The 57671-nt window shown below is 47.1% G+C and carries 32 protein-coding genes and 1 pseudogene (2 of these 33 running past the window's edge); 5 read left to right on the top strand and 28 right to left on the bottom strand.

Annotated elements, in window-relative coordinates:
- On the bottom strand, window positions 1-1141 hold the 5' portion of the coding sequence (locus HP399_RS14415) for an NAD(P)-dependent oxidoreductase (protein ID WP_173619531.1). It extends 206 nt beyond the left edge of the window; the window shows 1141 of its 1347 coding nt (coding positions 1-1141); it begins with the start codon at window positions 1139-1141; its stop codon lies beyond the left edge, outside the window.
- Between the two features lie 186 nt (window positions 1142-1327).
- On the opposite strand from HP399_RS14415, the gene HP399_RS14410 reads away from it, so the two are divergent.
- On the top strand, window positions 1328-1840 hold the full coding sequence (locus tag HP399_RS14410; protein WP_173619532.1) for a hypothetical protein: 513 nt from the start codon (window positions 1328-1330) through the stop codon (window positions 1838-1840).
- Between the two features lie 9 nt (window positions 1841-1849).
- Window positions 1850-2278 (top strand): hypothetical protein, encoded by a 429-nt coding sequence (locus tag HP399_RS14405; protein WP_173619533.1) that lies wholly within the window; start codon window positions 1850-1852, stop codon window positions 2276-2278.
- A gap of 10 nt (window positions 2279-2288) precedes the next feature.
- Here the strand turns inward: HP399_RS14405 and HP399_RS14400 are convergent, their stop codons facing one another.
- From HP399_RS14400 to HP399_RS14390, 3 genes are all read right to left on the bottom strand, one after another.
- Window positions 2289-3548, bottom strand: coding sequence for a hypothetical protein (locus tag HP399_RS14400; protein ID WP_173619534.1), 1260 nt, complete (start codon window positions 3546-3548; stop codon window positions 2289-2291).
- 188 nt (window positions 3549-3736) lie between these two features.
- A complete protein-coding gene (locus HP399_RS14395) occupies window positions 3737-5038 on the bottom strand; it encodes a hypothetical protein (RefSeq protein ID WP_173619535.1) in 1302 nt (433 codons plus the stop codon).
- 167 nt (window positions 5039-5205) lie between these two features.
- Window positions 5206-5787 (bottom strand): LOG family protein, encoded by a 582-nt coding sequence (locus tag HP399_RS14390; protein ID WP_173619536.1) that lies wholly within the window; start codon window positions 5785-5787, stop codon window positions 5206-5208.
- A 96-nt stretch (window positions 5788-5883) separates the two neighbouring features.
- Here HP399_RS14390 and HP399_RS14385 point away from each other — a divergent pair.
- Window positions 5884-6207, top strand: a pseudogene (locus tag HP399_RS14385) (MazG nucleotide pyrophosphohydrolase domain-containing protein).
- 52 nt (window positions 6208-6259) lie between these two features.
- Here HP399_RS14385 and HP399_RS14380 read toward each other — a convergent pair.
- Both HP399_RS14380 and HP399_RS14375 read right to left on the bottom strand, forming a co-directional pair.
- On the bottom strand, window positions 6260-7654 hold the full coding sequence (locus tag HP399_RS14380; protein ID WP_173619537.1) for an aspartate aminotransferase family protein: 1395 nt from the start codon (window positions 7652-7654) through the stop codon (window positions 6260-6262).
- A 31-nt stretch (window positions 7655-7685) separates the two neighbouring features.
- On the bottom strand, window positions 7686-9194 hold the full coding sequence (locus HP399_RS14375) for a CoA-acylating methylmalonate-semialdehyde dehydrogenase (protein WP_173619538.1): 1509 nt from the start codon (window positions 9192-9194) through the stop codon (window positions 7686-7688).
- A 132-nt stretch (window positions 9195-9326) separates the two neighbouring features.
- Between HP399_RS14375 and HP399_RS14370 the strand changes: the two genes are divergently transcribed.
- On the top strand, window positions 9327-10961 hold the full coding sequence (locus tag HP399_RS14370; RefSeq protein WP_173619539.1) for a PucR family transcriptional regulator: 1635 nt from the start codon (window positions 9327-9329) through the stop codon (window positions 10959-10961).
- Between the two features lie 50 nt (window positions 10962-11011).
- On the opposite strand, the gene HP399_RS14365 is transcribed toward HP399_RS14370, so the two are convergent.
- The 16 genes from HP399_RS14365 to HP399_RS14290 form a co-directional block, all read right to left on the bottom strand.
- A complete protein-coding gene (locus HP399_RS14365) occupies window positions 11012-13282 on the bottom strand; it encodes a S8 family serine peptidase (protein WP_173619540.1) in 2271 nt (756 codons plus the stop codon).
- A gap of 94 nt (window positions 13283-13376) precedes the next feature.
- The gene (locus HP399_RS14360; RefSeq protein WP_173619541.1) at window positions 13377-15779 is read right to left on the bottom strand and encodes an AAA family ATPase; all 2403 of its coding nucleotides are present in this window, start codon (window positions 15777-15779) and stop codon (window positions 13377-13379) included.
- Window positions 15780-15858: 79 nt separating this feature from the next.
- Window positions 15859-17043: an MFS transporter gene (locus HP399_RS14355; protein ID WP_173619542.1), complete on the bottom strand. Its 1185-nt coding sequence runs from the start codon at window positions 17041-17043 to the stop codon at window positions 15859-15861.
- 88 nt (window positions 17044-17131) lie between these two features.
- Window positions 17132-17599: a MarR family transcriptional regulator gene (locus HP399_RS14350; protein ID WP_173619543.1), complete on the bottom strand. Its 468-nt coding sequence runs from the start codon at window positions 17597-17599 to the stop codon at window positions 17132-17134.
- Window positions 17600-17729: 130 nt separating this feature from the next.
- On the bottom strand, window positions 17730-17933 hold the full coding sequence (locus tag HP399_RS14345) for a hypothetical protein (RefSeq protein ID WP_228088523.1): 204 nt from the start codon (window positions 17931-17933) through the stop codon (window positions 17730-17732).
- Between the two features lie 109 nt (window positions 17934-18042).
- A complete protein-coding gene (locus HP399_RS14340; RefSeq protein WP_173619545.1) occupies window positions 18043-18336 on the bottom strand; it encodes a Gfo/Idh/MocA family oxidoreductase in 294 nt (97 codons plus the stop codon).
- A gap of 24 nt (window positions 18337-18360) precedes the next feature.
- Window positions 18361-21402, bottom strand: a complete 3042-nt coding sequence (locus HP399_RS14335; RefSeq protein ID WP_173619546.1) for an efflux RND transporter permease subunit — start codon at window positions 21400-21402, stop codon at window positions 18361-18363.
- A gap of 3 nt (window positions 21403-21405) precedes the next feature.
- Window positions 21406-22611 carry an efflux RND transporter periplasmic adaptor subunit gene (locus HP399_RS14330; protein WP_217367738.1) on the bottom strand — a complete coding sequence of 402 codons (1206 nt, stop codon included), beginning with the start codon at window positions 22609-22611 and terminating at the stop codon, window positions 21406-21408.
- A 91-nt stretch (window positions 22612-22702) separates the two neighbouring features.
- Window positions 22703-23986 (bottom strand): MFS transporter, encoded by a 1284-nt coding sequence (locus HP399_RS14325; RefSeq protein WP_173619548.1) that lies wholly within the window; start codon window positions 23984-23986, stop codon window positions 22703-22705.
- Window positions 23987-24124: 138 nt separating this feature from the next.
- Window positions 24125-28849, bottom strand: a complete 4725-nt coding sequence (locus HP399_RS14320; protein ID WP_173619549.1) for a non-ribosomal peptide synthetase — start codon at window positions 28847-28849, stop codon at window positions 24125-24127.
- Window positions 28850-28865: 16 nt separating this feature from the next.
- A complete protein-coding gene (locus tag HP399_RS14315; protein ID WP_173619550.1) occupies window positions 28866-44426 on the bottom strand; it encodes a non-ribosomal peptide synthetase in 15561 nt (5186 codons plus the stop codon).
- Window positions 44427-45179: 753 nt separating this feature from the next.
- Entirely contained in the window at window positions 45180-45860 is a 681-nt protein-coding gene (locus HP399_RS14310) for a metallophosphoesterase family protein (protein WP_173619551.1), read from the bottom strand.
- A 173-nt stretch (window positions 45861-46033) separates the two neighbouring features.
- Complete coding sequence (locus HP399_RS14305; protein ID WP_173619552.1) at window positions 46034-46681, bottom strand: nitroreductase family protein; 648 nt, start codon at window positions 46679-46681, stop codon at window positions 46034-46036.
- 184 nt (window positions 46682-46865) lie between these two features.
- Complete coding sequence (locus HP399_RS14300) at window positions 46866-47186, bottom strand: hypothetical protein (RefSeq protein ID WP_173619553.1); 321 nt, start codon at window positions 47184-47186, stop codon at window positions 46866-46868.
- Window positions 47187-47202: 16 nt separating this feature from the next.
- Entirely contained in the window at window positions 47203-49746 is a 2544-nt protein-coding gene (gene parC / locus HP399_RS14295) for a DNA topoisomerase IV subunit A (protein ID WP_173619554.1), read from the bottom strand.
- Window positions 49747-49748: 2 nt separating this feature from the next.
- Window positions 49749-51719: a DNA gyrase/topoisomerase IV subunit B gene (locus HP399_RS14290; protein ID WP_173619555.1), complete on the bottom strand. Its 1971-nt coding sequence runs from the start codon at window positions 51717-51719 to the stop codon at window positions 49749-49751.
- Window positions 51720-52250: 531 nt separating this feature from the next.
- Between HP399_RS14290 and HP399_RS14285 the strand changes: the two genes are divergently transcribed.
- Window positions 52251-52628: a YflT domain-containing protein gene (locus HP399_RS14285; protein ID WP_047067585.1), complete on the top strand. Its 378-nt coding sequence runs from the start codon at window positions 52251-52253 to the stop codon at window positions 52626-52628.
- A gap of 68 nt (window positions 52629-52696) precedes the next feature.
- On the opposite strand, the gene HP399_RS14280 is transcribed toward HP399_RS14285, so the two are convergent.
- The 6 genes from HP399_RS14280 to HP399_RS14255 form a co-directional block, all read right to left on the bottom strand.
- Window positions 52697-52996: a DUF1292 domain-containing protein gene (locus HP399_RS14280; protein ID WP_007718819.1), complete on the bottom strand. Its 300-nt coding sequence runs from the start codon at window positions 52994-52996 to the stop codon at window positions 52697-52699.
- A 139-nt stretch (window positions 52997-53135) separates the two neighbouring features.
- The gene (locus HP399_RS14275; protein ID WP_017249136.1) at window positions 53136-53348 is read right to left on the bottom strand and encodes a hypothetical protein; all 213 of its coding nucleotides are present in this window, start codon (window positions 53346-53348) and stop codon (window positions 53136-53138) included.
- Window positions 53338-54204 (bottom strand): ABC transporter permease, encoded by an 867-nt coding sequence (locus HP399_RS14270; RefSeq protein ID WP_173619556.1) that lies wholly within the window; start codon window positions 54202-54204, stop codon window positions 53338-53340. Before HP399_RS14270 ends, HP399_RS14275 begins: the two co-directional genes overlap by 11 nt.
- Window positions 54201-55133, bottom strand: a complete 933-nt coding sequence (locus tag HP399_RS14265; RefSeq protein WP_173619557.1) for an ABC transporter ATP-binding protein — start codon at window positions 55131-55133, stop codon at window positions 54201-54203. The genes HP399_RS14270 and HP399_RS14265 overlap by 4 nt, the downstream gene beginning before the upstream one ends.
- Window positions 55127-57355, bottom strand: a complete 2229-nt coding sequence (locus HP399_RS14260) for a hypothetical protein (protein ID WP_173619558.1) — start codon at window positions 57353-57355, stop codon at window positions 55127-55129. The genes HP399_RS14265 and HP399_RS14260 overlap by 7 nt, the downstream gene beginning before the upstream one ends.
- Window positions 57356-57369: 14 nt before the next feature.
- Window positions 57370-57671 carry the 3' portion of a TolB family protein gene (locus HP399_RS14255; RefSeq protein WP_173619559.1) on the bottom strand. Its footprint extends 775 nt past the window's final position, so the window shows 302 of its 1077 coding nt (coding positions 776-1077); its start codon lies off the right edge, out of view — the gene reads right to left on this strand; it ends in the stop codon at window positions 57370-57372.

Here is a 57671-nt window from a genome sequence, read left to right as displayed (position 1 = left end):
CAACCAAAGAGAGATGTCTGTTTTGTCCGATCGCTTTGACGACATAATCTACTTCGATGACAAAATGACTGCCTGGAATTTCTACTGGCCGCCTTCTACCTTTCTCATCCGGCTCACCTAGCTCCATACGCACCAGTTCCAAGCCCTTCACGCGGCCGTTTTCCTCCAATACACGCGTTGGGGCAACGAGCCAGCGGAATTCTACGCCATCCTGCTTGGCGAATTCGTACTCAAACTGATAACAGGACATCTCTTGAACCGTCCGCCGATACAGAATCTGGACATTGTCTGCACCCAGCCGTTTCGAACAGGTGGCAGCGTCAATCGCCGTATTCCCCGCACCGATGATTACGACTTTTTTGCCGAGCATTTCGTCTGATAGTGGCTTGGTCTTGGTCTCCTCCACGAGTGCAATCGCATCGAGGACACCTTCTAGTTCTTCTCCCGGGATATGCAGCTGAGGGACAATGCCCATACCGGCTGCCAACAGGATGGAATCATACTGGTCCAATAGCTCTTCTGGCGCTACATCCACGCCGATTCGCGTATTGGTACGTATCTCTACCCCCAGTGCCTCTACTTGCTCTACTTCCCATAGCGAAATTTCCTGTGGTAGACGGAACGACACGATGCCGTACGTGTTCAATCCTCCTGCCTTTTCTTTCGCTTCAAATACCGTAACCGCGTAACCGAGACGCGCAAGCTCACGCGCTGCTGATAATCCTGCCGGGCCCGCTCCGACGACGGCTACCCGTTTTCCATTTGCTTCGCCTTTTGAAAAAAGCGTTGCTTGATTTTGGATTGCCCAGTCTGTCGCGTGACGCTGGAGAAGGCCGATCATGATGGGCTTGGAAGCTGAATGGAGTACACAAGCACCCTCACACAGCTCCTCGGTTGGACATACGCGCGCACAGCTCGCCCCGACTGGATTCGATTCCATGATAGTCCGGGCTGATCCGAACAAATTCCCGGTCGCAATTTTTTTGATAAAGGAAGGGATATCAATCGACGTGGGACAAGCCTTAATACAAGGTGCGTCGTAGCAATACAAGCAGCGATTCGCCTCATTGATGGCTTCCATCGGTTTTAGGGCAGGCACGACTTCCGCGAAGTTTTTCGCGAGTTCATTCGGTATGCTCATCTGTCCACAACCTCCTCACCAGATCTAAACATGCTTGCTATTAATCAATGTGCGAAATCGCTTTTTTATGATTGTTACATTTCGTATTTGCCTAGCAACGAAACGAAATCAATCTGCTTGGATTGACATGAATGATTTCATGATCGAATAGGATAAAAACAAACAAGGAAGAAAGGGCCGTCCCGTATGAAGGATTACGATCTGGAAATCAAGGTAGTGAAACAAAAAATCGCGGATGCACATGCGCTTCTCACCCAATTGGAAACCGAGCGAAAAAACTACCTGACACAACTCGAAAGACGAAAAGCTTTTCTCTCTTCACGCGAAATACTCGACATCATGGAGACAAAAGTTGGCCGTGTCGGCAGTATGGCTACCGTCAAACGCTGGGCAGATCAAGGCTATTTAGGGGATTGTATAGACGAACGGGAGACCTTCCCCCTTTTGGTCAATAAACAAGGAAACAAACGATTTCTTTTCCCTCGAGAATCCGTGCTCACTTATCTATATAAAAAAGGGTATCTTCGCCCGAGCTACGAGGTTTTGGACCGTGTCCAGCTCACAAGAGAGAACATATGCTGTTGGGGAATTATCACCTCCGTCGAGCGAAGCGATCAGCACTTCACCTACCAAGTCCAATTGGAAAAAACGGGAGAAGTATTGTTGTCGATATCAGAAGAAGAACTGCTTATCCCGTAAGGAGGCGCTATGGAACTGGCCGTAATCACGCTGGAAAATACAGTTGCCAATCAAGAAAGATCGCGACAAATCCGCGACTTGCATAAAAAAAAGGGCCAGACCCTCGCCATCCGATTTAGCGAGGAGCTGACCCATATTATTTTAGAAGCACCATGCTTGTATATCCCCGACCAGGAATGGTTGGGCGAAGCTGTTGTCATCGAAGGAATCGTAAAAAAATCAGCGGAGTACTACGAGCTGCACCCGCGAACCAAAGGGAAGACTGTCAATCTTCACCTTGATTCAGAATTGGTTGCTGAGCTGGAGCTCATTCGCTCTCTTGTCAGCAGCAAAACACAGCAGGAAGTCCTTCGTGAGTTGTTCGTTCGAGGCATGCGCTCGTACTTGGCCGAGAAGGAAGCAGTCAGGTCGCCCATCAGCGCCAAAAAAGAACGATAATCCCTGCTCTCTACCAGGTAAACGTGATTTTGTCGCCCGTGATTTTATAGCGAACCGTGTAAGTCTGATTCTTCTCTTTCATGCCGACTTCAAACACAATTGCTTTTTTCGTTAGATCAGGCTTGACTGTATTGACATCCAACATATCAAACGGCTCGTTTGCCTTTTTCTCTATCCCTGCAATTTCTATCTTTTCATGGGTAGTAACGTGATAAACTCCCACACCCATCATTGTCTGATACAAAATCCAGTTGTTGTCCAGCCATGTTACTTCATCGATAAAATAACCTGGAAACAGCTGGGCTTGCGGTGTGTAGTCTGGCTGATAGAAGCGAACATTCGCGGTATTGTACAAATTGTCTGAATCAATCACCGCGATTTTTTTCTTGTCTGGTGATGGGATTCCAGCTTTTTTCGCCAATTCGATTTTTTCTTTTTCGGTTTCGATTCTCAGTTTTTCGATCAAGAACAGGGAATCTTCTTTGGAAAAGACAATGTTTTTTACGTTTTTCAAATCAGCGAGCTTGTCTTTGCTCGCAAAATTACTGTAGATGGTTAGCGTTGCATCATCTGGCATACCATCGTAGGCGATGCCTCTGGATGGATACTCCCACGCATATGTACCGATTCCTCTGAGATGGTACGAAAAATCCGGCTTACCCCATGCTCCAAAGATAGAAAAATCAGCATATTCTGCGGGTGCCCCTAATTTTTCACCATAGTCTTGCAAATTTTTAGCCATATCAACAAGTGCTTTTGTATCGGCGATCTGATCACGACGATAAATGGAAATGGCTTTTACTTTATCCTGAGCAAACGTGAAAAACAAGTGATAGCCCTGTTCCGCATAGCCAATCAAATCAAGCTTTTCATCGGAAAAATGTGGTTTACCCAAGACTCGGACGATCTCGTCTTTTCTTTTGGAGGTCGTAATACCTTTTACAACTTCGCCTTTATAGGAAGGTTCAACGAGAACGGCAAACGCTTGCTTGTTTTCGTCCCACTTCATGCTGATTCCTTGTGGGTAATACACATAATCATCAAACTCTTTTCCGGATTTCCCCAGTAGATTCGTAAGCGAATCTTGTTTCCACTGATGGGAAGTGAAGGTACTCACGAGCAGCCCTTTTGACAAATCTGCTGGTGCCTGCACGGAAGTTCCTGTACCGCTTTGCGGCGTCGTTGGCATTGTCGTTGATGCGCTTGCTGCGAATGCTGTCGAAGCGAACAAACAGCAGGACAACAGTAGCATTATCGCTTTCTTTTCCACTTCATTCCCTCCCAAACTATCAGCATAACTGTACAACCATCGCCACAAAACAACGGTTATCCCTAAATTATACCAGAAATAGACAAAATCCGCTAAACGGATTTTTTCATCCATGATCCATGTAACAGAATAAAGCGTCCACTCCCCCGATGTTGTGAAGGGAAGGACGCTTTTCGATGCACGGTATATTACTTCGATTCGCCGTTGAGATAATTAAAGAACGGTTGATCTACCCAAAATTTGTATGTCTCTACCTTTACTTTGTCATTCAGCTTTTGGAAGCCTTCCACAACCTTTGGTGATTCTTCATTCAGGGAGAAAGACTGCACGACATAACGACCATCTTTTAACACGTTGTTCGTAATGACAGCATACTCTGCCAGCTCCGTACGAGAATGATAAAGCGGCTGCCACCAAGAAGCCTTGAGCAATCCGGTCATGTCCTCTTGATCCCGTTTGGCATATTTCAAAACAAGTGGCTGGAACTTCTCTTTCTCTTCTACACTGTCGAATTCCAAGCTGAGATCGTACTCCTTGGCATACGCAATGTAGTTGCCGTTTTCAATCTGAACCACTTGATAATCGGCTGTTTGAACAGGCTCTCCCCATTCCTTCAAGTAAATGAAGGCAGATGTTTTCGGCTCAAATTGAACCTTGGCATTGACGCCTTCACTTTTTAACAGGCCGATTAATTGAATGGCGTGAGCGATATCACTATGCCCATACGTAATCGTGCGCTGTGGATCAAAATGAGGATCGAATGCGGCATCCTTCAGATTGTACCCAGTAATTAGGTTTTGCTTCAAGCCTTTGTCTACGAGCGCTTGCAATTCACCGGCTTTGATGATTTGCGATTCGTTCCATGCCTGTGCGAGCTTGCCAAAAATCTCTGCATCGGCGATTGTGCCCAGATAGTTTTTGGCAGAGCCATGGAACTCTGCTACTTTTGCTAGCAATTGACTCGCAAGCTCTGCGGATACTGCTCCTTCTACAGTAGCTGACTTCAATACATTGGCGGACACAAGGCCCGTGTCAATGGCCACAGCCAGCTCTTGTGCAGCCTGCAAAGTAAGCGCGCCGCCTTTTTTATACGAAATCCCTGCTTTTTTCAAGGCAGCCGCTACTTTTTCTTCGCTATATGTATACCCGAGTTCTTTTAACTCAGCAGCTTTTGCGGCAGCGCTGACTGCTTCCCATACAACCAGCTTGGAGGTATCTTTTGATGCAGGCAAGAAAGTTTTGGCTGACAGGTCTTTTTCCGATATACTTGTTGTAGTAGATACGATCTTGAGCAACGCTTTCTCAAATTGCTCGCGAGTTACCGTCTTGTCAAAAGTCACACCGTATTGCTGCTGCAAAAAGCTGTTCCACTCTACGTGTGCTTCTACCGTTGTTTTCGTTGTAGCACCGACTGCCGTTGGAAAAACGAGTGCCGCTGAGAGTACGGCAGCTGAAGTGGAGAGTTGTAGCCATTTCGCTGATCTGTTCATGAAGTATCCTCCTGACGTATGAAGACGAATCATATTGATATTATTCCTGTGTGTTTACTAGGGATATAATCAACTACATTAACACTCCTGCATTCATCCTGTCAATAACTAGAATAACCCGAAGTCCTCCCACAAATGGAGGGCTTCAAGTTATTTTTTTCACGTTCTTATTTTTCCAGTTCCGACCATTTGTTTACTTTCACTGGAGGTGTGTACTCTCGCATCCGATCTAGCAAAATAGCGGGATCACTCTCGCACAGGATCAATTCGCCCTGCATAGCGGGAATAAATCCGGCTTCAGTCGCATGCTCCACCATTTGCATCAGCGGCGTATAGTAGCCGTCCACGTTCAACAGTCCGATTGGCTTTTGGTGAATGCCAATTTGACCCCAGCTCACCACTTCAAAAATTTCTTCAAAGGTACCCAATCCGCCCGGCAAAGCAATGAAGCCATCAGACAAATCGATCATTTTCGCTTTGCGCTCGTGCATCGTCAAGACCTCATGCAATTCTGTCAGCCCTTTATGTACGATTTCTCCACGGAACAGTCCTGTAGGCATGACGCCGATCGCTTTGCCATCGCCTTCCAGTACAGCATTTGCCACGCGCCCCATCAGTCCCATGCTTGAACCACCATAGACCAATTCAAGACCACGAGCGACCAGTTCTTTTCCCAACTCCAGTGCGTACCGCTCAAAAAGTGGATTTACACCTGGATTGGAACCTGCATAAACACAAATACGTTTCATGTCATCCTCCCAAAAACTTGTTGAAGTAGAATGGCTTTTCCTGAATTTCTTTGCGTGTAATATAATTATACTAAAATCAGGAAGGGACAGATATATGTGAATATAACTGAGTTTCAAAAATAGGTTGGAGATTTTTATCAAGAACGCGGATGGACAGCGTACGGTCCGTTTATTCGTGTAGGTTTTCTAATGGAAGAAGCCGGCGAACTGGCAAGAGCTGTTCGCGCCATTGAAATTGGTCGAGATCGTCCGGATGAAGGGGAAAAGCCCGCAGCGGAAGCTCGGCAGGAACTGGTGGAAGAGCTGGGCGATGTACTTGGGAATTTAATCTTGCTGGCAAATCAATACGAGGTTCCTTTTGAAGAAATTTTGGAAGCACATCGAGCAAAGCTGCAAAAGCGCTATCAACTCCATCGTTGAATAAATACAGCGACAGACTAGGATTTTCGCATCTCCTAGTCTGCCGCTGCTTTCATCTATTCGTCTTTTCGTCCAAGCTACTCCTACTCAATGTATCAAAGGCTTCCTTCATAACCTGCGCAATAAAATCGATATCATCGCTCGTCGTGGTAAACGGTGGCGAGAGTGTCAGCACATTGTTGAAGCTCGGAATGGTGTCGCCATTGCGCCCAATGATTAGCCCACGCTTCTTGCACTCGGCAATCACCTGTGTCAATTTAGCTGGCGCCGCAGGTTCCTTTGTTTTGCGATCCTCTACCATTTCGATCCCCATCAGGAAGCCGAAGCTGCGAATGTCTCCCACGTATGGATGTTCTGCGAGAAACGCCAGCTTGGCACGCAATTCTGCACCAAGTTCCTCCGCTCTCTCCACCAGTTTTTCCTCTTCTAAAATTTCGAGATTTTTCAGGGCAAGTGCGCATGCCGCCGGATTGCCGCCGAACGTATTGACATGACGGAAATGCAGATTATTCCCCTGCTCATTGAATTTATCTGCGATTTCGGCCCGAACAGCCGTTGCAGAAAGTGGCAGGTAGGCGCTCGTAATACCTTTGGCCATGGTCACAATGTCTGGCTTGATTCCAAAGTTTTGGTGGCCGAACTTTTGACCGGAGCGACCGAATCCGCAGATGACCTCGTCCACGATCATCAACACGCCGTACTTATCGCAGATTTCCCGCACTTTTGGCATGTATTCCGGCGAAGGAACAAGGACGCCTCCCCCCGTAATGGTCGGCTCCATGATGACCGCTGCGACTGTCTTTTCACCTTCCCAATTGATCACTTGATCGTAATATTGGGCGCACTCCAGATTGCATTTGCCGTACGATTTTCCAGCCGGACAGCGATAGCAGTAAGGCGGCGGTACATGAAGAAAGCCTGGCGCCAATGGTTCATATTTTTCCTTGCGTATGGATTGACCAGTTGCAGCGAGGGCCCCCATCGTATTTCCGTGGTAAGCCCGATGTCGCGAAATGAATTTGTAACGGCCCGGCTCCCCGTTCTGGTGATGATATTGACGGGCAATCTTGAATGCGACCTCGTTCGCTTCCGAGCCGCTGTTGGAAAAGAAAACGCGATACTCCTCGCCAAGCCATTCGCTGATCTTCTCGGATAGACGAATGGCAGGGACGTGGCTTTGTGTGAGTGGAAAATAAGCCAATTGCTTCAACTGCTCGTAAGCGGCGTCTGCGAGCTCCTGTCGGCCATAGCCAACGTTGACGCACCACAAGCCAGACATTCCATCCAGATATCGGTTCCCGTCGATATCGGTGATCCACGATCCGCTCGCTTCTGTTACGATCATCGGATTGGGGTTGTAGGGGGACATATGGTGCCACATATGCGAACGGTCGGCATCCAGCAAGCTCTCTTTATCAAAATCTTTCGTCACTTGTCCTTGCTCCATCGCGCCATCCTCCTTATTTTTTCGTTAGAGGTTACTTTACAAATACTTTTTGCGAACCAATGCTTGTATCGCCATCTTCGAACCATCTGGATGTGACCGTTTTTTTCTTCGTGAAAAAGAGGACACCGTCTTTTCCATTTGCATGCAAATCACCGTAAAAGGACTGCTTCCAGCCTGAGAAAGCAAAGAAGCCCATCGGAGCAGGCACCCCTACATTGACACCAACCATACCCGCTTCCACCTGCTGAACGAATTCTCTTCCCCATTTTCCGTTGTTCGTATAGATGGTCGCCCCATTGCCAAAACGCGAGCGGCTGATCGTCTCCAAGCCCTCTTCAAAGTCTTTTACACGCATGACACTCAGGACAGGCGCGAAAATCTCGTCGCGGACAATGACCATCTCGGCATCTGCCTTGTCAAAAATCGTTGGCCCGAGGAAGTAACCATCCGGCAGCTGTTTCGCGTCCTCGCGACCATCGCGAACTAGCGCGGCACCAGACGCGACACCTTTTTCGATATAGTCATGTACTTTGGACAAGTGCGAATCACGGATGACTGGCCCGAGATCGATGCCCTCCTCCAATCCATTTCCCATTGCGAGAGCACTGGCTTCCTCGATCAGATGTGCGATCAGCTCATCGGCAATCTCCTCAACAGCTACTACAGCGCTGGCTGCCATACACCGCTCTCCTGCACAGCCGAATGCTGAGCTCGTAATTGTTTTTGCTGCGCGCTTCAAATCCGTGTCAGGCATGACCAAATGGTGATTTTTCGCCCCAGCCAGGGCTTGCACACGCTTCCCGTTCGCCGCTGCTGTCTTGTACACGTATTCCGCAACTGGTTGCGAGCCGACGAAGGAGATCGCTTTAACATCCGGATGCTCCAACAGACCATTGACGACATCATGCGCACCGTTTACGACATTGAATACACCGTCTGGCAGCCCTGCTTCCTTGAGCAGTTCAGCAATCCGAATCGAAGACAGCGGCGTACGCTCCGAGGGCTTCAGGACAAACGTATTTCCTGCGGTAATCGCAATCGGGTACATCCACATCGGGACCATCACCGGGAAGTTAAATGGGGTAATCCCGCCCACTACCCCCAACGGAAATCGGATCACCTGACTGTCGATGCTGTTTGCGATATTGGGCAATGTTTCCCCCATCATCAGTGTTGGCATCCCACAAGCGAACTCTACCATTTCCAGCCCACGCAATAGCTCTGCCTGTGCCTCAGGCAGATTTTTCCCGTTCTCCATGGTGATCATCCGGGCGAGTTCATCCTCGTGCTTGACGAGAAGACTATGAAAACGAAACATAATGCGCGCACGATCAACGACAGGGGTAGCACTCCAGCTCACAAACGCTTCCTTTGCAGCAGCAACAGCCTTGTCCACATCTTCTTTCGTCGACAGTGGCACGCGCGACAACAATTCTCCTGTTGCTGGATTGGGTACATCCTCAAAACGTGTCGTCAGTGAATCTACCCACTGCCCTCCGATGTAGTTTTTCAACGGATTTCCAACGATAGCTGTGTTCATCCCTTCAACTCCTCACGTTCAATTCATTGACAATTCCATTTTATCCAAAAATAATGCCTGTCAGCACTAGACAAAGCGTAACGCATTACGTAGGGTTAATCATACAGAGTGTAAACGGAAGAGGTGATCCTGATGAGCAACGATTTGCGCCTGACCATTGCAGAAATCATCAAGCGTCCATTGTTTCAGCATGCCCAAGTGGTGGCGGGGCATCGCGGTCTGTCCCGTCCTGTTCGCTGGGTCCACGTCTTGGAGACTGCTGATACGGGACAGTTTTTAAATGGCGGCGAGCTGATCCTATCAACCGGGCTAGGATTTGGCGAAGAAAAGGAAAAGCGGCTTGCGTATTTAACAGAACTCATTCGCCGAAAAGCAGTCGGGTTGTGCATAGAACTGGGACGTTACATCCCCTCCATCCCTGAAGATATGCTAGAGTTGGCGAACCACCACCAGTTTCCGTTGCTCGTCTTTCATCAGCCTGTCCGCTTTGTGGATATTACGCAAGATTTGCACGAGCATTTGATCCATGCGCAGATGCAAGCACTTCGCAATCTCGAAGCATACTCTCGCAGTTTGCAGCAGCTCAGCCTGCAGGCAGCGGGCATACCCAAGCTATTGCAGCATTTTCAGGTGGCGGTTCAGACGCAGGTCTTCTATTACGCACCAGATGGCTCCACACAATTCGCCCCAGTGGTACCGCATGATGTTGCAGTGGAGATGAGCGATTTGATGCGGTCTCATTTTTCCGAACTGGATAGTAGTGTAGCTGGCGTCCGCTTCCTTTCTCTATCTGCGACCAGGCAGCTTGCCTATCAACCAGTGATGGCAATGGGTCATGTGCTCTCCTATGTCGGCATTGTTTTGTATGAACGCAGTCCGGATGAGTATTTGCTCCTGACCTTAGACAATACGGTCAGCGCAATGGCCCAAATTTTAATGAGGAAAATGTTTGTGGAGGAACAGGCGCTTGCTACTGAAAACCGGCTGTTTGATGATTTGATTGCCAACCGCTCCATACCGGAGGAACAAATCCGTTCCTTGCTTGGTATCACGGGCAGCGGTAAATCCTCGGCATATCACATGATTATTTTATCGTTTGAGAAGCCGAAGAACCTGGCCGATGATTCCCTTCCGCCGCACGATCTGACGGCTATCTTCCGTTCACTATTGACTCGTCATCACTTTCGTCCTTTCATACGTTGCAAGGGCCATCGCTTTTACTTTTTATTGATCGAGCAGCGGCCGCTTGCAGATTCCCGTCGTACCCTGGAAAAAGCCTTTCGCGATGTCAAAAGAATCATGACACAAATGCTAGGGGCGGAGGTTCAAATCTGGATGGGCGTCAGTCGAGCCGGGAAACTGTTGTCTGACGCTGGACGACACCTCGCAGAGGCGGAACAGGCACTGGCTTTTTGTCAGGAATCATCCAGTCCATTTTTCGCTGATCTCGGATTGTTCCGACTCCTGTTCCACGTACCTAGTGAGCCTGTGTTAAAGACTTTCATAAGCGATTACCTCGGCCCGCTGTTAGCCCATGACCAAGCACACGGCTCCTCGCTTGTTCATACGCTGCGTGTCTATTTGGATGTTAACCTATCCAAGCAGGAGGCTGCGGAAAAACTGTTCATTCATCGTCAAACGCTCTATCATCGCTTGGAAAAAATCGAAGAAATTCTCGGTGAGGATTACACGGCAACACAAAACAGAATTTGCCTGGAAATCGCCATGCGTGCACGGGAGTGGTTAAGCAAAGAAGAGCAGCACTAAAAAAGACACAACCTTTCATCTGTTTAGAAGACGGAGGTTGTGTCTTTGATTTATTTTCCTGGCTTATTCATATACAAGCGATACTTCGCTTCTTTGCCTTCCGTTAACGCAACACGGATTTTGTACAAACCGGTTTGTTCGATATTCACCGTTAGTCGTTCAGGACTGTCAGAGGTTGCGGCAGAAGCAAGCTCTTTTGAACGACTGTTATACACGTACAAATCGACATCTGCATCCTCATTCCAGTCTACGGACAATTCCAAATCCCCAGGCTCATTGACGCGAATTAAATAATCCATGTATTTCTGCTTTTTCGCCAGCTTTCCTGTTCGGAAAGGTTCTTGTTCACCCGGTGGCTTTTCCTCTTCCTCATCATCGGCCTTTTGCCATTTTCCCGTTGTCGCTAGCGCATACGGCTGAGGTCCTTTCGGAATGTTATAGCCTTCGACCGTCACTGTGTAGGTTCCCTCTTCCGGCTCAGTAATCCATACCTGTTCAACGTTGTTCAGGTTGTCCACTTCGTCGTTGTACGGGGCCTCAAAAAAGTCGTTGCCGTTCAGCTTTTCTCCACTTGGTGTTGTCACCTTCAGATTCAAATCGTTGACGAGTGCACGCTTTGCGACAATGGCAGCAGGATAATCCGTCCACGCAAGCGTAATTGCCAAAGGCTTGGAATCATCCGAGACCTTGACCTTATATGTGACTTTTTCACGCGTGCGAATGCCATCCTTCTCGTCCTTGAAGTTCGTTTCAATCGCCTGCTCCAGATTGGCTCGGCCGAAGCCTTGCTCTCGCATGTCTTCATCCAAGTTGTCTGCACTAGTTAACAGCATGGCTTTTACTAATGCACCGCTCGGATTTTTTTCCCCTTCTTCTTGCAAAAATTCCCGGATTTGTGCCACACCGCCCGCTAAAATCGGCGTAGCCATGCTCGTGCCGTTCATATATGCGTAATGTTCATTAAAACGCTTGTAGAAATTTTTGCTCGGTGCCAGTGAAGAGCGCGTGGACAAGATCGCTGAACCAGGCGCGACAATATCAGGCTTCAAACGCCCGTCGTCCGTTAAACCGCGACTGCTCGATACCCACACGTCGTCCGCTTTATCGGAGTTCTTCCCCATGCTGGGCCGAACATTTTCCGTAGCGCCAACAGCGATGACGTTTTTAGCAGTGGCTGGGCTCCCAATCGTTTTATAGCCTTTCTCGCCATCGTTCCCAGCCGCAACAAGCACCGTCATATCTGGATGCTCCCATAAAAAGCGATCAAACAGAAGCGATGATAGGCTGTACGCTCCCTTATCATTCGTCCCCCATGAATTGGAGTGAATCCGTGCTCCCTCTTCGTACGCTTCCTGCAATATGGTCTCGACATCCGTGTTGAGCTTCCCTTTTGCGGTCTCTATGGAATGAAAAACGAGCTTCGCACCCGGTGCCGTTCCTTTATACTGTCCATCTGATGCTTCTCCTGTGCCCACAATAGAACCGGCTACATGTGTACCATGACCGTGGACATCACTTGCATCATTCGGTCGGCCAAGTGAAATGAGCTTCTCAATCTGGCCGTTAAAATCTGGATGCATCGCTTGAAGCTTTCCTGTATCAAGTCCAGTATCGGCGACTCCAACAATTTGTCCCTTTCCCGTGTACCCTGTCGAGGCCAGCTTGTCCGAATGAATGATGGTAGCTGCCACATCATTGCGCAGCTTGTTTTCTGGCACGGGGACAACAGCAATGACATCATCTGATTCGATCACTTGTTCAATCGTTTCCTGATCCATCTTGGCGATTGATATATGCGGAGCATCTTCCGGCGTTTGAATGTCTCGTATATCTTGATCCTCTGTCATTTCCGTCATCGCTCGATACATGTCCACTCGTTGATTGAAACCGATGACGGCAACCTCGACCCGGTCTCTGTTGCCTCCTGAAAAGCGAAGCTCGGACGATACCTTGGACTTCGGTGTAAACGCCATAACATCTTCGACAAAGGACAGCTCCTCGACTTCCCTTCTTACCTGTTCATCCTCAATTTTCGCGATGAATGCATAATCCGGTATGTAATCACCAAGCGTGACGCCGATATCTTCTAGTTCTTCTTTCCACTCCTCACGAACAGGACCGGATAACTGAATAACGACGAGCTCAGACTCTCTCTTTTTCGACGTAAGCTTGTCCAGTGCAAGACCCTTATCCGCTTCGATCTGGATATTGCCCCGACGCTCTCCCTCTTGCTTGGCATCCGCCGGAATGCCTTCCAACGAAAGTGTCAGAACAAGTGTCGTGCATAAAGCTGCCTGCCATTTTTTTCGCAAACCAAACACCCTTCCCCCATGGCATAATGTAACCATTTCTATCCATTATAAGAGAAAGGGTGAATTGTCAAAAGAGTAAGAAGGCATAGTCATGGGACAAAAGCTAATTTTTTGTCCCATCCTCTTCTACCGTCCACTGTAATAGCGGTTGAAAATCGGCCCATGCCAACTGCATCAGCATTTCCTGATTCCATTCCTGCTTCGGAATATCCATCAGTCGCACGGCCTGGTTTTGGATCGCCTCTTGCAACAGGTTATGGCTAAAACGACCGTTGCCATTCAATCGATGATCACTGACTGCTTTATCCAAAGACTGCGCGATCATTTCCAGCACGTTCTTCTCAATGGCATACCCTACGTCACATGCAGCCTGTTCAAGAATGTGCACGAGTTCCTTCACCGTATAGTCGGGGAATGCAATATATTTTTTAAACCGTGACAAGAGTCCGGGATTGCTCATCAATAATGAATTCATTTCGAGTGGGTAGCCTGCGAGGACCACGACCAGATTCTCTTCGTGTTTGGTCATCTCTTCTACGAGCGTGTCAACCGCTTCCTGCCCAAAATCCCGTTCTCCTCCACCGAGCAGCGAATACGCTTCATCGATAAACAAGACGCCACCCAAAGCTTCTCGAACTTTTCTGCGAGTAAGCGCTGCGGTCTGACCAACATACCCCGCGACCAAGTCGGCTCTACTGGCCGTAACAAGATGACCGCGTTTCAAATAGCCGATTTCTTGCAAAATCTGCGCATACAGCTGGGCAACCGTCGTCTTCCCCGTGCCTGGATTTCCAGTAAAGACGGCATGTAGCTCAATCGGACTTTTCGGCAGGCCTCTTGCTGCGCGTTCTTGCTGAACGGACACATACGCCGCGATTTTTTTCAGCTCCGTCTTCACTTGAGCAAGACCAATCAACGCTTGCAGTCGAGCTTCCGCATTCCTTTCTTTTTGCGGCGGATCGAAGCCACGGACATCCTCGGGTTTTAGAATCGTAAAGTCATCCCATTTCAATTCCTTACCGTCTGTCTCGCGCCCTTTGGCAAAAATCGCATCGAGCACGATATTTGTGACTGCCCGTGCATTGCCAAACGTCTCGTCTACTTGCGCTTTTTCAATACGCTGGCGCAGCGTCATTTTTGCCGCCTCTGTCAGAGTAAAATCGTTCCGTACGGCTACTTCTTCTGCGATATGCACCAGTTCGTCCGCCTGATAGTCCGGCAGTAAAAAGTGGCCCGTCTCTGGAAAACGGCTATTCAGCCCAGGGTTGGCGTACAAAAAATGACGCATTTCTTCTGGATAGCCCGCCAGCATCACCACGAAGCGTCCTGCATACTCACCGCTCGTCATAGCGGATACAAGCGTGTCAATCGCCACTTGCCCGTAATCACTACCGGAGCTATCTGGGCGCTTCAAGCTGTATGCTTCATCGATAAATAGGACTCCACCGTCTGCCTGCTTAATCGCTTCCATGACGCGCTGCTCTGTCTGTCCCACATAAGCGCCGACCAACTGAGAACGATCCACCTCGATGAGCTGTCCTTTTGCCAACAACCCGAGCTCCTGATACAGCTTGGCGATCAAGCGAGCCAATGTCGTCTTCCCCGTTCCTGGGTTCCCCATCAGCACGAGATGAAGAGGGAGCTGGTCTTTCATATGCCAGCCCTTTTCTTCGCGCAGCTGGCGATATTGTAGAAATTGCGCCAGCTGACGAACCCGATGTTTGATCTCGTCCAAGCCAATCAAACGCTCCAATTGCTCTAAGGCGGTCAGTTCCTGCTGTGGTAATTGATCACTATCTTCTACGACTTCACGTCTTTGTGGCAGGAGCTTTTCTTTCTGTTCTTGCTGGTTAGTTAAAGCGCGGATCGTCTCTTGCAATTGGACGAGCATTTCACTGGAGTAAAAGACCCCGGATAAAGACGCTCCATACGCTTGAACACGTTCTTGCAATTGTACTAATAAATGTTGTCGTTCCGTGTATAACAGCACGAGGCCAGCAGCCGTAGCTTCCGCCTCCGAATCGTTCCACTTTTGCGCTGCTTGTAGTGTCTCCTCCGCAAGAGAGCGCCACTTCGTGATTTCAGCCAACTCATTGGTTGCTTGCTCTTCCAGCACCTCAACTGTTCTCCTGCGCATGACGACGTTATCCGTTTCACGCACGGACTTGAATTCAGTGAGAAAGGCATGGGATCGCAACTGTAAAAAGTACAGCTCCAGCTTAACTTCTCCAGCGTAGCGATAATCAGGGGCTAGTTGAAGCGTACGATCTACCCATTCAGCTGCAAGCATATGGCCTCCTGTTTTGTGCATCCGCAAAGCAGACATCCGCGTCAACACCATCGCTTCCATCAAATCAAGCTCTTCGCCTGGATGTTCTTGACGATGCTGTTCGAGCATTTGCAGGAATGTTAGGCATTCGCCTTCGGATAGTGACTGGATGCTAGATGGATTTTCGCTAAAACCTGCAATCAGTACCCTCGGGTCCCGTTCTTCTTGATGCTGCATCTTTTGATTGCTCCTCCCGCTCCATTGTTTCATCCCTGTTGTAGCATATTTAGCCGAACATGAAAAGTCTGTCCGAACATTAGAGCTCCACTTGAATGTTCGCTACGGTTCTTTTCACCTTTTGACGTGCGAATAAGGTCGCCAAAGCAATGAGGATACCGGCCATACCAAATTCAAGCCAGACCCCTCCCCATTCCAACAGCATCGCACCTACAACCGGACCTGCAGCCATCCCCGTATAGCGAATGAAATTGTACACACCAATGGATGTTGCACGCTCTGCTTCAAATACTTCGGATAGCAAAATCGTATGTGCAGGCATACCTACACCTAAGGTTAAGGCAAACAGCGTACTTGTTATCACAAGTAGGAGAAAAGAAACATCAGCCGCAGTCATAAAAAGAAACATCGCCAAAGCATTTGAGCCGGTCGTCACCAGTAATGTTTTACGTGTCCCCCATCGATTTTGCAATACAGCAGACAGCTTGCTACTGATAATAAAGACGACTGACACGAGCAAGAAAACCAATCCGATGATTTCAACGGAGACTGCGTATTGGTTCGTCAATTGAACAGGGAGAAACAGCAAAAAGCAATAATAGGCGTACATTTGGCTAAAACCGATCAAAATGACAGATGCACCGACCGGGTGGAGCAAAATATTACGGAAAGACCGTAGTGTAAAACCGCCTGATGAAGTAGCTTGATTCTTTTTTGTTTCGGGTAACAGTGTTGCATTTATGCCGACGAGAAAGACTGCGCAGATCGCCAAAAACAAAAAGACCGCAGAATGACCGCCGATGCCGCCAATCCAGCCACCTAAAAGTGGACCAAGTGCCGGACTGAGCGCAAGCAGCATCTGATAAGTACCCATCGCAGATGCACGTTGAATTCCTGTAAATAAGTCTCCAATGATCGTAGCGGCTACGATCGGAATGGCAGCAAACCCCGCCCCTTGTAAAGCCCGGAAAAATAGTAGCCCATAAATAGAATCGACCAGATAGCATCCGATTGACGCGATCGTATATAGGATCAGGGCAGGTATCATGACACGTTTTCGGCCGAACCGATCGATAAATGGTCCGTAGATGATTTGCATAATCGCGAGCATGACGGTAAAGATGGAAACGGTCCAGTTAATCATCGTTGCACTCGTCTGAAACTCTTTTTGCATGGCTGGTAAAATAGGCATGAACAAATTTTGCGCGAACATACCTAACATAAGCGTTACCCCAAGTAGGTACAGTACTTTTTTTGGACTCATGGTTGCTCTCCTCTTATCTAGTTATTATTGTGTCCTTGGAAACAATTTTTACAAAAAAAATTAATGAACACCAAATTGTATGTTTCTCCTAATCTTCTGTTGCTTCTCTTATGACCTCTTCCAAAAATGCCAATTCAGCAGGATTATACCTATCCAAGAATCGGTACATGTCCATCTCCAGTCGTTGATGGTAGTGTTCGTGAATGTCGTTTACCATTTCTCCTACTGATGTCAGACGAAAAAAAACTTCCTTCTGATTGTCTTCGAGCTGATAGCGCTCGAGTAATCCTTTTTTCAAAAGTTTAACTGTTATTTTGGATATCGCACTCTTTGTTACTCCAATATGCTGTGCAATTGTCGTAACATTGACTCGACCTTTCCCCCCTACCTCTTGAAGGACGTGGAGCTCTGTTACGGATAACCTTCCAACTTTATCGTAATCAGGTACGCTGATTTTGATCTGGCGCAATAGCATTTCTTCACGTAGCTTGCTGCGCTCCTCCTGTTTATGTAGAAAGGTGATCCATCGATTCCAAAGCTTCTTTTTAGGGTCCAATGCAGCATCAGCTCCTCATCTATTTCGATTTTTGTTTCCGCGGAAACAAAATAACCTTATCATGAGATTTCCTTTTACGCAAGAAAAAACCGCAGCCCTGCATTCGCAAGCTGCGTTCCGAGACCATTCTCTATCCATTTAGATTGCCCAATTCCTTGTCCGCACTTAAATGAGCACGAGCAGCCTCAAACACTTCACTTTCCGATCCGGCCGAGATTTTGAAACTCGATACCACTTTCTTGCCGCATCGCACTTGTACATTATACTGTGAATCCCCATCATACGTTGACTCGAAATGATAATCCTCACCATTGACCTGAATGGTTCGTTCCATGGTTACACCTCCCACCTTAGTGTGACCAAGCAACAAGGCAATCATCCAATATTTTGTTGTGAAGAAATCGTTTTTTCCGTTTCAGCGGACTCCATGGCCGCTTCGATAATCAAAAGGGCAGGCCCTTTATGTCCGAAGCTTGTTTTAAAGGATAAGATGCGTAGCCATACTTTGCAACCAGCTCCTGCGCACGATCTGGATTAGGGTCATACACAAGGAAAAGCTCGACATTTGGATGCTGGTGATACTCCGGCGTATGCCGTTCGTTTGCAATGGAACCGCAGCCAATAATGCCTACTTTTTGCTCATGATTGCTCCTCCTTTGTGTTGAACCCTTGACAGACCACCTGTCGTAAAAGTTATTCGCTCTTTGGAGTTGTTGGAGGGCACAACGCTGGTTCAACAGCGCTGTGCCCCGTTTCCCTTTTTACAAATCAGCAATGCGATGCGCTTTTTTTCGAGCTAATCTCTTTTCACGAAGTCCCTCAAAGATCGAATAAAGCACGGGAACCAATACAAGCGTTACGAGTGTATGGAAAATCAATCCCGCAATTACCCCGGTAGCAAGCGGCGCTTCTAATTCCGCACCTTCCGCAACAGCGAGTCCCATCGGCAGCATACCGAGTATCGCGGTCAGCTTGGTCATGATTACCGGACGAACACGATCTCGCGTGCCCTGTACAATCGCTTCTTCCAACCCCATCCCCCGTGAACGGAGCAGATTGATTCTGTCAATTAACAGAATCGCATTGGAAACAACAATTCCTACCAGCATGACGAGCCCAATCATCGCCATCTCACCAAAGGTTCGCTGCGTGACCACGAATCCGAGAATGACTCCCACCAAGGCCATAGGCAACGACAGCATAATAATAAACGGCTGAGATAATCTCCCAAACTGCGCCACCATAATCACATAGATGAGGGAGACGACCGCTACCAAGACGATGATTCCTTGCGTAAAGGTGTTATTCTGTTCCTTCAAATCGCCAGCTATCTCGATCTTGTATCCAGCGGGCAATTCCACTGTACCCAGCTTCTCATTTATTTGTCTGCCCGCCGTACCAATATCTGTACCCAACAGTTCGGCTGATACCGTGATGATTTGTTCTCCTTTTTCATGTTTGATCGTAATGGGAGATTTGCTGAAATGGAAATCGACCAGCTCGTGTAATGGAACCTGTGAACCTGTTCCTGTTCGTATCATAATCTGCTGGAGTTGGTCAGGATGTGTCACCCATGTCTCTGGAAATCTGGCAACAATCGAGGTTTCGATGCCATTTTGACTGATTGTGGAAAGGGGCTGCTCCCCAAGCAGCACGCTGATTTGGCTGTCCAATGATTCTGAGTCAACCTGTAATTGAGACAATGCCTCCTGATTCGGTGTCAGCGTTACTTTTTCTTTCCCTCTTTCAAAGTCATTACGAATATTGACTACACCGGGGATGCTCCCCAGCATTTCTTCTACCTTTGTGGAAATCGACCGGGAAACCTCCAAATCTTCGCCCGCAACCTGCAACTCAATAGGTGCCGATTTACCTGAGAATCCAAATGTCATACTCGTTTGTTCCACACCGTCAATCGCATTCAAGCGACCGTTTACTTCTTGCATAAATTCTTCTTTCTCTTGCGTTCGTTGCGATTTGGTAACTAACGTAATATTTAACTCTACTGTCTCTTTCTTTGCTGTAAAAAAGACTTGATTCACATCGGACAACTCTCTCAAAGCTTTTTCCGCTTCAACTGCCGCTGTTCGCGCCTGTTCCAAGCTAGTGCCATCGGGCATCGTTAGCGTGGCAAAAATTTGATTCTCATTGGCATTCAAGCCATTTCCTATTTTAATCAATGGGAAGAGACTCAAGGCCCCTACAAACACCGCAAGAGCCACCAGCAATGTGAGAATTCGATGACGAAGGGTTAACAACAGTAATCGCTGAAAGAGAGAAGCAACCCGATTTTTCCCTTTTTCACTACGGGTCTGCAACTGTTTATCATGTTGAAGAAAACGCTCGGAAAAAATCGGAACAAACAGAAAAGCTGCAATCGTAGACGCAAGAATGGTAGACGTAACGGTAAACGCAATGGTATGAAGAATAGGCTTCAACCACTGCTCAAAATCCGCGACCACAAGCGGTAAAAACACAATAATCAAGGTTAATTGGGATGCAAAAACAGGTGCTATGACTTCTTTTGAGCCCTGAACGATGGCCTGTTTCAGCTGCATTCCCTTTTCTCTCAAATGATAAATACTCTCCAGAACAACGATCGCGGCATCAACAATCAATCCAATTGACAAACTCAGTGATATCAATACCACCATGTCAATGTTGTATCCGGCAGCTTTTAGAGCGATGAATGTCATCAGGATGGAGAGAGGCAGCGTCGTTGCAATGACCATCGTCACACGCCAATTTCGCAGGAATACCCAGAGTACGAGAATTGCCAATATTCCCCCGATGACAACATCTCGACTCAAATTGGTGATCGCTTTTTTAATGAAGGAGACGGATTCAAACATGACTCTCAGCTCGTAGTTTCCGCCCGCCTCATCATTAATTTGCCTCACAACTTCCTCGACTTTTTTCTGTGTAGTGATCAGGTCACTCCCCGCAGCGCGCTTCACACTGATTTGCACAAAGAGGTTTCCTTCTGTCATGGAAATAGCGTCCTTCACGCTTCCACGCAAGTCACTCACCGTTGCCAATTGTTCGAGTGCAACCTTGCCCTTGGGTGTCTTGATCAAAATGGCTTTGAATTCTTCTACATTTTTCAAACTGTTGTCAATCATCACAACGGTGTCGAACCCGGGATTTTCCAATATCCCCACAGCTTTTTTCCAATTGGCACCCTGTAGCTGACCAACCACATCCGCTGCTGTCGTTCGATAGGCAGTAAGCCGTTCAGGACGAAATGTTATCGCAACCTTATTTTCAAAACCGTCCTCAGATACGACCACTTCCTTCACACCCGGGACGGATTCTATTCGATCCTTAATGGTCGTCTTCAGCAAGGTGAGCATGGTCTGTGTATCGGCACCCACCATTGCGTAGTCGATTAAGTCCTCATCACCCAAATTCGTTTGAGTGACTGTTACGGTATCTACTACTTTGGGAAAATCGTTGCGCAGCCGATTCACAATATTTTGTGTCTCTTGCTTGACCTTTTCACCTTCCCCATCTTCTGCAAGGATCGAGATGCCAGAAAACCCCGTCCCTGTTTTCGATGAGAAACTTTTAATCCCAGCCACAGATTTCAATTCCTGCTCTATTTTTTTCGTGACCTTTTCCACCATCTCTTCAGGCGGCAGCGCTCCTCCTGAAATATTCACTTCAATCCAAGGCAAATTCGTTTTCGGTACAAGCTCCACGTTGAAAGAAAAGAGAGCACCGATTCCGGTAAGCACGATGAGGAATGTGCACAAATAGAGGATCACTTTTCGTTTCAGCAAAAAGAGAATGACCTTGTCCATCGGTTACTCCCCTTTCACCGTAACGACTTCTCCTTCGGCGTAGTACGTTATGCCGGAGATTAGGATTTGATTACCTGACTGAAGGCCCGATAGAATCTCGACGTTATTTCCAACAATTTGTCCCACTTGCACGTCGCGTCTCTTGATTACACCATTCTCGACAACCATGACGAAGCGCTGTGTTTCCTTATTGCCCACGCTTTGGACGGGAACGAGCATTCCGTTCACTTTGCGTGCCATCTCTACAGTCGCGACCATCCCCTCGATCAACACGTTGTCTTTATTGGAAACAGCTATCTCTACAAGATACTTTCCCGTTTCCTGGTTAAGTACAGGTGAGATAAATGTAATGGTCCCTTTACTTTTGCCCTTTCCCTCCACTGCCACAGGCACCGTGTCCCCTTGCTTGTAGTTTTCCATCACATCCAATGGGACATCGACCTTCAGCTTCACATCCGAGCTATCAACCAGGTGAATGATACTTTCACCTGGCTGGGCAAGACTACCTGCCTTTTGGGTCACATCGATGACCGTTCCGCTAAATGGCGCGACGAGTTGCGTTTCTTGAAGGGTTTTCTTTGCGAGCTCTACATCACTGGCCGCTTGTTTCAAATCGGCATCTGCACTGGCAATCTCGTTGACTTCCGCACCCTTTAGCAACTTATCCAACGTAATTCGCGCCTCTTGTAGCGAAATCTCGTTTTGCTCTTTTTCCGACTGTGCACTGTCCAGCTCACTCTGCGAAATAGCGGCACCCTTAAACAGCTCTTGGGCTGTCTCCCATTTCCGTTGCGCATCCTTCATGCGCTTTTCCTGGCTGTCCACTGCCAAGCGTTGTTTGCTGATGAGATCGGCGCTTGCTCCTTGCAACGTTTTTGAACGCAACGCAGATGCGCTTTGAACCTGGCTTTGTGCCGCTTCCAGCCCTTTTTGATAATAGTTCGTATTTAATGAACTTAATACCTGGCCCTGTGTCACCTTTGCCCCTTTTGTTACGTTCATTCGTTCAATCGTACCAGAAGCCCCAAAGGCTAAATGGCTCTCCTGTTTGTATTCAACGAAAGCAGTAAGTGGTATCGGCAAGGAATCCGTCTGTTTTACGGTGTGCACCTGCACGATCTTTTGTTTGGTTTGCTCCGTTTCCTGTTTCGTTTCCACTCCACACCCCGTGATGAACATCAGTACAACGGTCAAAACGACATAGTGCATACTCTTCACGTAGAGTCCTCCAAGTAGTTTTGTCATTGTCTTTTTGAATGAAGCTGACATCATATTCTCTCTCTCGTTATTGTGACCTTGCTCAAGCAGACTTGTCTGTCGCAACCACCTGTTCTTCTTTTTTCTTAAAGTATTGACTCACTTGTTTGTTCAGATGAGCGATCAAGGCGATCACGAAAATGACGGCACCTGAGGCCAACAAGAGATACGGCCAATAAACGGCCTCCAGTAAAATACCGTACAACCAGATCCCAAACGGTACGGCCACTCCGGTAAATGTCCCGACCACACCAAACATGCTGGCACGCAAATGCTCAGGCGTGTTCAATTGAACAAAGGTAAAGATCGGGATGTTCCCCATGGAGTTGAAGATGGCGGAGACCAATAAAATCCCGACAAACACGCCCGTAATGATCCACGAGGCGTTACTCGTTTCCGGAACAAAAATAGGAAATACCCACGTCATCAAGAGAATCCCTTGCACTTGAATCAAAAGGAAGATTTTATTCTCAACGTATTTGCTCACCTTTTTCATAGAGACAATAGCCGCTCCGATAATGATCCCGATAAACCAGGAGGACTGAATAAAGGAGAATTGCTCCATCGATACTTTTTCGACTCGATAGGCAATATGCAGCAGCCCTACATACATGAGCGGAGGGAAAATAAAGTTGAGCACAAGGAAAATCAGGAACAAGTACTTGATGACGACCTGTTCACGAATATATTGGAAGACTTCCTTGATTGTTTCTATATAGCTTTGCGTTGTCTCCTGTACAACCTCGGTCTTGCGGAAACGGAGGAACATCTGCATGATCCCTGCTCCGATAAAAGAAAGGCCATCAATCAGCAAAATCATTTCCATCCCGACTAACCCATAGGCAACCGCCCCTACCAAAGGACCCGCTACATTGAGAATGGCACTGATCGCTTGATAAATAGAGTTCATACTTCCTACTCTTTCTTCGTCTACCAGCTCAGGAATGGATGCTTGCAAAGCGAGATACGTAAAGGCCTGAATGGTACTGATCACGAAGGCGTATCCGACAAATAGCCATAGATTCGTGGGAAACTGAAGGAAAAACAGTAAAAACAAGAGAACGAGCGCACCGCTTAGCAGCTCGGTGACAACCATGATTGTTTTCTTGTTGTGTCTATCAATATAGGCGCCTGCAAAAATATTAATCAGCACCCCTGGCAAGTACGAAAAGCCCAAAACAGTTGCAAATGCAGCGGAAGAACCCGTCACATCCGCAATGTACAGGGCAAGAGCAAATTTGTAGACACCGCTACCTAATTCTGTAATGAAACGCGTAAAAGAAAAGAGAAAAATATTTAATCCGTATCCGTATGTTTGGTTGCCCATCTTAACCTCCCTGAATTGTAATCCCTCTAGGTGAAGATCTATATTTCGGCAAGATGAACCCGCTACACCCCACGGACAATAAACCCGGAATAGAGCGGAATCCATCTGCCGATTTCCAATACGATGCCTAGGCGACTCTTAGCGTATGACTAAAGACATCCCTATCAATTTTTTCGCTTCCTCTTCTAAGATCACTCGCAGCTTCCTTTCATCCTCGCGATATGGCAACGCCATAAAAATAGTCATTTTGCCCGTGGATGTATAGGAAGCCTCAAAGAGAATACGCTTCTTGCCTTTTATAAACAGGTAATCGTATTCACTTGGTTGACTCTTGTTCTGCTCACCCAGAAAGTTGCAAATAATAGGTGTCATCTGCATGGATCGGATGAGTGAATGATGGGAAAGAGGATAGTTTTCCGTTACGTCAGGATTTTGCACGAGATTGGTGAAATGGATGTTCCTCTCCTTTGCGAGATCCAACCGAACCTTTACATGCGTTTCCAACTCATCCAGACTCCACGCCGGATCAATATGAAGCGGAATATGATCGATGCACTCGCCAAGCACATCGAAGTAATGGTTCCCCATAAAGGATCTGCCGAAGTTCATGAGGAAGACGGGTGCCTTGTGGACTCCATAACTTCTTTCGCAAAATCTGGCTAAAAGAGCAATCGGAATCCGCGCATTTTCTGTCTCCTGCGGGTTGTCCATATCCACTTCGCAGGTAACAATCGTGTAGCCGTCCAAAGCGGATGAAGATTCGAGCTGTCTTTCTATGGACAGAAGACTATTTTCAAATGCGTGAAGATCGAATTCCTCCATGAGCTGCTGATCTTCGATTCCGACTGGACCTCTAGTAATTTGCCGGACAAAGTCCCAATACGTATTCCGATCATGTTTCGAGAGGTCTGTGCCATTTTCCAACGCTTCGTAATACAGGTTCATATCGTTTTGCAGAACTTCACTGCTGATCAAATCAAAAATGAGATGCGATGCCGGGAATATGAACGAGTACTCTTTCTCGCTCTCTTTCAGCAAGATCACTTTGTATGACAAAGATCCGATCGAATCATGCTGCTTGTAAAAATATTCGCTCAGCAAAAGATGGCGCACCGCTTCTTTTCTGTCATCTGATTCACCCGATACATCAACAACAGGGAGCGCAATTTCACGAGGGCAAGGATATTCTTTCCAATACAGCTCTTCTTCCTCAAAAGCCAACGTGCATCGCAGTAAATGATGCCGCTCCAGGACGTAGAGGAAGGCTTTTTCCAGTGTCTTAGGATCGATCATCCGCTCAAAGCGAATCACTGTTCCAGAAATGTCCTTTTCCTGTACATGATAGCGCTGTGAAGGTGACAGCGGCTGTCGGATAAAAGTCTGCTGATTGACGATTGCCTCCGAATAAAGAAGTAGCTTCTGATCGAGGTCGTTGACGATGCGCTCCTGCCATAACAGGGTTTCCTTCTCATCAAGTGTAGCCTCTTGGAAATGATTCCTCTCTTTTTCCCCTGCTTTTTGCGAGAGATTCAGATATTGAATGGCGTGCGGCTGAATCGCAGGATCACAAGACCTACGCAATAAGGACAGTATTTCTTCGTGTTTGTCCCGCGCATTTTCCTCCACGTACAGAATAGCTCGGTGCTTGCTGCCGAAGGGCACCTCTACATAGTTGCTTCGTACTTGAAAATGATCGTAGATCAAGGTTTCCAGCTCTTTTTTATCTTGCGCTTTTGTAGTGCGAATCCGGTTTACTGTATCTAAATATCCGGCTAGCGCTCTAACTGTATCGTATTGGAAGATCGTTTGAATCTTCACTTCTATGCCTTCCTTATGAAGTCGCGCTACCAGTTGGATCGCTTTGATAGAGTGCCCGCCCAGATCATAAAAATGGTCATCCACACTGATTTCCTGTAGGTCGAGCACTTCTTTCCAGATTTCTGCCAACCTAATCTCCTGCTCTGTAACAGGTGGATTCAGTTGCTTACTCGCCTCCCGGATCATGACAGGCTCAGGCAATGCTTTTCGATCTATTTTTCCATTCGGTGTTACAGGCATTCTCTCAAGGACGTGGATATACGTTGGTACCATATAGGCCGGAAGGGTGGTCAAAAGCTCCTGACGCAAATCTCTGTTCCACTCAGGCTGCTCCCAGACCAGATAAGCGATCAGGCAGGCATCTCCTCCCTGCTCTTTTTTGGCCAACACGACCGCTTCCTTCACTCCTGCCTGGGATAGGATCACGTTTTCAATCTCATCAAGCTCGATACGAAAACCACGTATCTTGACCTGGTTGTCCATTCGCCCCAAATATTCCAGACTTCCATCCGCAAGCCATTTCACCATATCTCCCGTCTTGTAGAGCCTCGAACCAGCAATAAACGGATCTGCCACAAATTTCTCGTTCGTCAATTCCTCGCGATTGATGTAGCCATCAGCGACACTAATACCCGCGATTGCCAACTCACCAGGAATTCCCTGGGGCTGCAAATGACCATGCGCATCTAACACGTATACTTTTGTGTTGGCAATGGGCTTTCCAATTGGCACTTGCTGCGGCAGCTTCTCTTGCCCTTCATACGTCCAGGTCGTTGCACAAATCGTTGTTTCGGTTGGACCGTATGCGTTGATGTATCGGCAATGCGCGCTCCATTTATGGACAAGCTCCCAGTTTGCTGCGGAACCTGCGGTGATTAACGTTTTCAATTTCGGGAAATTTCCAGGCTCCAAATACGTCACAAAGGTAGGCGGAAGTGTCGCGACTGTTACTTCATGCCGCAGCATATACTCACTAAAAGCCTGCGGATCGAGTACGACATCCTTTGAAACAATAACCAATCTCGCCCCCGTCAATACCCCCATCGTAAACTCCCAGACAGAGGCATCAAAGGAGATGCTGGCAAACTGCAACACCTTGTCCTTTTGGGTGATACCGAGATCGTTAATGAAAAACTGTTGGAGGTTGGCGATTCCGACGTGGTGCAGCCTTACCCCCTTTGGCTTCCCCGTTGACCCGGATGTATAAATGACGTAGGCAAGGTCACTGGAACGATGAAGGGTCTGTACATCAGATGTAACGCCGTTGTAAACGCTCCTATCATCAAGATTGATCAACGTTGCTGCAGGGAGAATACGCTCTGCATACGCTACAGTCGGATCATGGACCAAAACAATACTGGCCCCGCTATCTTCGATCATATAGCTGATCCGTTCACTCGGATGGTCGGTACTGATTGGGAGAAAGGCACCGCCCGCTTTTAAAACAGCCAAGATGGCGAGGCTGTAAGCAGTAGAGCGCTCCACCATTACAGCAACAATGCTCCCTGGTTGTACCCCTTTCTCACGCAGCACGTGGGCCAGCGCATCGGATTTGTCATCTAATTCCTGATACGTGTAGGTGCCTTCCTGATCGACCACGGCAATGTGATGCGGTCCCTTTTTGACCTGTTCCTTAAAAAGCTGGTCAATGGTTAGCGTTTGATCAACCAGCATCTCCGTGTCATTCCATTGTTGCAGAATGAGAGCCTGCTCCTCGTCCGTGACCATTTGCATTTTTGCAAGCGGCTGGTCGGGATTGCGGACGACACTTTGAATCAACTGATTCAAGTGCGCTTGCACTCTTTGCAGGTAGGCATCGCTGTAAGCAAGTGCATTATAAATAAAGTGAATTTCTAATTCCTTTCCAGGAATAATGCACAAGTTGAAGTCGTAGCTGGTTTGCTCATATCCTTGGACATCCGTGATTCCGAATAAACCGCCTTTTCCATCTTCGTCGAATGCCTCCTCCGTCAATGGATAGTTTTCAAAGACCATGAGATGCTGAATCAGGTTTTGTTTTAATGCGGTTTCGGACTGAATATCGGCCAGAGACAAGTATTGGTAGCTGCTTGTGGCTGTGGAGAACTGTTGCACCTGCCGAAGTAGCTCCGAAAATGTCTGTTTGCCTTCACTGCGAATTCGCATTGGGATCGTATTGACAAACAATCCAACCATTTCTTCCACGCCAACGAGCTCAGAGGGACGACCCGAAACGACTGATCCGAAGACAACATCATTGGCATAATTGTATCGTTGCAACAACAATCCCCAGAGGGAATGAAAGACGATGCTCAGTGTCACATCATTTGATCTCGCTATCTGCTCCAAACGCGCAGTCGTTTCCTGATCAATGCGAAACACAATCGCTTCTCGTTGGTACCCCTTACCGGTTGAAATATATTCAACCGGTAAAGGAGATTGCTGATCAAATCCGTCCAGACTATCTCGCCAGAACGAGAGTCCCTCTTGTTTGTTTTGCTTGCCAAGCCAAGTGACATAGCTACTGAACGAATACGGTGGAGCCAACTCAGCCTTCTTATTTTGAAGATAAGAGCGATAGATATGGAAAAAGTCTTTGGCGACAATCCCCAAGCACCAGCCATCCATAATAATATGGTGGAAGCTCCACACCATCTTGTATTTTGATTCACTCAATTTCATAACGGTAATCCGAAACAACAGATCTTTCTCCAGATCAAATCTCTTGCTCCGATCCCTTACAAGAAATTGCTCCACAAATGCTTCTTGTTCATCCTGAGTCAGGTCAGAGATGTCCTCAATCTGAATAGCTGCTTCTCTTTGCTTCAACACGATTTGCAGAGGCTTTTTACTTTCTTTATAGTGAAAGACTGTTCGCAGGATATCGAATCTTTCGACGAGGTCGTGAAAGCTCTGATCAAGGAGATCAAGCCGCAACGACTCCTCCATCGTAATCACCGTTTGTTCGAAGTGAACCTCTGATTCAGGATGAAGGATAAAGTGATACAGCATGCCTTCTTGCATAGGTGTCAAGCGGTATATATTTTTTATCTGAACACCATTCAAACCTCATCACCATCTATCATTGAATTTTTTCACCCAGCAGTTGGGAAAGATGATCTAATTCCTCAATGGACAGCTCATCGTATGTGAAATCTGTTGGGCTTTGCTCGACTGACTCTTTCGATAAGCAGTGCGTAATGATTTCTACGATCTTTTCTCGGTAGGCATCCACGAGGCGCTGAATGGTTCCTTCTTCAAACTCTTCACGATGATACGTAAAAGTAAGTGTCAGCTTGCGATTCACCACCATTCCATTCACATCAAGCGCAAAGGATCGAATGGCGGTTGGACTGATTTCTCGGCCCGGTGAAAGGGTGGAAGTCGTCATGCTTCCCGATTCTAGGTCTGTATCGAACTGACCCAAGTAGTTAAAACTGATCTCAGGCTTTACTTGGAACGTTAGCGGAACATCGGCTTGTCTTGCAGACAGATACTGTAAAATGCTGTATCCAATACCTTTGTTCGGCACACGTCGCAGGTTGTCTTTCACCATTTTGATCTGGTAGCCAAGCGATTCCGATCGGCTCATATCCAGTACGAATGGATACTGGGCAGTAAACCATCCGACGGTGCGTGAAATATCGATGCCCTTCACGATCTCTTCTCTGCCATGTCCCTCCAGATTGACGAGCACATGATCTATCCCCGCCCACTCTTTTACTGTCAAGCCCAACGCCGAAAGCAATAAATCATTCACTTCCGTGTTATAAGCCTGGTGGCTCTGCTTCAGCAGCTTTTCTGTGTAAGCTTCTTCCAGCTCGATGGTGACATCTGTTGTATCTTGCATAAGCGGTGCTTCAATCGTTTCTGCCTTTGCCAGAGGAGAGAATGGCATTTCCTCGACCTGCTTCCAATATCCGATTTCCTGTTGAATCTCGCTTCCCCGTGCATATTTTTGCAATTCTTCTGACCACGTTTGGTAGGAATCGGTTTTCATAGGCAAAGCAGGCTCTTCTTTCTGCAGCAAGGACGCATACACCGTATGGAAATCTTCTAAAAGAATCCGCCATGAGACACCATCGACAACGAGATGATGAATCACGATTAACAAGTGATCTCCTGCCTCTGTTCGGAAAAGGCCGAGATTTACCAACGCAGTATCCGTCAGATCGATCCCTTCCTGTATGAGCTGTGCAGCTTGCTCCATCTCCACTACGTTTTGAGCCGGGAACTCCCTGATCAGAATGGGTACCAAGCACTCGTCTAGTTCCCGATGTTTCTGCACAATGTCTGACTCGTTCAATTGAAATTTCATTCGCAAAGAATCATGATGCTCAATCAGCCTCATAAATGCTTGTTGAACCAGTTCTGAATCAAAGCCAGCTTCACTGAACAACATGACAGATTGATTGTAATGATGCGGGTTCTGATGGTTTTGTTCAAAGAAGTTCATCTGGATCGGTGTCAATGCTACTGCTCCCATTACAGGCCCTTGATCAATTTGTCTGGTCAGCGTCTGAAGATATCTTGCTGCACTGCGAATACGTGGGTTTTGGAACAAGTCTTTCAATCGAAGCTCATACCCATGATTCCTCAATCTCGCTATCATCTGAAGAGCTTTAATAGAGTCTCCCCCAAGCTCAAAGAAATTGTGGGTCACACTTACTTGCGCAAGCCCCAGCACATCCTTCCAGATGGAGACCATGATCTGTTCCTGTTCATCGGACGGCTCGACGATGTGTTCCTCCACCAAGAGGGAGCGATCAGGAAGAGGGAGCTTTTTCCGATCCACTTTTCCAACAGCGGTAATCGGCATAGCGTCTAGTCGAACGAAGAAAGACGGGATCATGTAATCGGGCAAATCTTTAGCGAGCAGGTCTCTCCACTCGTCAGCCGCAAGCTCATGCTCTGTCACAATATACGCGCATAAATACTTGGTTCCATTTTCTTCTTCTCTGGCGATAACGATTGCTTCTTTTACCTGTTCTAGCGAAAGCAGCTTGCTTTCAATTTCCCCTGGCTCGATTCGATATCCCCTGATTTTAATTTGGAAATCCCTTCTGCCCAGGAAATGGATATTTCCATCAGGTAAATAGACAGCCAAATCCCCTGTCTTATACATTTTTTCATAGCCGGGTTCCGCGTATGGATTATCGACAAAGCTCTGTCTCGTTAGCTCCTCGTTATGCAGATAACCTAGTCCAAGCGGCATGCCTGAGATGTAGATTTCTCCAGGGACACCTATCGGCACTCGTTTTCCGTACGCATCGAGTAGAAGGATTTTCGTGTTGAATATCGGTTTTCCAATCGGGATGCGATCTTCCTCTCCCGTAATTTGATAGGCAATGCATCCGATACTTGCTTCTGTCGGGCCATACAAATTCGCCGGTGATACAAACTGGAATATTTTCAGGAATTTGGAAACTGTGGACGGAACGATTTCCTCGCCGCCGATAATGATCTTTTTAAGCGATTGTAATTTGCCCTGCAGTTCGAGATTTTCAGCTAACTGATTTACGATCACATTAAAGACAGATGGGACGAAATCAGTTAAGGTAATTTGTTCGTCTTCTATGATTCCAGCCATGTAATCAGCCGAGACAGTCATCCCTGTAGTAGGCAAGACCGTTTTTCCGCCATTGGTCAGCGGCCAGAAGAATTGCCAAATGGCACTGTCATATACATGGTTGGTAGTCTGAAGGACAGATTGCGCTGCGTCTTGTCCAAAGTAATCATCCATCCAGTTAAAGCGGTTGACAATCCCTCTATGCGGTACGACGACTCCTTTTGGTTTGCCTGTTGAGCCAGAAGTAAAAATGACATAGATGGGGTCTTCCGGCGATACGAACAGATTAGGATTTTCAGCTTCCGTTGTCAGGTGCCCCAGATCAATCGCAACCAATTTCGCTCCCAAATCCGTTTCCGTAAAAGTATGGTCAGATTCTACGAATACGAACTCGCTACCCAGCTCGGCAATAACAGACTGGAGTCGATCGACAGGCCACTGAATGTCCAGTGGAGAAAACGCTGCCCCCGTCTTCATTACACCGAATAACGAAATGACCAATTCCAGACTTCTTTCCATAAGGACAGGTACATACTTGCCTTTTCCTATACCGCGTTTCAGCAGATCAGAAGCGACTGCATTGGCTTTCTCGTTCAATTGCTGGTAAGTGATTGTTGAGCCTTGATAGGAAACGGCAATTCGATTTGGATAAAGTCTGGCTGACTCCTCGATGGAAACATGGATCGGTTGTACCACAGGATACTCTCGCTTCGTATCATTGCTGAGCTTCTCCAAGAACTGCACTTCTTCCGAAGGCATGAGGTCAATCTCGCCAACAAGAATATCCATGTTAACAGCTACCTGCCGCAGTACGTTGGTAAAATGGCTGATAAAACGCTCCATCGTTTCAGCTTTAAAGAGACTCGTGCTATATTCGCACTCCACAAAAAAGCTTTCATTTCTCGTCTCGACATTCATGACGATGTCTAACTTGGATATTTTCGTTTGGAATGGATAAAGTTTGACCTCTACCCTGTTCCAATCAAAGGCCGTATCTGCCACATTGTCATAGGAGAACATGGTGTCAAACAACGGATTTCTGCTTGGGTCACGTCGAACTTGAAGCTTTTCTACCAAGTCTTCCAATGGATAATCCTGATGTTCAAACGCCAGTAGTGACTTCTCACTTAGCTCTTGGACAAACTCGCGGAACGTTTTGGTGCCTGCTGGATAATTTCGCAGTGCAAGCGTATTTACAAACATTCCCACTACATTTTGAACGTCGGTGTGGTTTCGTCCTGCCACTGGGGTCCCTACGACAATGTCCTCTTGCCCGGTATATTTGGACAACAAAACGTTGTACGCCCCCAATAGAATGGAAAAGACCGTTACGTTTGCTTCCTTCGCCAAGTCGTGCAATCTACGGGATGCATCCGCCTCAATCTCGCTTTCGACCGTACCCCCTTCAAAACTTTGAAACTGCGGTCGCTGATAGTCCGTTGGCAGATTCATGACAGGTAGTTCCCCGCTGAATTCATCTATCCAGAACTTCTCCTGCCTATGCGACTGGCCCGTCGTCTTGATCTGTTTCAACCAAGCCGAATAATCCTTGTACTGAATGGTAAGTGGTTCTGGATTTCGTCCGTTATACAGTTGATTCAACTCATCAATCACAATGCTCACCGATGTTCCATCTGCTATGATGTGGTGCATGTCGATCAGGAGCAAATGCTTGTCCTCAACCAGTTTGACCAGCTTGACTCGCAATAATGGTGCCTGGCTCAGATCGAATGGTTGAATGAACGTCCGTATGAGATTTTCTATACGCTCAGGACTGTCCTCTTCGTGAGCCTGATCGATGGCAAAACGGACAGAGTCATGGACAAATTGTTTAGGCTCACCATTTACGTAGTCGAAGGACGTACGGAACGCTTCATGCCTTTGGATGAGAGACTGGAATGCGTTTTCCAATGCCGCAGAATCCAGCTGCCCGGAAAGAACCAGAGCGCCTGCCATGTTGTAGGCCACACTCTCTTCATCGAGTGATTGAACCGTAAAAATCCTTTTTTGCGAAGGAGAGAGCTCATAATTCTCTTGTTTTCCAACCGCCTGAATCAAAGGCTTTTCGGCCTGTGTCGATTCAGAAATGACGTGGGCAAAACTTCTGACGGTAGGATTTTGGAAAACGGCTCGCAGCGGAATTTCTACCTGCCACTCCTTGTTCACTTTGGCAAGAAGAATGGCGGCATGCAGCGAATGTCCACCGATTTCAAAGAATCGATCCAGAGCGCCGACTCGCTCGATCCCCAAGACCTCTTGCCATATTCCTGCAAGTTTTCTTTCATTTTCCGTCGCAGGCTCTACATATTCCTCAGAAACCAGCTTAGAAAGATCGGGTTCAGGCAATGCATTACGATCGATTTTGCCGTTTGGCGTCACAGGCAACTCTGCCAATTGGATGATAAAGGTTGGCACCATGAACTCAGGCAGGGAATCGGCTAAAAAGCCCTTGATTTCGGATGTACTTACTTCCTCATCCGTCGTGTAATAAGCGCACAATACAACGGATTCATCTCCCCTTGTCTTCGGGAGCACAATGGCATTGCGAACCTTTTCATGCCGTAACAGTTGATTTTCGACTTCGCCCAGCTCCACACGGAATCCACGAATCTTCAATTGGTAGTCCGAACGACCAACAAACTCCATATTTCCATCTGCCAGCCAGCGCACAATATCGCCGGTCTTATACATGGTCTCGCCAGGACGGAAAGGGTTTTGGATAAAGCGCTCGCGGGTTAATTCCTCTCGGTTCAGATAACCACGCGCAACACCTGCTCCTCCGATATATAGTTCTCCGTACACGCCCACCGGCTGTGACCGCCATTGAGAATCCAACACATAAAATTCTGTGTTTTGCAGCGGTTTTCCGATCGGAACATTTCCGGTTGTCATTTCGGTATCGCCAGCCATTTCGAAGTAGCTGGAATCAATAGCAGCCTCCGTAACACCATAACTATTGATGATTTTGATCTGCCCGAAACGCTCGACCAAGCGGACAAACGCTTCACTTTGGCATGTATCCGAACCAAGAATCAGCAGTTTCAGATGAGTGAGCGGCAATCCATTTTGATAAATGTACTCCATAAAAGGAAGAACAAGAGCAGGTGTCGATTCAAACAAGGAAATTTCATACCGGGTCAACCACTGATATAGAGCCGGAAGATCAATCCTTACATCACTTGGACAAATCACCAAATGTCCACCATGCAGCAGGGCTCTGCACAAATCCCCTGCAAACACGTCAAAAGAGAAACTCGCCATCTGCAAGAGATTCACATTCATCTGTTCTAGTTCGTACTCATAGCGCCATGTATTGGCTACACTCACCAGATTGCGATGCTCGATCATGACCCCTTTGGGTTTGCCAGTAGTGCCGGACGTATAAATGATATAAGCGAGATCGCTCGGTCCAGAGATGGCGTCGAGATTGGACGAATCCTCCCTGTAACTGGCCTCTGTGTCCAGATCGATAATGGCGCCGCTGAAGTCTATTCCGCTCTGTCCATTTTGATTGACCAGCATGACCTTTGCCTGACTGTCTTCCAGCATGAACGAAATGCGGTCCTTTGGATACTGAGGATCAATCGGAACATAGGCTCCACCCGCCTTCATGACAGCCAGAACAGCGACGACCATGTTAATCGAGCGTTCTGCCAAAATCGCAACGGAGCTATTTGGTTTTACACCCTGATCACGAAGCGTTCGGGCCAGACGGTTTGCTTTTGCATTGAGATCCTGATATCTGATCTGCTCTTCCCCGTAAGAGACAGCGACTTGCTCTGCATGGCGTATTGCTTCTGCCTCAAACCATTCATAAAACGTTGGATAGAGAGGAGCGGGTATTTGCTTTCTCGCTTGATTAAAGTCGGCAACAACCTGCTTGACGTCCTCGCTGGACAAGTACTCCAAATCAGCTAGGCAACTCTCATTAGACTGCAGAATGGAGTGAAGAATCTTGGCAAAGTGATTGGCCATTCGCTCAACCGTATCGCGTTTAAACAGATGAGTGCTGTAATCAAATTGGCAAGTGAGCGTTGTCCCATCGTCATGGACATCAAGACTGAAATCAAAGAGGGACACACCTTTTGGATATTCATACGTCGTGACGTTGAAATCATCTGAGGCCACGTCGTCAAAGGATTCATAATGGTAATCAAACATGGTATCAAATAGAGGATTGCGGCTCAAATCTTTATTTAATTGAAGAGCATCAACCAGTTTTTCAAACGGGTACTCCTGATTTTCAAAGGCACGTATGGCTTGATTTTTCACTTCTTTCAGGAAATCCGTAAAGCTCTTGCTTCCTGTCGGATAGTTTCGGATGGCCAACGTATTTACAAACATGCCCATCATTCGTTCCAAATCAGGGTGTTGTCTTCCCGCCACAGCAGAACCGACAATCAGCTCCTCCTGCCCTGTGTATCGATAAAGCAGTACATTGTAAGCAGCAAGCAATACCATGTACAAGGTCGTGTCAGTTTCCCTAGCCAATTGGAGTAACTGCTTCCTGACTTCTTCACCGATCCCCATCGTCAAGCGGTCACCTTCAAAGGATTGAACCGGTGGTCTTTGGTAATCAATGGGTAGCTTCAATACCGGAAGTTCTCCTTGGCTAAATTGCTCAAGCCAGTAATCCTTTTGAGCCAAGAGCTGTTCTGACTGCTCCCTCTCTTGCTCCCATGCCACGAAATCTTTATACGTCACGCCGAACTCAGGCAGTGATTCTCCTCTATACGTATGGAGCAGCTCACGGATAAACAGAGAGACCGAATAGCCGTCCGAAATAATGTGATGCATGTCCACAGCCACAATGAAGCGTTTGGCTGACACTTGGAAGATTTTCGCCCGAATAAGCGGTGCTTTGCTGAGATCAAATGGCTGGATAAAGGTGCGAATCGCCTCATTTACATCCTCTTCGGCCAATTGTTCGACCTCAATATCCAATGGCAGATCGTCATGTAAAACTTGAACGACTTCATTATCTCTGATCACAAAGTTGGTTCGGAAAGACTCGTGCCTTTGTACAACCTGCTGCAAAGAGTGAATCAGACGATCAAGTTCCAGTTCCCCATCCAATTGTAAGTAGCCGGATAGGTTATAGGCGGTTCCCTCATCCAGACCTTGGAGGATGTACATTCTTTTCTGTGCGGAAGAAGACTTATAGTATGGCTGCAACTCGCATGAGCGAATGGGTGTAAAAGCTTGATGCTTGGACGAGTCTACATATTTGGCTAATTCACGTATCGTCTGCGATTGAAAAATTTGATGCAAAGGAATTTGCACGTGGCATTCCTTGTAGATTCTGCTGAGCATGACAGTCGCTTGTAAGGAGTTCCCGCCTTGTTCAAAAAAATTATCATCCAAATACATCGGGGAGCTTCCCAAGATTTCTTGCCAAATGACTCTAATGGTCTCTTCGGTCGCCGTTCCAACTGGCTCTACTTCTCTGCCTCTCGTGCTTCTTTGCCCTGCAAGTCGATCGGATGAATGAATAATTTGGATTTCTCCATTTCCTAGCGGTACAGCAGTTTTCGTTGTTCGCTGCCAATGAGACGGGTCTGCATGCTCGAATCCCCCATCAGCCATATACACCTGTCCGACCGCACCCACAGGGGCCAATTGCTGATACTGATCCAGGACATAGAGGGAAGCTCGTCCTACTCGATCATCTGGCACATCCTGCAATAATTCTGTCCATTCCGCTGCATATTTGCCCAGGTTGCCACTGGATTCGCGTATCATGCTTTCCAACTCGTTGGGCTGTAAAAGCGATAGTGCACGAATTTTTTCCTGATCGTCTTCTGCAATACGATGCAAAAGATTGGCAAAATAGATGCCCCACTGGCGAAGAACCTCCGTGGTTACTACCCCGCTTCGTGCATCCACGTCCACCACAAGCTCTCCGCCCACTTCTGTCACGTTTACAAAAAGATCGTACTTGCTGTAAATGATCCGATTGGGCAACAGCGTAGCCTTCATTTGAGCGAAAGTCAGGTTGTGGAGCGGTCGGTCCATATTGAACAACACAGAGAGCTCTGGCAAGTTCTGATGCGGCAAATTCTCAGCTAATGCTGCGAAGGAGTAGGCTTGATGCTTTTCCATCTCCGCAACCGCTTGTTTCACTCGGGACAAATAATCCGCAGCCGTATCATTGCCGTCAATCTCCGTGCAAACCGGCAACAGATTGACGCAGTTTCCGATCAAGGACATTTTGCCGATATGAGATTGACCCGCAGTAGGAATCGCAACAACCATTTTTCTATTTCCAAGAATACGATGAAGGAAGAGGTTAAAAGAAGCCAGTAAGGTAATAAACAGACTGTTCTTGTTTTGAATGCTTCTTTTTCTTGCCTTCCTTGTGATGTTACTGTCGATCTTGAAGGTAATACGCTCGCCTGTAAAAGATGGCTTTCCCGTTTCTCGTTGCTCTAAAGGAAAAACGAGCTTGGGGATTGGATCAGCGAATTTTTCGTTCCAGTACGTGAGCGCATCCTGAAACGCTGGATTTTGCATCTGATCTTCTTGCCAGTTTCGGTAAGTAGAAAACGGTGTAGAAGGCTCGAGCGATATTGCTCGTCTCTGTGTAAGGGCCGAGTAGATATCATCCAGCTCTTTTATAAAAACAGCCATAGACCACCCATCCGCAATCATATGATGGAAGGTGTAGGAAGTCAGGAATTTGGCGGTAGCCAGCTTGATGACACTTACCCGATACAGGGGCTCCTCAGAAGACAGTTCAAATGGTGCACCTGTTTGTTCATCCAACAGCTGATTCCTTTTTTCTTCCTGTTCCTCAGACGAAAGGTAGCTCAAATCCACGAATCGAACACGTATGTCTCTCTTGGGCAGTACCACCTGATACTCTCCGTTGGAATCAATGATGGTTCGCAACGCTTCATGGCGATCCACCATGGCTTGGACAGCCTGCTCAAACACAGGGATATCAAGCTCACCTTCCACCTGAAGGGAGATAGTCTCGTTAAAAGCTGCAGATGCTTCCACGCGATATTTGACTGCAAACCACATTTGTTTCTGTTCAGGGCTAAGAGGGAGCCTCAGTTGTTCCCCCACGCTTTCCACAAGCGTTGCCTCTGGCTTTTGCCCATCCCGTCTCGTAAAGTTTGTCATTTCGACGACTTGATTTTGTTTCCGTCCACCATTCGGAGAAGTTGGGGGTGGCTCCGGCAAAAAACCTCCTCGTCTCAGATCATCAATACTTTCCTTCACCGCATGAATCAGTCTCTCGATATCCTCATCCGTGTGGGCAGTGGAAAGGAAGCAATTTCTGCCCTCCCATATATAAATGCCCTTGCTGATCAGGTGATAGAAGAACAATTCTATATCGGTAAACGATACGAAGCGGAACAAGGAACCGCAATTGATCATCTGGATTGGAATCTGCTCGCTCTTAAAATACGCGTTAAGTGTTTCTACCAAGTAGAGGGTCTTTTGAGTCAACGCTTCCTGAAGCTTCGGCCCCTGTTCTTTCAAATATTCCAGCGTAGCGATCGCAGCATGCATCGTCAGTGGATGCGTACAAAACGTTCCGCCCACAAACGTCTTTTTCTCGGCATTTACCGGGTAAGAATGATCTCCAAAATTCCAGGTGCCCCCGTCTACTGCATCCATGAACGCAGCTTTACCGGCCACAACACCGATCGGCATGCCACCACCCGGAACTTTCCCATACGTAACGAGGTCTGCTTCTATTCCATACCACGCCTGTGCGCCACCAAGATGTATGCGGAATCCCGTAATGATTTCGTCAAAAATAAGGGCAGTGCCTGATTGGCTTGTAATCTCCCTGACTTCCTTCAAGAATTCCACTGGCTGCAGATCTGGACGTCGGCTTTGAACAGGCTCAACTAATACTGCGGCCAGTTCATGGGCGTGTTTTTTGATCAGCTCGATTGATTTTGGATGGTTGTAGTTTAAGACTAGGACGTCATCCACCGTATGCTGCGTAATACCTGGTGCCATTGGTATGGCCTTCCCGTCCTGGGACTCAGGATCAGCAACCGTCAGAACCCCGTCAAATGTACCGTGATAGGAGCCGGAGAATAATGCGATTTTCGAACGGCCTGTAACGGCTCTGGCCAAGCGAAGTGCCACCATTACTGCCTCTGTCCCCGAATTGTAAAAGGCGACACGCTCTACTCCTGTTAACTCGCTGATTAAATCTGCTACCCTTCCAGCTACATCCGACATAGGACCAAGTGGAGGCAGATCAGATTGAATCTGCTCCTCCAGCTTTTTCATGATAAATGCGGGATTATGACCGAGTAGGTTTACACCGAAACCCATCGTCAGATCGACATATTCATTTCCATCTAGATCCCACATTTTTGAACCAGCTGATGCTTGTGTAATGATCGGATAGACCATTTCCTTCCAATACGAACGGAATCCAGACACATTGCGATTGTTGGCATGAACAAATCGATGCTCTTGCGTATACTTCTTGGAGTGCTTTGTCTTTTCCGTATAGCTTTGAATGAATGCGTTTAGATACTCTCTTTGTGTCGGTGTAAAATTGCCTCGTTCACCGATCATCAATGGCTGATACGGTATAAATGGCTTCTGGCGTTCCTCTTCATTCCCCTTGGCGGGTGGTTTACCTTCGGGTTTTTTGCTCTCGGGAGCAACAGGCGCAGATTCAGCTTGTTGCTTTGGTACAAAGCTTTGTTCTTGATTCAATAGCTCCAATTGTTTTTGTAACAGCGTAGCCATTTGGTTTTGGTGTTCAGACAAGAGCGAAATCTGCTTTTCGATAATGGTTTCAACCGCCCCTGTGCTTCTCGAGACTGGCATTTTCATGGTTTGTTCTCTCGGCTCTGACTGTTGAATATTCTGAACGTCATTCTGTTCCACAACTACGTTTGCTATCGGTTGCTCGATTGCCATCCATTCCATTTGTTTGGCAGAAGCAACAGCGGGGCTACTGGATAGCTCAAGAGCGATGTGCGCTGCTAGCTTATCAACGCTAGTAATTGTTTCAAACAACTCTTGGGCCGGAATAACCACACCAAACTTTTCCTGAATTTCACGATTGATTTGTACGAGCATAATAGAATCCAAGCCTAGCTCCAGAAAATGAAGGGATGGATCAATTTCTTCTACAGCAAAACCTGAAGCATGATGAACCAACTCTTTCAGAACTTTTGCGATTGGCGCAGTTCCTATCTCTGACACAGTAGCACCTCTGTTTCCGCTTATAGTATTCATCTGTTCTGGAATGATGGTGATCACATCATCTGTAATCCAAGAGCGATGCTGATCGAAAGGATAAACCGGCAGTGGCATTTTTCTTCTCTTTTTGCCATCTCTGTAGAACGCATCCCAGTCAACCGTAGCTCCCTGTACATACAAGTCGCATAATGTCGCTGCATACGAATACTTCATCTCAGTACTCGCCGTGGGGTACTTTTCCTGCACATCCAGAGCGGATTGACTCAACAGATGAACGGTTTCTTCTGGAACGCGCTTTTTACCAGGTGAGAAGACAAAAACATCTCGGTCATTTTCAAGCCGAACCGCCAATCGGTCGAGCTTTTGTTCGAAATCACTGCGACTATGCAAAATGAGCGCAATCCGATAGGGAAGCATTTCTCTTCCGGTATTTGCTGTATAGCACAAATCAGACAGAGAAAGCGGGCCGCTGGAAGAAAGAAACTCCCGATATTTTTGAATCAGACGTTGAAGGGCTGACTCGGATTTGGTCGACAAGGTAAACACTTGCACCTCATCTGAGACTGTCATCTCCGTTTCATTAACTGGCACATATTCTTCCAAAATAACGTGGCTATTGGTCCCGCTAAACCCAAACGAACTAACCCCGCATCTCCTCGGATGTCCATCTGTTTCCCATTTTTCCAGTCTGTTTTGCACATAAACTGGCGACTTTTCAAATGCGAAATTCCGATTCGGTTTCTGGAAATGGACGAGGGCCGGCAGTTCTTTGTGCTTTAACTGCAAAGCAGCCTTAATCAAGCCAGCAATTCCCGCTGCTTCATATAAATGTCCAATATTCGCTTTGACAGTGCCGATTCCACAAAACTGTTTCTTCTGTGTATATTGTCGGAATGCTCTCTGAATTCCATCCAGCTCAACGGGGTCCCCCAGCTTTGTTCCCGTTCCATGTGCCTCTATATAGCTAATCGTTTCAGGGTCGACTTGCGCATCCTCCCAAGCGTCTACGATCAATTCTGCCTGGGCCTGTGAGTTCGGTGCGGTAATCCCGACAGTAACACCGTCTTGATTAACAGCGCTTCCCTTAATCACGGCATAGATGTGATCCCCGTCCTCGATGGCTTTTTCCAAAGGTTTTAACAGAACAGTAGCTACTCCTTCACCCCAACCCGTTCCATCAGATAGATCGTCAAACGCCCTTGAACGGTTGTCAGAGGATTCCATTCCAATTCCAGCCTTCAGCGCCAACAGGATGGTTTTGACTCCACCTGCCAATGCCATCTCACACTCACCGTTTTGGATAGCCTTGCACGCCATATGAACCGCAACTAAGGAAGAAGAGCATGCTGTATCCACGGTGACAGCAGGGCCGCGCAAATCAAGCAAGTGTGAAATGCGGCTTGCAATAATGGAAGGAAGGTTGCCTACTGCATAAGAGGGCAAATCCTTGGGACTTACCACTGACAAAAGGCGTTCGTAATCGTATCCCAGCTTGGAGAAGCCGACATACACCCCTACTTTTTCTCCTGAAAGCTTGTGCCCGCCATAGCCTGCATCCTCTAGCGTATTCCAAGCATTTTCAAGGAACAGCCTTTGGTTGGGGTCCATTAGCTTCGCTTCTTTCGGGGTGATCGAGAAGAACGAATAGTCGAACTTATCGATCTCCTCTAAATAACCACCCTCCACAAGGGCAGGATTGCCCTGTTCACCTCTTACCAGCGATACATATTGTTCTGTGTCCTTTCGTCTCTGTCCATGAAGCTCATGAATGCAATCCTTTCCTCCCCGGATGTTTTGCCAAAATTGATCCAGATCCTGAGCCTGCGGGAACTTACAAGAAATCCCGATAATAGCGATATCCTTTTGTTTCTGTTGGCTCGTATCTGTCTCTTTTATGCGATCAGTCGCTTGATCGTCGTGGAAGAGACTGTGAGAAAGCTTGGAAATCGTCGGATAGGCAAACAAATCTGTTACTGCCAACGTAATCCCCATCTCTTCTTCTATCCGCCCTGCTAACTGGGTCAACTGCATAGAGGACACGCCTACATCAAAATAACTGTCGTTTGGTCCCAATCTGTCTGATTGAAGCACTTCGCGGCAAATAGCAAGCAATTGTTTTTCTAATTCTTCGCGCAAGTGAGGGGATTTATCCGTTCTTTCCTCTTCTACCTGTTCGGTAATTCGTCGTTGCATTTCGTCGGAAACATCGTGAAATGCTCCAGACTGATACTCCCTAGCTACTCTATATCGTTCGACTTTTCCACTCGTTGTTTTGGGGATGCGCTGAATCGGCAAGACCTCACTTATTCTCCATCCGGTTCGCTCGTTCAAATGCGTTTTCACTTTCTTAGAAAGCGCAATGAACTCGTCTACACTTTTCCGATGAAGGACAAACACAAGAATATCCTCTTCTTTGCTTTTCTCGTTGAATACCCCGCAGGCAACGACCTTCCCAAGCTCGACTCCTTCGACTTCTTCAGCAATCCGCTCAATATCATGCGGATAAACGTTTTGACCATTCACGAAGATGATGTCTTTCGCACGCCCCGTAATGACAAGACGTTCCTTTCGCATAAAACCCAGATCCCCTGTTCTGAGCCATCCATCAGCCGTCATTACATTTGCGGTGGCAGCAGGGTTGTTGTAGTATCCAGCGGTTACATTCTTCCCTCTAATCTGGATATGGCCAACAGTATCGCTTGGTAGATCTTGATCCTTGTCATCACATATTCTTACCTCGCAAAAATCAATGGGGTAACCCACTTCTACCAGTGTGAGAGCATCTGGATTTGTTTGATCCGTCATCTTGATAGGCTTTCCTACCTGGATAAACCTACGATCCAGAGAAAGCGTTGTAAAATGCAGGTTCTGATCCGGAATCGTTACTCCCACAGAGGCTTCAGCCAATCCGTAGCACGGGAGCATGCTCGTTTTCTTCAATCCATAAGGGCTCATCTGATCTAAAAACTGATGGATCAATTCTGAAGCAATGGGTTCTGCTCCATTTAAAATCGTGCGAAGCGTAGACAAATCCCACTCTTCTGCCACTTCCGGTTTAAACCTAGACAACACATATTTATATCCAAAGTTCGGAGAAGAAGAAATCGTCGCCTTGTGCTCGCTTACTTTTTTCAGCCATAGCGTAGGCCGCCTGATAAATAGTGAGGTATGAATAAAATAATGCTGAACTCCTGCATACAACGGGGATAAATGGAACCCGATCATTCCCATGTCATGAGTTAAGGGCATCCAGCTTAGGAATGAGTCAGACTCAATCGTTCCAAGTCTGTTATTAATCGCACGCACATTATGGACAAGGTTTTCATGCGTCAGGGTAACCCCTTTCGGATCTCCTGTAGACCCAGATGAAAATTGAATAAAGGCCACATGATCAGCAGAAGGGCAGTAGATTGTGCCCTTCTCTTCTTTTTTCCCGGTCTCATCAAGCAGGAAGGACTTCGACCTCAATGATTCCAATTCCGTCAGGTAGTTGTGTTTACTAAAGAAATCCTCCAATCGTTTCCAGACGCTGTCTGTCGTAATCAGATACGGATTGATTAATGTCTGCCAAACCTTTAACAGCTTAAGACGATGCTCTTCGTTATCCCCTACAGAGATAGGAACAGCAATCATTCCACCGAGTAAGCATCCCCAAAAAAGGCAGACAAAAGTTCGGAGATTACTATCCTCAATTTGAAAAACGACCTCATCACCAGGCTTGATTCCGTGTTTTTGGAGGACAAATAAATAACCGAGGGCTTCTTCATACAATTCTTTATAGGAAACAAACACCTCATTCTGGTCTCCCAAAATGAAGGTAACGCCTTTATGGTCCTCGTTCTTCCACAATTCCAGCGCTTCTACTAATGTCTGAACAAAATGCAAAGCGTTGTTCCTCCCTTGTCCCGTGTTTGATAGTTTCTAGCACTTGCCTGGTGAGCATAACCACTCCAAATGCTCCCTCTTGCTCCCCACGTGTATACAAGAGAAGTGAATTTCCCCAAGCCGTGACTCGTTGTATGAATCGCCTGTCCCCCGCTTTCTTTTCCGGGTAGCAGATAGGCTGGTACCCGGAATAAGAAAACAGCTATTCCATTCTGAATATTAGGAACCTTTACCCGGAAACAAAATTCAGCCAATTCCTTTTCTTTCCGCACTTTTGAATGCAGCGACCAGAAATACGCTACTTACTTTCATTTCCATTTATTGATTTTTCTTGAAGTGTTAAACAGTAAGAAACCATCGCCATAATGAGATGGGTGATTCTTACCTTTTTCCAGGAATGAATGTATCGATCAAAGTTTTTTTTAATGGCTGGTTCTTTTGTCTTTTCTGGGAGTGGAATAAGAGCGACAATTAGAGTAACGGTCACATTGCAGCGAGTATGGCAGGGGAAATTGGTCATTGATTTGCAAATATTCACGTGGGCTAATATGATGATAAACAATAAGAATATGAGTGAGTTGGGAATATTTTACTATCCCAAATATTAGAAGACAAGCCTTTAATTATTAATTTTTGCAATTTATTTAAATAAAATTCATTACAATATTACTCTGAACTTATCTTGACGCACATCAAAAAAGGCTTTCACCCGCTCTTTGTAATGAGAGGTGGAAGCCTTTCGTTCTTGTTCTATTACTCTACCGAGTAAACCTTTCGGCTGGGCAGCTCCAAGCAATGCAGACGACCGCCGAATACGGCACCTCCGTCAATGCCGATGATTTTATTTTCACCGTAAAACACATCATGTTTACCGTGCAAAGAACTGGTTGGCGTGTGACCAAAAACAACAGTCTTCTCACCCTGGTAACCTTTATGGAATTCATCACGTATCCACATCAGCAGGTACGGGTCAGTCTCTGCAACCGGAGTCTCGGGATGTACACCCCCGTGAACAAAAATATAATCATCGGTTTCATAATAGCAGTCCAAGCCAGCCAAAAATTCCAGATGCTCTTTGACTGAAGAAGTGATTTCCAAGGCCTCCGGTGCGCCAGACTCCGTATCTGCTGCGGCATGACCATAGCTCGCCAACGTCTTTTGTGCGCCGTTTCGGAACCATCGTTCGATAAAGACAGGGTCTTGGTCGAATGACTTAACCATCATATGATCATGATTGCCCATCAACACGATTGCCCCTTCTGCATGGAGCTGTTTTACCTTGTCGACGACTCCTTTCGACTCTGGTCCACGGTCTACATAATCACCTAGCAGGATCAATTGATCGTTTTGTGGATCGTACTGAACTTGCTCCATCAACGATTCCAGTTTCTCCAATTCCCCATGAATATCGCTGATTGCCAACAATCTTTTCATCCTACACCCTTCTTTCGCTCGTCTGCGGCTTCTCTTTCGTTACTGTCGTGTCTCCCTATTGTACGCCCCATTTCACCTGATTGCCAGCATGTCTGGCCCTCGAAAGCTTGCAAACGTGAAAAAAGCCCAGGCCCAAAATCCTATCAGGCCAAGGCTATTCCATTTCTCCATGCTTATTTACTCGGCATCTCATTCCAGAACGTAATCTCGTCTACATCCAGGCGAGTAGTCGGATGACCAGGCTCTGCCGCCTTGCCGACTGCAATCAACATGACCGTTTCATATTGTTCTGGGATTTGGAAAGCTTCCTTAAATTTCTCGCTGTTATAGCCTCCCATTGGCACCGTGTCATACCCTCTTGCCTTGGCAACGAGCATCAATTGCATCGAGACGAGACCTCCGTCTACCAAAGCAATTTCCTTGATGATTGCTCGATCCCGATTCTCATAACGCTTGTTAATGTTGTCGATGAGTGTAGCTTTTACTTCCTCTGTCATGTAGCCTGCTTCTACCGCTTTTTTGTAAATGCTCCCGGCTTGCTTGTAGCCCTCATAATCAGCCAGGACTGCAATAATCGCCGCAGCCTCTACCACCTGCTTTTGGTTAAATGCGATGGGGAGCAGCTTCTCTTTCAATGGCTGTTCATCGATAATCAAAAACCGCCATGGCTGGAGATTGGAGCTGGAAGGTGCCAAAGTCGCTTCTCTCAACATTTCCTTGAGTTCATCCCGTGAGATTTTTGCTGTTGGATCGTAATGACGTACGGAACGACGCTCCCGAATGACGTCCATAAAAGCCTTTTGATCGATGACTTTTTCCATGATTCTATCCCCCAGTGGTAAGTATGCCAATTCAGTAAGTTACTAACTTTATTACGCAACAACTCGTGTTCAAACTGTATCATATACTCCAATTCGCTGGCAATCTTTTTATATGCAAAAAACGCTTTGGCAAGCCGCTCACATCCTGTCATGAATGCAAGCGCGTCACCAAAGCGTTTATTTGTTAAACCGGAGAAAAAGCGGATAGAACGGCTGGCTGTCTCACGATGTCTCCATTCGGGAGCTCGACAACGAGATAGCCACTCCCTTCGTCCTCAGCTACTTCCCAACTCAATGAAAAAGCTTTGCGGCTAAATGCTTCCTCTTCGTCCAGACAACCAAGCATCGTCTTCAATGTGTCTGACGTAATCGGCACAGGCACACTTGCTCCTTGCTCTTGTGGAAGAGAGAGCAGTTTCGGCGCGTCTTCGAAATATTGCACAGTATCAAGGAGCAGAGAAACCTGCTGCCAGCTTAGCGGTGAAACAAAGGCTTCAAACGCCATCTATTCATCATTCCTTTTATTCACGATGATCTCCATCGAACAGGTTGGCCTGGGCATTAGGCCTTTTCTGTTGGCTTGCTGTGCCAGCTCCGTCTCCTGAGCCTTTTGCAGTCGCTTCGTCCTTCGGTTCATCTGTCGGCAAAATGGTTTCAAAAGCAACTGCTTTTACCCCACCCTCCACCAGTTGTCGGCCGATGCCACCTTGCTCGTTGACGATCACTTGCTCTGTCTCGACAAGGGTCCATTCGTTCTGCGACGTCCAAGTATAAACTGTTTCCTCGATGAACATCGCAACAAGCTCATGCGGATTATTTTTTCGTTTACGAATCAACTGTACGCCTTTTCCTGCGCGAGCCTGGAGTGGGATCGCAGCAATTGCTGTGCGTTTTACAACCCCTTCAGCCGTCAACAAGCTAAAGGCACGAGAATCGACTTCCTCAATCGGTAGCATCGTGATGACATCGTCACCAGGAGCAAGTGCGATTGCTTTTACCCCGCTCGACGCTCTACCCGTTGCGCTGACTTCACTGCGATGGAATCGAATGCCCATGCCATCTTTCGTAGCACCGAGTATCGCCCCAGCTTCGTCAGCCACAAATACATTCACAAACTCGTCATCGTCTGCTTTCAGCTTCGCAGCTACCAACGCACTGGAACGATTCGTTTCGTATTCGGACAACGCCGTCTTTTTCATCAAACCATTTTTACTTACATGGTACACATACAGCGGTTGTTTGAAGGTTTCTACGATCGTAAAGCCAACGATCCGCTGATTCTTCTCCAACGGGATGATGTTGACGAGGGCGGAACCGATATCCTTCCACTTATCGTCCGGGAAGGCGTTGACCAGTGTAGCAAAGTATTTACCGTCCTGAGTAAAGAAGAGAGCAGTGTGAGACGTATTGGTCTCCATGAAATAACGGACACGGTCTCCTTCTTTTACCCCACATGTCTCCAACGTTCCCCCCACTGATTTGAAGGAGCGCGGACTCGTCCGCTTGATATATCCTTCGTTTGTGAGGGTTACGATGCAATCCTCTGCATTGATTTGCATCGCAATATCGATTTTAATTTCCTCGATCTCACCCTGGATTTCTGTCAGGCGCTCTTCTGCGTATTTTTTCTTGATCTCGTTCAGTTCGCCTGTAATGACTTGAATCAGCTTTTTCTCGCTCGCCAAAATCGACTTCAGCTCCTCGATTTCTTTTGCCAGCGTAGCCAATTCTTTTTCCAGCTTGACGATATCCAAACGTGTCAAGGAAGCGAGCTGAATGCTCAAGATCGCATCTGCTTGGTTTTCGGTGAAGCCGTATTTCTCCATGATGTTTTTCTTGGCATCTGCACGGTCTTCCGAATCCATAATCGTATCGACGATCTGACGCAAAATGGACTTGGCGCGAATCAAGCCTTCCACGATATGCTCGCGGCTTTGCTTTCGATTCAGATCAAATTGACAGCGATTCGTGACGACTTCTTTTTGGTGGTCGATGTACGCCCCCAATAAAGCCTTGAGTCCCATCTGGCGGATGGTCCCCTCATGAATCACGTTCATGTTGTAATTGTAATAGATTTGCAGATCCGTATTTTTGTACAGGTAGTTGAGAATCGCCTGCTCATCCGCTTCCTTGCGAATATCCACTACGATACGAACTTTTTTCTGCTCGGCCTCTTTGCGACCGGTTTCATCGCGCACCGCCAGTGCTCCCTCGATTTTGCGATCCATTACGAGCTCATCGATTTGACCAACGAGCTTCGACTTGACCACTTCGTAAGGAATTTCAGAAACGACGATTTTTTTGATCTTGCCGCCTTTTGGCTCCTCTACATGGGTCTTCCCGCGAATGATGAATTGACCACGGCCTGTCTCAAACGCCTTGCGAATTCCGGACAGCCCTTGGACAATGCCGCCTGTCGGAAAATCCGGACCTTTGACGTGCTGCATCAGCTCATCCAGCGAGATATTCGGGTTCTTCATTTGGGCAACAGCCGCATCGATGACTTCGCCCAAATTGTGAGTAGGGATGTCCGTTGCAAAACCAACCGCGATCCCGGCAGCGCCATTCACGAGTAGATTGGGAAACCGTGAAGGCAATACTGCCGGTTGTTGAGCGGAGTTGTCGTAGTTCGGGATAAATGTAACCGTATCCTTTTCAATATCGCGCAGTAGCTCATTGGCCAATGCCGACAATCTGGATTCGGTATAACGCATAGCGGCTGGCGGGTCTGCGTCCAAGCTACCAAAGTTTCCGTGGCCTTGAATGAGCACCTGACGCATTTTCCACCATTGCGCCATCCTCACCATCGTTTCGTAAATCGCCGAGTCACCGTGCGGGTGATAGGTACCCATCACGTACCCGACTGTTTTCGCTGATTTCCGGTATGGTTTATCGTTCGTATTGCCTTCTTGGTACATGGCATACAAAATACGGCGCTGTACCGGTTTTAGTCCATCGCGAGCATCAGGGATCGCGCGTGAGAGAATAACCAGGTTGGCATAGTCCCCGAAGCGCTTTCCCATAATCTCCGCGAAGCTCTGATTAATAACTTGATTGGACAGCATGCTTATTCATCCTCCCCCACTTCAAAGGTGACGTGGTTCTCGATCCACTCACGCCGAGGTGGGACTTTGTCACCCATCAAAACGGTTACCAGCTTCTCACAGTGAGCGAGGTCTTCCAGTTCAACCTTAATGAGCTTGCGCGTCTCAGGGTCCATGGTTGTTTCCCAGAGCTGATCGGCGTTCATCTCACCCAATCCTTTGTAGCGCTGTACTTCAGCACCGCGTCCAGCCTTTTTCAACGCCTGTTCCAGCTCGTAATCGCTCCAACAGTAAATCCCCTCTGTCTGCTTGCCTTTGCTCTGCTTTTTCACCTGATACAAAGGCGGTTGGGCAATATACAAGTGACCTGCTGCAATCATCGGGCGCATGTAGCGGAAGAAGAAGGTCAGTAGCAGCGTTTGAATGTGCGAGCCGTCAACGTCCGCGTCAGACATGATGATCACTTTGTCAAATGCACAGTTTTCGATGGAAAACTCTTCGCCAATATCGGTTTCAAGCACCTCTAGGATCGTGCGGAACTCTTCATTCGCCAATACCTCGGAAAGCTTTGCTTTTTCCGTGTTCAACGGCTTCCCGCGCAGGCTAAACAAGGCTTGGAACTCTGAATTACGCGCCTGTTTTGCAGAGCCACCCGCGGAATCCCCCTCGACGAGGAAGAGCTCATTGCGCTTGGAGTCTCTGTATTGCGGCGGAGTAAACTTTTCCGAAATCGATTTGCGCTTTTTCGCGGTTTTGCCTTTCTTGTCGCCGCGCAGGGCTTCGCGTTGTTTGCGCAGCTCTTCGCGAATCTCAGCAGAACGCAACGCCTTGTCAATCAGCAGCTTGCCTATTTCCGGATTTTCCTCGAGGAAGAAGCCTAGCTTTTCGGAAACAATCTGTTCTACAATTGCCCGTGCTTCTTCGTTCCCCAGCTTGTCTTTTGTTTGGGACTCAAACTGGACGTCAGCCATTTGCAATGACAATACACCGAGGAAACCTTCCCGCAAATCGTTTCCAGTCAAGTTCGGGTCCTTTTCTTTCAAGTACCCTTTTTTCCGGGCAAATTCGTTAAAGATCCGGGTCGTACCGTTGCGGAAGCCTGTGACATGAGTTCCGCCATCCGTCGTTACAATTGAGTTGACATAGGACACTAGTGTCTCTGCATAGCCGTCATTGTACTGAAAAGCCAACTCGACGTAGATATTGTCCTTTTCCCCTTCGAAGTAAACGATCGGATGGAGCGTATTTTTCCCCTCATTCAAGTAAGAAACGTATGATTTCAAGCCATCTTCGAAGTAAAACTCTTCCCGTTTCTTTTCAGGTCCGCGCTCGTCAATCAAAACCATGCGCAGCTTTTTCAGAAGGAATGCCGTCTCACGAAAACGATCACGAATCGTCTCATAGTCAAAGCGAGCATTGCCAAACACCGCGTCATCCGGCAAAAAACGTACCGTTGTTCCTGTGCGTTTCGTGTTCCCTGTAATTTCAAGACCGGTAACCGGTTTACCGACATGCTCGGTTCCATTTGCATCCACAACATATTCAAAGCGTTGCTTATGAATTTTGCCTTCCCGGTGGATTTCGACCTCAAGCCATTTGGACAAGGCCACAACGACACTGGAGCCTACCCCGTGCAAGCCACCACTTTTTTTATATCCGCCACCACCGAATTTACCACCGGCATGGAGCGTCGTAAAAATAACTTCTGGTACAGGTCGGCCGGTTTTGTGCATACCCGTTGGAATTCCGCGTCCATGGTCTTCTACACTGACACTGCCATCCTTGTACAATGTAACGATGATGCTATCGTTAACGCCGGCAAGCGACTCGTCTTTGGCGTTATCTACAATTTCCCACAGCAGATGATGCAGGCCACGCGAGCCCGTGGAGCCGATGTACATTCCAGGCCGCTTTCGAACGGCAATCAAGCCTTCTAAGACCTGAATATCTTCTTCTGTGTACGTTAGTGTTTGCTGTGTTTCTGTTTCCTTCAATCGCGCTCTCCCCTCTACTCTTCGGACACGTAGAAAAACGATCATGCCTTTTTTACTGATGGCTAGCGTCGTATTCACCTTTTTTGAAAAACGCCGAGATGATTCAATCCCCATGAGAGGAACGTTTTCCTAATAAAAGCGAACACTTAATCGCTATTGTACCGTATGGTTCCCATAGTATTCAACGCCAGTAGCAAAATGGGGCAAAAAAGCCACCTCGCCCCTAGCGAGATGGCCGATTCTTCTCAGTATTCCTCGTTTCTCATTTCGTTCTGTACATGACATGCATATTCCATTAATTAGTGTAGCACTAATGGTGAAGATTGGTCAAAATGAAAAACCAAAACATCTGTTTCCCTTTCTCTATTTCTTCCCCCATCAGCGTAAATCCTGCTACTATCAAGGAAAATATGTCAATTGTTCTTACGTAGCGTTCACAACTGTGCCTCAGGTATTTCCATTCATCCGCGCTTTGGCTTTGGGCATCCTAGTAAGGCATCGATTCCTGAGGCCAAAAAGGGGGGAATACTTTTGATCAGTGCTACCAAGCCGTTTGTCAAATTCCATAAGTATGATGCTGAGCTAGCTTCTGACGTTCATGCGTTAAATTCTGCCGGATACAACAGTGATGACATCTGGGTTTTGAAATGGAATCCTGATAAAAATCACTCCAATCAACGAAACAATTTTTATAAATACAGTACCCACTTTGAAAGTGCCGTCGGTCACATTGACAGTATGGCGCATTTCTTTGACAATGGTGGGAAAGAACTCCGTACCCGTCTCGAAAAGCTAGGTCTTACCAAAGACGAGTGCTCGGCATTGGTTCGGGAACTGCAAGAAACGGATTATACATGCCTTCTCGTTGTACGAGACCTTAAGGATAACATTATTAAAATGAATGACTGATCGACCGCAAGAAAAAGCCACTGCTTGGGTTCTAACGCCAGCAGTGGCTTGTTTCATTCATACCAGGATTACTTGTCTTCTTTAATGAGTTCGATGCCTTCCAGCACTTCGTTCAGCTTCGCGTAAACAGTGCTCTCCTCGTCCTCTTCCAATGGTACCATTTCGCCGCCGTCCACTTGGAATACGAAGATATCCACTTCTTCATCTTCTTCGCTTTCTTCATCTTCCACAGCTTCAGCCAAGGCAATATATTCTTTACCGTTCAGGTCGAACATAGCCAATACTTCGAAATCCCCCAACGGTTCACCATTTTCATCGTCCAATGTAATGATATCGCCCAATTCTAGGTCTTTGTTCTCTTCTGTCAATGTGTTCACGTCCTTATGCTGATATTCGTACTCTGTTCCATCATACCGTTTTTTTCCGGGAGAAGCAAACAGGCGAATGACTTTATGCCTTCCCTGTCCATGAAAAACAACCTACCACTTGAGGCAGGTTGTTAGCTGATTACTCACTATACTCTTGAAGAACACCTTTTTCAAGCAAAAATGCTTCTTCTGCCTGAAGTATAGTCACGATCGCTTCGCGTTTAACATACATCCCTGCAGATGCCAGACGGCTCTCAATCGCACGAAGCAGTTCTTCAAAATCAATGATCTGTACATCTTGATCGCTCACAAAAAAACCTCCCTTTTCCCATGCACCTTTTTCATTGTACACGAACAGGTCGTTTCTTCCAACTCCACCATTTTCGGCGGATTGGTTTTAGCAAATAAGCGCTCCAGATGACGAGTACAAAGGAAAGAACCACGTACACACATGAGAAAAACAACCACGGCGCAAAACTGATGTCATCGGATTGATCGAATGACTCGCCTAAAATATCGAACAACACGATGATAGGGTTCGTCCCTGCCAGCATCTGCAGCTCATACATGTTCCATACATCCGAATTGACGTACCGTTCTGGATACGTCTGTTGCAAGGACTCACCGATGAAAAAGAACAGCAAGCCAGTACCTACTACAAAAAAGAAGGCAATGCCGTATGTGGTGACCGTCGAGATCGACGTTCGTTTAATCCAGGTGGAGCAGAACAACCCCAACGACCCGAGAAAAAACATATTCACCGCGAGAAACAGGACGAGCTGCGCCATTTGTTCCGGGGAGACGCTTCCGTAAAGCATCACAATACTGTACAAAGGCATCGATGCAACCAAGAGCAGCGTGGAGAACGCCAAAGACGTAATGAGCTTGCTCAAAATTATGGTGCGCGTCGACAACTGGGTCGTCAGCAAAATATGCAAGGTTTGGCGTTCTCTCTCTCCACTGATCGCGCCAGCAGTCAGTGCAGGTGCCACAAAGCAAATCATCGCGTAGTGTATCCCCGCGGATATCAGAAACAAATCCCGATTATCCCCTAACGATTCGGCCTTTAAGGGGGCCATGAGCAAAAAGCCCATCGGTATTCCCCCCATGACAAACAAGTAAACCGCTAATATGAGCATGGTCTTTCTCGAGCGGAATCTTTCCCGCATTTCTTTGACCAAAAGAGGATTGAACAAGAAGTCGCTCACTCCATACCGACTCCTTCCGTAATCGCTAAGAAGACGTCTTCTAAATCTTTCTTGGAATCGCCATAGTAGACGACTGCGACCTGCTCATCCAGCAGTTCTTGAAGCAATTCAGCTTTTTGTTGCTCCGTCCCTTGAAAGTAGAAGCGATAGCCTCCCATGTATTCTGTCAATTGATGTACATACGGAGAGCTCGCTAACAGAAGTCCCGCTTTGTCCAAATTCCGCAGGGCCCTTACTTGCATCCGGCTTTGTCCTGTATCCCGATTGCTGACCTCATGCACAGAACCATACGCAATTAATCTGCCTTTTTCAATGACACCAATATCATCACACAACTCGGCTAGCTCCGGCAAAACATGGGAGCTGATAATAATCGTCTTACCCATTTCGCGTAATTGCTTCATAATTTCGCGCAATTCGATACGAGCTCTCGGATCCAGTCCTGACGCGGGTTCATCCAAAATCAGCACGGCCGGATCATGTACGAGACAACGTGCTAGCCCCAAGCGCTGTTGCATGCCTCGAGACAAAGAGTCGACGAAAGCGTCTGCTTTGTGAGACAAATTTACTAGTTCCAAAAGATCACCGACGAGTGCCCGTCTTTTGGAGGCAGGAATTTTGTACGCTCCGGCATAAAACTCCAAATACTCCACCGCTGTCAAATTGTCGTACACGCCAAAAAAATCGGGCATGTAGCCAACAGACTGGCGTACACTCGCAGGATCTTTGCGTACATTGTAGCCGCAGACAAATGCTTCCCCTTCACTCTGTTCCAGAAGGGTAGACAAGATGAGCATTGTAGTAGATTTTCCGGCGCCATTTGGACCAATGAAACCGAACACCTTTCCTGGCTCGATGGAAAGGTTTAAATCCGTCAACGCTTGCAAATTGCCGTATCTTTTTCCTAAATGAACGGTTTCGATTACCATTTCCGCACCCCCTCTACCTGGAAAATTGGCTCTGGTAGAGCTAATCGCGACGTTCCATTGTGGGAAAAACGTAGCAATAATGTCTGATTTGGCGTCAATACTTGCTGGAGTTCATTATGGAGGACAAGTCTCGTCCCACGCTCAACAGGTATCCACCTACCGCTCTTTTGGTGGAAGTATTCTATCCGGAAAGGCTTGAATGAGCTGTGATTCAGCGGTACCGTTATTCGCTTCATATTGATCGCCGCTTTATCTGTACGTAATTCAAACGTAATACTGCCCTTCCCAAGCTGCCAAATGTACCCGGTACTGTCGAAATCTCCTGTCACTTCATACATATCGGCATCAAGCAGGCCATAAGGACAAGTCACTAGACCTTGCTCATTCGGTTGGAATTGAATAGGCTGCTGAATGACATTCCAGTATTGCGCTTGGTGAGGCACCTGCATTGTCATCAGAGGAAGAGGCTCTGTCGTTGTCCCGATGATACTTACCTGATTCCCATCTTCATACTCAACGACTCTTTCCTGCATTTCTTTGATTCGTTCTTCCATCGTTTGCAATTCGTTTGTTGCTTGTGGTTTTCTTGGCATAAACAAGGCCTCAAGCACACTGTCAATCTGCTTTTCTTCTCCCTTTTTCAATGGTCCAAGCGGAATTCGCTGAAAACCAATTTCAATAAAAGTCTGATCGTAGGCAAACTCCGTATTGTTTTTCACGTGACCTTGCAGACGATTCTCATTGATTCGCAAGGAAGTTTCAAAAGCACCCATGTCATGCTTTACCCCGATACCGATTGCCTGTTTCGGTGTCAAATAAGGGAGATTGCGGAAAGAGAGAACCTCATCTCCATCCATTAATCCCTCTGGTCGATAATCATTTCTCCCCAATGTCAAGGGCAGTGCAACGATTGAAGGTTCAAGCTGAACATCGTATTCGTTTTGATCCACGCCCAAAAACGTTGCGGCTGAGCGAACATGAGCCAGAGACTCATCTAATATGTCGATCTTGGTTACGGTGTAGCTCGTACTCGTTTTCACAACAGCAGGCTTTCCAACCGCGAATATAGCGACGGTCAAGAAAATTCCTCCAACTGGGATTACTCCCCACGCCCATTCAGGTTTTCTCATTCTTTTCAGAACGAAGTATGTCAATGGTGCGAGTACAATTACATAGCCGCCCCACAACGCCACCATCCAGATCGGTGGAGGAGTCTGTACTTCAGGAATCTTCTTGCTCAAGTCAAGAAAAGGCCGTGTCATTTGATCCATATAAGGCTTCTCTTCAAAAATCTTCTTGGCACCATGCTGGATCATTGCATTCTGCCACAGTTGTGGATTGAACTGCCACGATGCCAACGGCTCTGCTGTCACATCATAGTTAACAAATAGCAGCAGCCCTTTGCCGTACGATTTTGACACAAATAAGGGCAAGTCACGGTTGTATACACCGATACTGCCATTTGGAGCGACTTTCGCAATGTCATACTCACTTAATGCTTGCTGTAGCTCTATATTACCAGCTTTTCCGGCTTCCACAGGGAGAATATCAGCAAACCGCTGGATCATTCCATCTTGATTGGGACCTGCGGAAACAACCACGATCCCCCCTAGCTGGATCCACTCCTTGATCGCTGCCATCTGTTGATCATTAATCGTAGAGCCACTATTGCCTGCCAGTGCTAACATGTCTATGTTTTCGTAAATCCACGATTGGTCAGGCAACATTTGTTCCGTGAGATTTTGAACGGACAAGGGGCGATTCATTTTGGATTGTGATTGATTAACGGCAAGGAAATGAAACGCATTACCCTCCTCGCTGATCACCCCAATGGTGCGCCCGTCTGTTGGATAAGGGATACGCAGCTTTTCGCTTTTGACAACTTGACCGTTTTGCGTCACCTGGACGTACCAATCATCGAGCAATATTTGGGAAGGCATATCAAAGTAAACGGTTGTACTCTTTCCTTGCTCGAGCTTTATTGGACGCCGAAGCTTAAATTCATTATTTTTTTTGACTTGTCGCTGCGATAACTCTACAGCCCCTGTGAAATCCTGCTCTTGGCTGGTTACCTTTACGTTTAGTCTCATCCATGATTCATATTTGACGATACCACTTAAAGGTATCTCGAATTGTATGTCTACGTTGCTCTCTGCCATAGCTGGGCGTATTGAAAAGCTAAGCCATGTGATGACAAAGATTAACACCCATTTCCATCTCATGCTTGTTCCTCCGCTCATTTTCGTGACGCCAAAGAGATAACCAGTTGTTGCAGCTGATCATGGCGTGAGATAAGCAGTAAGTGCTTACCTTTGTTTGCCCAGTTGCCTTTGATCAGCTCTTCAGAGGACTGGTTTCGCAATGGTAGCTCGCGTGTCACAAAAGGCTCTTCACTCACGTTTACTTCCATCAGCGTTCCATTTGGGTGTGTATAGGTCAATCGCGTATCGGAGCTCCACGATGCCCACTGTCCCACTGCAAGTGAGGTAACTTTCCCCGTCCGCATTTCCATCAGCTGTACTTCACCGGCTTTATTGA

Source organism: Brevibacillus sp. DP1.3A, assembly GCF_013284245.2.
Lineage (GTDB): Bacteria > Bacillota > Bacilli > Brevibacillales > Brevibacillaceae > Brevibacillus.
The sequence above is the reverse complement of the archived record's forward strand: the minus strand, read 5'-3'. Positions and strand labels throughout refer to the sequence as shown.

Excerpts from the sequence above, each read along its gene's own strand:
- HP399_RS14410 (WP_173619532.1), top strand. The coding sequence starts at position 1,328 with ATGAAGGATTACGATCTGGAAATCAAGGTAGTGAAACAAAAAATCGCG.
- HP399_RS14405 (WP_173619533.1), top strand. The coding sequence starts at position 1,850 with ATGGAACTGGCCGTAATCACGCTGGAAAATACAGTTGCCAATCAAGAA.
- HP399_RS14395 (WP_173619535.1), bottom strand. The coding sequence starts at position 5,038 with ATGAACAGATCAGCGAAATGGCTACAACTCTCCACTTCAGCTGCCGTA.
- HP399_RS14390 (WP_173619536.1), bottom strand. The coding sequence starts at position 5,787 with ATGAAACGTATTTGTGTTTATGCAGGTTCCAATCCAGGTGTAAATCCA.
- HP399_RS14380 (WP_173619537.1), bottom strand. The coding sequence starts at position 7,654 with ATGGAGCAAGGACAAGTGACGAAAGATTTTGATAAAGAGAGCTTGCTG.
- HP399_RS14375 (WP_173619538.1), bottom strand. The coding sequence starts at position 9,194 with ATGAACACAGCTATCGTTGGAAATCCGTTGAAAAACTACATCGGAGGG.
- HP399_RS14370 (WP_173619539.1), top strand. The coding sequence starts at position 9,327 with ATGAGCAACGATTTGCGCCTGACCATTGCAGAAATCATCAAGCGTCCA.
- HP399_RS14360 (WP_173619541.1), bottom strand. The coding sequence starts at position 15,779 with ATGCAGCATCAAGAAGAACGGGACCCGAGGGTACTGATTGCAGGTTTT.
- HP399_RS14355 (WP_173619542.1), bottom strand. The coding sequence starts at position 17,043 with ATGAGTCCAAAAAAAGTACTGTACCTACTTGGGGTAACGCTTATGTTA.
- HP399_RS14345 (WP_228088523.1), bottom strand. The coding sequence starts at position 17,933 with ATGGAACGAACCATTCAGGTCAATGGTGAGGATTATCATTTCGAGTCA.
- HP399_RS14335 (WP_173619546.1), bottom strand. The coding sequence starts at position 21,402 with ATGGACAAGGTCATTCTCTTTTTGCTGAAACGAAAAGTGATCCTCTAT.
- HP399_RS14330 (WP_217367738.1), bottom strand. The coding sequence starts at position 22,611 with ATGCACTATGTCGTTTTGACCGTTGTACTGATGTTCATCACGGGGTGT.
- HP399_RS14325 (WP_173619548.1), bottom strand. The coding sequence starts at position 23,986 with ATGGGCAACCAAACATACGGATACGGATTAAATATTTTTCTCTTTTCT.
- HP399_RS14310 (WP_173619551.1), bottom strand. The coding sequence starts at position 45,860 with ATGAAAAGATTGTTGGCAATCAGCGATATTCATGGGGAATTGGAGAAA.
- HP399_RS14305 (WP_173619552.1), bottom strand. The coding sequence starts at position 46,681 with ATGGAAAAAGTCATCGATCAAAAGGCTTTTATGGACGTCATTCGGGAG.
- HP399_RS14300 (WP_173619553.1), bottom strand. The coding sequence starts at position 47,186 with ATGGCGTTTGAAGCCTTTGTTTCACCGCTAAGCTGGCAGCAGGTTTCT.
- parC (WP_173619554.1), bottom strand. The coding sequence starts at position 49,746 with ATGCTGTCCAATCAAGTTATTAATCAGAGCTTCGCGGAGATTATGGGA.
- HP399_RS14265 (WP_173619557.1), bottom strand. The coding sequence starts at position 55,133 with ATGGTAATCGAAACCGTTCATTTAGGAAAAAGATACGGCAATTTGCAA.
- HP399_RS14260 (WP_173619558.1), bottom strand. The coding sequence starts at position 57,355 with ATGAGATGGAAATGGGTGTTAATCTTTGTCATCACATGGCTTAGCTTT.